39 protein-coding genes and 1 rRNA gene (1 of these 40 cut by a window edge) are annotated in these 56,872 nt (G+C 46.2%); 28 read left to right on the top strand and 12 right to left on the bottom strand.

The window, feature by feature from the left end; translation table 11 throughout:
- Positions 1–345, bottom strand: partial view of a VanW family protein gene (locus tag NV381_RS14570; protein ID WP_258214013.1) — the 5' portion only. Its footprint begins 1,122 nt before the window's first position; only the first 345 of its 1,467 coding nucleotides appear in the window; the start codon lies at positions 343–345; the stop codon falls past the left edge of the window.
- A 224-nt stretch (positions 346–569) separates the two neighbouring features.
- Between NV381_RS14570 and ftsE the strand changes: the two genes are divergently transcribed.
- From ftsE to NV381_RS14595, 5 genes are all read left to right on the top strand, one after another.
- Positions 570–1,256, top strand: a complete 687-nt coding sequence (gene ftsE, locus NV381_RS14575; RefSeq protein WP_258214014.1) for a cell division ATP-binding protein FtsE — start codon at positions 570–572, stop codon at positions 1,254–1,256.
- Complete coding sequence (gene ftsX / locus NV381_RS14580; RefSeq protein ID WP_258214015.1) at positions 1,246–2,163, top strand: permease-like cell division protein FtsX; 918 nt, start codon at positions 1,246–1,248, stop codon at positions 2,161–2,163. Before ftsE ends, ftsX begins: the two co-directional genes overlap by 11 nt.
- A gap of 27 nt (positions 2,164–2,190) precedes the next feature.
- On the top strand, positions 2,191–3,441 hold the full coding sequence (locus NV381_RS14585; protein WP_258214016.1) for a murein hydrolase activator EnvC family protein: 1,251 nt from the start codon (positions 2,191–2,193) through the stop codon (positions 3,439–3,441).
- Positions 3,442–3,529: 88 nt separating this feature from the next.
- Positions 3,530–4,978, top strand: a complete 1,449-nt coding sequence (locus tag NV381_RS14590; RefSeq protein ID WP_258214017.1) for a S41 family peptidase — start codon at positions 3,530–3,532, stop codon at positions 4,976–4,978.
- Between the two features lie 152 nt (positions 4,979–5,130).
- Positions 5,131–6,426: a PDZ domain-containing protein gene (locus NV381_RS14595; RefSeq protein WP_258214018.1), complete on the top strand. Its 1,296-nt coding sequence runs from the start codon at positions 5,131–5,133 to the stop codon at positions 6,424–6,426.
- A gap of 110 nt (positions 6,427–6,536) precedes the next feature.
- Here NV381_RS14595 and NV381_RS14600 read toward each other — a convergent pair whose 3' ends face one another.
- Both NV381_RS14600 and NV381_RS14605 read right to left on the bottom strand, forming a co-directional pair.
- Positions 6,537–7,310, bottom strand: coding sequence for a flagellar motor protein MotB (locus NV381_RS14600; RefSeq protein ID WP_258214019.1), 774 nt, complete (start codon positions 7,308–7,310; stop codon positions 6,537–6,539).
- Positions 7,294–8,079: a flagellar motor protein gene (locus tag NV381_RS14605; protein WP_258214020.1), complete on the bottom strand. Its 786-nt coding sequence runs from the start codon at positions 8,077–8,079 to the stop codon at positions 7,294–7,296. Before NV381_RS14605 ends, NV381_RS14600 begins: the two co-directional genes overlap by 17 nt.
- 264 nt (positions 8,080–8,343) lie before the next feature.
- On the opposite strand from NV381_RS14605, the gene uvrB reads away from it, so the two are divergent.
- From uvrB to NV381_RS14620, 3 genes are all read left to right on the top strand, one after another.
- Positions 8,344–10,341 (top strand): excinuclease ABC subunit UvrB, encoded by a 1,998-nt coding sequence (gene uvrB, locus NV381_RS14610; RefSeq protein WP_258214021.1) that lies wholly within the window; start codon positions 8,344–8,346, stop codon positions 10,339–10,341.
- A 112-nt stretch (positions 10,342–10,453) separates the two neighbouring features.
- On the top strand, positions 10,454–13,336 hold the full coding sequence (uvrA, locus tag NV381_RS14615; protein WP_258214022.1) for an excinuclease ABC subunit UvrA: 2,883 nt from the start codon (positions 10,454–10,456) through the stop codon (positions 13,334–13,336).
- 176 nt (positions 13,337–13,512) lie between these two features.
- Positions 13,513–13,728: a hypothetical protein gene (locus NV381_RS14620; RefSeq protein WP_171653343.1), complete on the top strand. Its 216-nt coding sequence runs from the start codon at positions 13,513–13,515 to the stop codon at positions 13,726–13,728.
- A 995-nt stretch (positions 13,729–14,723) separates the two neighbouring features.
- Here the strand turns inward: NV381_RS14620 and NV381_RS14625 are convergent.
- Positions 14,724–15,692, bottom strand: coding sequence for a sugar phosphate isomerase/epimerase family protein (locus NV381_RS14625; RefSeq protein ID WP_258214023.1), 969 nt, complete (start codon positions 15,690–15,692; stop codon positions 14,724–14,726).
- A gap of 292 nt (positions 15,693–15,984) precedes the next feature.
- On the opposite strand from NV381_RS14625, the gene NV381_RS14630 reads away from it, so the two are divergent.
- On the top strand, positions 15,985–16,320 hold the full coding sequence (locus NV381_RS14630) for a hypothetical protein (protein ID WP_258214024.1): 336 nt from the start codon (positions 15,985–15,987) through the stop codon (positions 16,318–16,320).
- Positions 16,317–16,547 carry a hypothetical protein gene (locus tag NV381_RS14635; protein WP_258214025.1) on the top strand — a complete coding sequence of 77 codons (231 nt, stop codon included), beginning with the start codon at positions 16,317–16,319 and terminating at the stop codon, positions 16,545–16,547. Before NV381_RS14630 ends, NV381_RS14635 begins: the two co-directional genes overlap by 4 nt.
- Positions 16,548–16,649: 102 nt before the next feature.
- Here the strand turns inward: NV381_RS14635 and NV381_RS14640 are convergent, their stop codons facing one another.
- From NV381_RS14640 to NV381_RS14665, 6 genes are all read right to left on the bottom strand, one after another.
- Positions 16,650–17,801, bottom strand: a complete 1,152-nt coding sequence (locus tag NV381_RS14640) for an MBOAT family O-acyltransferase (protein ID WP_258214026.1) — start codon at positions 17,799–17,801, stop codon at positions 16,650–16,652.
- Positions 17,802–17,936: 135 nt separating this feature from the next.
- Positions 17,937–18,860, bottom strand: coding sequence for a hypothetical protein (locus tag NV381_RS14645; RefSeq protein ID WP_258214027.1), 924 nt, complete (start codon positions 18,858–18,860; stop codon positions 17,937–17,939).
- A gap of 32 nt (positions 18,861–18,892) precedes the next feature.
- Positions 18,893–20,089: a hypothetical protein gene (locus NV381_RS14650; protein ID WP_258214028.1), complete on the bottom strand. Its 1,197-nt coding sequence runs from the start codon at positions 20,087–20,089 to the stop codon at positions 18,893–18,895.
- Positions 20,090–20,095: 6 nt separating this feature from the next.
- Complete coding sequence (locus tag NV381_RS14655) at positions 20,096–20,347, bottom strand: acyl carrier protein (RefSeq protein WP_258214029.1); 252 nt, start codon at positions 20,345–20,347, stop codon at positions 20,096–20,098.
- A 104-nt stretch (positions 20,348–20,451) separates the two neighbouring features.
- Complete coding sequence (locus NV381_RS14660) at positions 20,452–23,775, bottom strand: FG-GAP repeat domain-containing protein (protein ID WP_258214030.1); 3,324 nt, start codon at positions 23,773–23,775, stop codon at positions 20,452–20,454.
- Between the two features lie 162 nt (positions 23,776–23,937).
- On the bottom strand, positions 23,938–25,437 hold the full coding sequence (locus NV381_RS14665; RefSeq protein WP_258214031.1) for a sensor domain-containing diguanylate cyclase: 1,500 nt from the start codon (positions 25,435–25,437) through the stop codon (positions 23,938–23,940).
- Positions 25,438–25,682: 245 nt separating this feature from the next.
- Between NV381_RS14665 and NV381_RS14670 the strand changes: the two genes are divergently transcribed.
- The 8 genes from NV381_RS14670 to NV381_RS14705 all read left to right on the top strand — a co-directional run bounded on the left by NV381_RS14670 (position 25,683) and on the right by NV381_RS14705 (position 40,117).
- Entirely contained in the window at positions 25,683–28,208 is a 2,526-nt protein-coding gene (locus NV381_RS14670; RefSeq protein ID WP_258214032.1) for a DUF3656 domain-containing U32 family peptidase, read from the top strand.
- A 223-nt stretch (positions 28,209–28,431) separates the two neighbouring features.
- Positions 28,432–33,072, top strand: coding sequence for an S-layer homology domain-containing protein (locus NV381_RS14675; RefSeq protein ID WP_258214033.1), 4,641 nt, complete (start codon positions 28,432–28,434; stop codon positions 33,070–33,072).
- 192 nt (positions 33,073–33,264) lie between these two features.
- A complete protein-coding gene (locus NV381_RS14680; RefSeq protein ID WP_258214034.1) occupies positions 33,265–33,597 on the top strand; it encodes a PadR family transcriptional regulator in 333 nt (110 codons plus the stop codon).
- Positions 33,594–34,913: an FtsW/RodA/SpoVE family cell cycle protein gene (locus NV381_RS14685; protein WP_258214035.1), complete on the top strand. Its 1,320-nt coding sequence runs from the start codon at positions 33,594–33,596 to the stop codon at positions 34,911–34,913. The genes NV381_RS14680 and NV381_RS14685 overlap by 4 nt, the downstream gene beginning before the upstream one ends.
- Before the next feature lie 937 nt (positions 34,914–35,850).
- The gene (locus NV381_RS14690; protein WP_258214036.1) at positions 35,851–37,029 is read left to right on the top strand and encodes an ABC transporter ATP-binding protein; all 1,179 of its coding nucleotides are present in this window, start codon (positions 35,851–35,853) and stop codon (positions 37,027–37,029) included.
- Positions 37,022–37,735, top strand: coding sequence for an ABC transporter permease subunit (locus NV381_RS14695; RefSeq protein WP_258214037.1), 714 nt, complete (start codon positions 37,022–37,024; stop codon positions 37,733–37,735). Before NV381_RS14690 ends, NV381_RS14695 begins: the two co-directional genes overlap by 8 nt.
- Before the next feature lie 13 nt (positions 37,736–37,748).
- Positions 37,749–39,137, top strand: coding sequence for a GldG family protein (locus tag NV381_RS14700; RefSeq protein WP_258214038.1), 1,389 nt, complete (start codon positions 37,749–37,751; stop codon positions 39,135–39,137).
- Positions 39,134–40,117: a DUF4340 domain-containing protein gene (locus tag NV381_RS14705; RefSeq protein WP_258214039.1), complete on the top strand. Its 984-nt coding sequence runs from the start codon at positions 39,134–39,136 to the stop codon at positions 40,115–40,117. Before NV381_RS14700 ends, NV381_RS14705 begins: the two co-directional genes overlap by 4 nt.
- 120 nt (positions 40,118–40,237) lie before the next feature.
- Here the strand turns inward: NV381_RS14705 and NV381_RS14710 are convergent, their stop codons facing one another.
- Together NV381_RS14710 and NV381_RS14715 are read right to left on the bottom strand one after the other, a co-directional pair.
- Positions 40,238–41,140, bottom strand: a complete 903-nt coding sequence (locus NV381_RS14710) for a pectinesterase family protein (protein WP_258214040.1) — start codon at positions 41,138–41,140, stop codon at positions 40,238–40,240.
- A gap of 74 nt (positions 41,141–41,214) precedes the next feature.
- Entirely contained in the window at positions 41,215–42,726 is a 1,512-nt protein-coding gene (locus NV381_RS14715; RefSeq protein WP_258214041.1) for an extracellular solute-binding protein, read from the bottom strand.
- A gap of 311 nt (positions 42,727–43,037) precedes the next feature.
- Here NV381_RS14715 and NV381_RS14720 point away from each other — a divergent pair, with 311 nt between their 5' ends.
- The 10 genes from NV381_RS14720 to NV381_RS14765 form a co-directional block, all read left to right on the top strand.
- A complete protein-coding gene (locus NV381_RS14720; protein ID WP_258214042.1) occupies positions 43,038–43,283 on the top strand; it encodes a hypothetical protein in 246 nt (81 codons plus the stop codon).
- Between the two features lie 19 nt (positions 43,284–43,302).
- Positions 43,303–44,259, top strand: a complete 957-nt coding sequence (locus tag NV381_RS14725) for a spore coat protein (RefSeq protein ID WP_258214043.1) — start codon at positions 43,303–43,305, stop codon at positions 44,257–44,259.
- Positions 44,260–44,619: 360 nt separating this feature from the next.
- Positions 44,620–46,206 (top strand): methyl-accepting chemotaxis protein, encoded by a 1,587-nt coding sequence (locus tag NV381_RS14730; protein ID WP_258214044.1) that lies wholly within the window; start codon positions 44,620–44,622, stop codon positions 46,204–46,206.
- Between the two features lie 18 nt (positions 46,207–46,224).
- Positions 46,225–46,653: a chemotaxis protein CheW gene (locus tag NV381_RS14735; RefSeq protein WP_258214045.1), complete on the top strand. Its 429-nt coding sequence runs from the start codon at positions 46,225–46,227 to the stop codon at positions 46,651–46,653.
- A 16-nt stretch (positions 46,654–46,669) separates the two neighbouring features.
- Complete coding sequence (locus tag NV381_RS14740) at positions 46,670–48,682, top strand: chemotaxis protein CheA (protein WP_258214046.1); 2,013 nt, start codon at positions 46,670–46,672, stop codon at positions 48,680–48,682.
- A gap of 596 nt (positions 48,683–49,278) precedes the next feature.
- The gene (locus tag NV381_RS14745) at positions 49,279–49,524 is read left to right on the top strand and encodes a hypothetical protein (RefSeq protein WP_258214047.1); all 246 of its coding nucleotides are present in this window, start codon (positions 49,279–49,281) and stop codon (positions 49,522–49,524) included.
- Between the two features lie 607 nt (positions 49,525–50,131).
- Entirely contained in the window at positions 50,132–50,824 is a 693-nt protein-coding gene (locus NV381_RS14750; RefSeq protein ID WP_258214048.1) for a heptaprenylglyceryl phosphate synthase, read from the top strand.
- 87 nt (positions 50,825–50,911) lie between these two features.
- Entirely contained in the window at positions 50,912–53,254 is a 2,343-nt protein-coding gene (pcrA, locus tag NV381_RS14755) for a DNA helicase PcrA (protein ID WP_258214049.1), read from the top strand.
- Positions 53,255–53,334: 80 nt separating this feature from the next.
- Complete coding sequence (gene ligA / locus NV381_RS14760) at positions 53,335–55,353, top strand: NAD-dependent DNA ligase LigA (protein WP_258214050.1); 2,019 nt, start codon at positions 53,335–53,337, stop codon at positions 55,351–55,353.
- Positions 55,354–56,658: 1,305 nt separating this feature from the next.
- Positions 56,659–56,872: ribosomal RNA gene (locus NV381_RS14765) — 16S ribosomal RNA — on the top strand; the annotation flags it as partial.

Consider the following 56,872-nt stretch of genomic DNA (forward strand, 5'->3'; position numbering starts at 1 on the left):
CCGTTGAAATGGAGAGCCTGATCTCAGCGGTTCGAAACGAGCTAGTAATGGCTGAAGAGGGATATCCAGCCCCAGCTGCTCCATTGTCCAATCGGCGGGCTGCAAAGGAACATTAGGCTGCGTGCTGTTCAGACGAACGATTTGCTGCAGCATCTGCTCTCTCTTGAGCGTCAGCTGGCGCTCAAGCTCCGTAAGCGGAGTGCCTCCTACATTCCAATTATTTATGGTTAGTCCATGCGGAAGCTCATCGCGCAATCCATACCAAGCCATTGAAGCGCAGGCGGACGCAGCAAAAAGCAGCAAGCCAACCAGGAGATAACGAATAGAAACACGATAACGCACCATGGGATACGTCTCCTTTTTTTCAAGCCTAATGATTGACAAGCCGTGCCCGTACAAGTTATGTATATGCGGCACTCAGTGGAAGTTTCCTATATAAAAATAAATGAATGCATTCTTTCAAAAATCCGCACAAAATGTGAAAATATGTTGAAATATTTTCACAACGAAGGATTTTACCTATTTATGTCGAAAGTTTATAAGCTAGTTCAAAATCAGGATGTGATATTGTGATCGAAATGAACGATGTATGGAAAACGTATCCCGATGGAAGCAATGCGCTAAAAGGGATCAATGTAAAAGTAGACCGCAATGAATTCTTGTATGTCGTGGGACCATCAGGCGCAGGGAAATCGACATTCATGAAATTGATTTATAGAGAAGAACGGCCGACTAAGGGGAGTATTTTTGTCAACGGGTTTAATTTGGAAAAGCTGAAGCAGCGGAAAATTCCGTATGTGCGCCGCAATATTGGAGTTATTTTTCAAGATTATCGACTTTTGCCGAAGATGTCTGTGTTTGAAAATGTCGCTTTTGCTATGGAAGTTATCGAGGCTCCCAAGAAAATTATTAAGAAGCGAGTGCTAGAGGTGCTGGAGCTGGTAAAGCTGAGGGATAAGTCAGGCTCTCTGCCAACACAGCTATCCGGAGGAGAGCAGCAGCGTGTAGCTATTGCTCGCGCGATTGTTAACAATCCAGCCGTGATCATTGCCGATGAGCCGACAGGAAATTTGGACCCGGACACATCATGGGGGATTATGAAGCTGATGGAAGAGATTAACTTCCGCGGCACTACAATCATTATGGCAACGCACAACAAAGAAATTGTCAATACGATGCGCAAGCGAGTGCTTGCCATTGAGCAGGGCCAAATAGCCCGTGATGAAGTAAGGGGTGAATACGGCTATGAGGATTAGCACAGGGTTCCGCCACTTACGCGAAGGCGGGAAGAATGTGGTCCGCAATGGCTGGATGTCATTCGCATCGATAAGCTCAATAGCCATCTCGTTGTTTGTTTTAGGTATTTTTTTGCTGCTGACCTTGAACGTAAACTATCTGGCTGCGCAAATTGAACAGCAGGTTGAAATTCGCGTCTACCTCGAAGTGAACACGCCGAAGGAACAGGTTCAGCTTTTACAGAGTCAGATTGCATCCTTCTCCATGGTGGACAAGGTGAAATTTGTGTCCAAGGAAGAAGGGCTGGTCTATTTAAGAGATAAGCTTGGCGAGAGCGGCAAGCAATTGCTTGACGGATTCGATGGCGAGAACAACCCGCTTAACGATTCGTTCACAGTAGAAGTTACTGAACCGCGTGAGGTTGCAAGCGTCGCTCAAAAGATAAGCGCTATCAATAACAGCCTCCCTACCAAGCCTATTTATCGCGTCAGCTATGGACAAGGAACGGTAGAGACGATGTTTAAGGTTACCGAAATCGTACGGTATACAGGACTTATTCTTGTAGCGGGGCTAGCATTGACGGCAATGTTCCTTATATCCAATACGATCAAGCTTACGATTGTTGCCAGACGCCGCGAAATTTCGATTATGAAGCTGGTTGGAGCTACGAATTCTTTTATCCGCTGGCCGTTTTTTATAGAAGGAGCACTGCTCGGGATTATCGGTTCGGTAATACCTGTAGTTATTTTGCTTTATGGTTACTGGGAGCTCATGGACTCTACGCAGCTGGACTTGAACTTGCTTATGATCAAGCTGCTGCCTTTTGAACAGGTTTACTACACGATATCCGGGCTGCTGCTCGGAATTGGGATTGTTATCGGAATATGGGGAAGCACGTTGTCGGTTCGCAAGTTTTTACGGGTGTAATAAACGGATCGGGGAGGAAATGAAAAGTTGAAAAAGTCTCTTCTGTCTCTAATTGTAACATCAGGTTTGTTGGGAACCATTGTTGTGCCGCAGTTTGCGTTTGCTTTGACGGCAACGCAGAAAATCGAGCAGCAGATAAGCCAGCTGAAAAAAATGCAAACAACCGCTCAGCAAAAAGCGAATGAAGCGCAGTCCGAAATGAACAAGGTACATCAGGAAAAGCAGCAGACAAGCTCAGATATTACTTCATTGCTTAGTCAAATTGAGGCAACGAACCTGAAGCTTAACGATCTGAATAGCCAGCTTAGTACGGTAAAGAATACTTTGCAGGAAACCGGCCAGCAGCTTGAGGAAGCCGAAACGCGAGTTGAAAGTAGAGATAAGCTTCTGAAATCAAGGGTTCGCCTTATGTATATGAACGGAGTCGTTTCCTACGCTGACGTTCTGCTCAGCTCAACGAATTTCGGTGACTTTCTGGACCGTTTGAATGCATTGAAATCCATTGTGAATCAAGATAAAAAGATATTGGAATCCAATCAAAAAGACCGTGCAATGATAGCGGACAAGCAGGTTCAGGTTCAACAGCAGCTCGATCAGGTTAAGGATTTATATAGCCAGACAGCGGTTGTTAAGGCCGATTTGGTGACCAAAGAGAAGGAAAAGGAAGTCAAGATAGCGAGCCTCTCCAAAAAGGAGAAGGAGCTGGAAGACATAAGCGAGGATCAGGAGAAAGTATTGCTTGAGTATGCGCGCAAGGAATCCGCGCTGGCAGCCGAGAAGCGCAAGGCTACGGAGGAAGCAGCCAGAGCCGCGGCTGCAGCCAAAGCCAAGAAGGAGGGCACTGCTCCTCCTGCGGTAAACTCGACTCCGGCGTTCACAGGAGGCAAGATGGGTTACCCATTGGCGAAGAATTCGCCTATGACCTCCGATTTCGGAACACGTTCAGACCCGTTTACTGGCAAGAAAGCGACGCATAAAGGGATCGACCTTGGTGCGCCTAACGGAACCTCTATCCTAGCTGCAGCTGATGGTGAAGTGATCGTTGCTTCCTGGTGGAGTGGGTATGGGAATTGTGTTATTATTGACCATGGCAACGGAGTTTGGACCTTGTATGGGCATATCCGTAACGGTGGAACGGATGTGGAAAAAGGCGATACGGTCAAAAGAGGGCAAAAAATTGCAGAGGTCGGATCAACCGGTGAATCGACGGGTAACCACCTGCATTTTGAAGTTCGGATTAATGAAAATCCCGTAGATCCTAAACCTTATTTGAAATAATCGCTGTTAATAATTTCAAATAGCTTGTCATATACTAAACGGACGGCCAGTCGATAAGGTAAGTAGCAAAGGCGGTGTATACTAAGGAATGACATTTAAAGGACGTACGGTTTTGGCATTTATTTTGTTGGCCATGTTCGCCAGCAGCATTATGACGCTAACGATTGTGCATCCATCGATCTTTGCTTCGGTAGGTGGAGATAGCAGCACGGCGACCGTGAAGTCTGGTTTGAGTACTAAGGATTTGAACAAGATTGCCACCACGTACCAACTAATAGACAGCAAATTTTTATCGCAAGTCGATCGTGATAAAGTAGTCAACGGAGCGATTAACGGCATGCTGTCGGCGTTGGAGGACCCTTTTACAGTTTATATGGACCAAAAAGAAGCGAAGCAGTTCGACGAGAGTATTACATCTTCGTTTCAAGGCATTGGGGCTGAGGTTTCTTCTGAGGATGGAAAGGTAACTATCATGGCGCCTATTAAAGGCTCTCCAGCTGAGAAAGCGGGATTGCACACGCATGATGTTATCATTGCTGTAAATGGCGAGAAGCTTGACGGATTGACTTTGAATCAGGCGATTATGAAAATTCGCGGACCGAAGGGAACGCAGGCTAAGCTGGACATTATGCGGCCGGGCTCGCCTGAGCCGATTCAAATGATTGTTGTACGTGACGATATTGATGTGGAAACCGTCTATGCGGAGATGCTGCAGGGCAATATCGGTAAAATCGAGATTCGCCAGTTCTCCAGCAACACGGCCAAACGATTCAAAGACGAGCTGAAAAATCTTGAAGCAAAAGGAATGAAGGGATTGATCATCGACGTTCGTAACGATCCGGGTGGTCTGTTGTCCGCCGTTGTCGAAATTGTCGAACCTTTTGTACCTAAGGGCAAGCCTATTGTGAAGATTGAAAACCGCAAAGGCGAGCAGGAAGATACACCATCACAGGGAACAGGTAAAAATTATCCTGTTACCGTACTGATCAACAAAGGCAGCGCCAGTGCTTCGGAGATATTGGCAGGAGCCTTGCATGACTCTTCCGGCAGCAAGCTGATCGGTGAAACGACCTTCGGTAAGGGTACGGTCCAAGTAACCTTTGAGAAGGAAATGGCCGATGGCAGCAACATTAAGATGACGGTGTACAAGTGGTTGACGCCAAATGGCACCTGGATTCATAAAAAAGGAATTGCACCGGATATCGCGGTTGAGCAGCCTGCCTTCTTCAAGGTAGCTCCGCTGAGTAAGAAAACAACCCTGAAGCCGGATACCAATAGCGAAGACGTTAAAAACTTACAAACCATGCTGACAGGGCTGGGACTAACCCCGGATCGTACAGACGGTTACTTCAGCGATAAGACGGCTCTAGCTGTCAAGGCTTTCCAACGGATGCAAAGCTTGCCTATAACAGGTGAAGTTGATGTGGAGACAGCGACCCGGATTGAAAAAGCGATTTTGACCGAAATCAAGGACCCTAAAAATGATCTGCAGCTAAAAGCGGCGACTCAGCACTTGCAGTCCGTAATGCCCAAGTAGTACAAATGGGTAGGGTGCAGGGTAAAAATTCCGATTAGCTGAAATGGAAATGTTAGTAAGCGGAAGGAAATTGAATAAGCAGCGTCGAAAGAGTAAGAAGGTTGGATTTATTCCAGCCTTCTTTTTTAATGTATCTAAGAAGGAGCAGTCCAATGACCGTGTTCATGGAAGTGGCACAAAGAGGGCTACAAGCCCTGCTTCAATTGTTCATGCATCCGTTTTATTATGTTGGTATTTTATTTGTCATCCTGCAATACCGCAGGCAAATATTGTTTGAACGTAAATTGTTTCATACGAAACTGCACTCCTTATTAACCGAAACGTGGCGGGCATTATTGTGGGGGTGGATCGGCGGATTAGCGGCTTCTGTAGTTATGGCCGTTGTTGGAGCTACCATTCAAGCTGATACTGTGCTCTTATTGTGGGTCATATCGCTGCTGCTGCTTTTTGTTCGTGTGAGATTTTTATGCTGGGCTTATGCTATTGGGATTATAGGGGTTCTGCATGTGCTATGCGTTTGGTTTGCTTCAAGATTGAATCCAGCATCCGATCTGCTTGCCTGGATTGTGAATACGCTGATCAATCTGAACATGCCTTCACTGCTCGCACTTATTGCGATCCTTCATCTGATTGAAGCGCTGTTAGTGAGGCAGCAGGGGGCCAAGACAGCTACGCCGATGTTTTACGCAAGCAAGCGGGGTAAAATCGTCGGTGGCTATAATATGCAGGGGTTCTGGCCTGTTGTGTTATTTTTGCTGGTGCCACTGCAAGGAGGCAGTGCAATCCCGTTGCCTTGGACGCCTCTAGTGGGTGGAGGGCTGTGGAGCGGCGGCTGGACGATGATTAGCTTCCCCGTCATGATCGGCTTTGCTGAGCTGACTCTGTCCCGACTGCCGAAGGAGAAAGCTCGCCTCTCAGCGAAGCTGTTGGCTCTATATGCCTGCTCCGTACTGCTGCTGGCTTTTCTGGCCTATGTATGGCCTGTCCTGACGATAATTGCATCACTGGGCTGCATACTGCTTCATGAAGCTTTGCGGGTGTACAGCAGATGGGATGAATTGAAGCGAATTCCCTATTATGTTCATGACCAGCGCGGACTGAAGATTTTGGGTATTTTGCCTGGCAGTGCGGCGGCTGATATGGGGCTGACTGCAGGAGAAGTCATTCACAAGGTGAACGGAGTGGCGGTAGTTACGAAGCAGGAGCTGTTCCAAGCCATGCAGCAGAATCCGGCATTTTGCAAGCTCGAGGTGCTTAATTTGGAGGGGGAAAGCAAGTTTCTGAAGCGAGCTTTATTCTCTGACGAGCATCATCAATTGGGCATTATTTTAGCGCCTGATCAAGATGCGATGTATTATGCGGAAGAAAAACAATCTCATATATTCTCTTATTTGAGCAGGAAGCTTGTAGGGGTCTTCAGCAATCGATCTGGTAGCAGACCTATGTAGGATCAGCCTCACAGCCTAACAAAATTGAAGGAAAAAAGCTGCCGGAACCTGAGTTCCAGCAGCTTTTTTTGAATAAAACGGGGTAAGCTCTGCTCCGCTTGTGACGCTTGTTAATTCGGTTCACGCAGCACAACGATTTCAACGCGACGGTTTTTGGCCCGATTCTCTGGAGTGTCGTTTCCAACTACAGGACGCGTATCTGCATAGCCAGTGGATATGAATTTTTTCGGATCCAGGCCTGAGTTATTAATGAAGTAACGAAGCACGGATAGCGAGCGTTCGTTTGAAAGTCCCCAGTTATCCTTGTATAGAGACCCTGTTGCCAATGGCAGGTTATCCGTATGGCCTTCAATGCTGATCGTTGTATTCAAGTTCGGGAACATTGTAGCCAGTTGGTTTAAAATGGGGAAAGCCTCTTTTTTCAAATCAGCCTTACCGAGATCGAACAAGAACAGATCGTTTAGAGTTACAGAAATTCCCTTAGGGGTATTGGCTGCGAACACTTGAGCCTGCAGGCTTTGCTGCTGAATATACTGCTGTATCTGCTCCAATAAATTTTCCAGCTGCTTCTCACGAGTTTCTTTTTGTTCTTTCTCTTCCCTTTCTTTTTTCTCCTTCTCGGCGTTTTCGGATTTATCGCCTTCATTAGCTTTGGCTGTGCTGACACGGCCGAGTACTCCTTGACCTTGAGGGAGCACGGAATCTGCCTTCTTGTATTCAAAGTTAAGTGCTTGCGACAGGATTTGATATTTCTCCGTATCAATCTTGCTCATCGCATACATGATGACAAAGAAGATCAGAAGCAGCGTGATTAAATCTGCATAGGTAATCAACCAGCGCTCGTGATTTTCATGCTCGGCGTGCTTCTTATTTCTCCTCGCCACTGATATCACCTTCCGTTTTCTTATGGTTTTGATGGAGGAAGGACTTCAGTTTCTTTTGAATCAACTGAGGATTTTCGCCGGCTTGCAGAGCTAAAATTCCTTCAAGCATCAATTCCATTTCAGAAATTTGCTCTTTGCTGCGAATTTTTATTTTGGTTGCTATAGGAAGATACACTACATTCGCAGAAGCCACACCATATAATGTAGCTGTAAAAGCAACGGCAATAGCGGGGCCCAAGCTGCTCGGATCAGCCAAATTGCCCAGAACGTGTATCAGTCCCATAACGGTACCGATAATCCCCATCGCGGGTGCATAGCCGCCCGCTGTTTCGAATATTTTGGCCCAGCCCTCATGATGATGCTCAAGCGCATCCATTTCGAGCTCCAAAATTTGACGTGTCAATTCAGGGTCGGTTCCATCAACAACCATCATAAGACCGCCGCGCAAGAAACTGTTCGGATGTTCCACTGCACGCTGCTCTAGAGCAAGCACACCTTCTCTGCGGGCAACCGTGGCCATATCTACAAGCTCTTCAATAATAGTGCCGGGCTCTCTTTTGGTTTCTTTGAATGCCATGCTTAGTGCTTTACCGATTTCCTTTAGACGGGACATAGGGAAGCTTATTGCTATAGCCCCTGCTGTTCCCCCGAAAATAATTAACATGGCGCTTGGGACAATAAGTGCGCCAATATGGCCGCCATCCCACATATAACCGCCTAGAAGAGCTCCCAATCCTATTACAAGACCTATTATCGTTGTTAAATCCACGTTCCTACCACCCCTAGATTCAATAAATTAATGTTTCTCTTCATGCAGATCTATATGATTAAAAATTCCTGTAACCCACTAATAGAGGAAAGCTTTAATCGTTTGCAACAAAAGATGAAAAAAGGTATAATATATGGGAACAAGTATTCCTATAAAGGAAAAAGTCGAACGGAGTCAATCTACGTCGATAGATCATATTATTTATCGGAAACAATTGTTTAAAAGTTAATAGAACACGACTTTTTTCAATGGGCGGGTGATTACATGAACGAAGTAACGAAGAGCAATAAACCGTTTGAGCTGGTATCGGATTTCTTGCCTCAGGGAGATCAGCCTAAGGCAATTGAGAATCTGTTAGCAAGTATTCAAGCGGGGAAGAGGTATCAGACACTGCTTGGCGCTACGGGAACGGGCAAGACGTTCACAGCGGCACAGGTGATTTCCAAACTAAATCGACCCACATTGCTTATTGCCCACAACAAGACATTAGCCGCACAGTTGTGCAGTGAATTGAAGGAATTTTTCCCTAACAATGCTGTGGAATATTTCGTCAGTTATTACGATTACTTTCAACCAGAAGCCTACATTCCATCTTCGGATACATTTATAGAGAAAGATTCAAGCATCAATGAGGAGATCGATAAGCTGCGCCACTCGGCCACCAGCTCGTTGTTCGAGCGGCGGGACGTCATTGTTGTAGCGAGCGTATCCTGCATATACGGCTTAGGTTCGCCGATTGAATACGGCAACCTGGTGCTGTCGTTACGTGTCGGTATGGAGCGGTCGCGCAATGACATCCTGCACAGCCTGATCGATATCCAGTATCAGCGCAATGATATGAACTTTGTCCGCGGCACGTTTCGCGTCCGTGGTGATGTAGTAGAGATTTTCCCTGCCTCGCATTCCGAGCAAGCTGTAAGAGTGGAGCTGTTCGGAGATGAAATCGAGCGCATAACGGAGATTAATGTGCTGACCGGTGAAATCCTTGGCGAACGTGAGCATATCGCCATCTTCCCCGCATCTCACTTCGTTACCCATGAGGATACGATGAAACGCGCACTTATCAACATTGAGCGAGAGCTGGAAGAACGATTGAAGGAGCTCAACGAGAAAGGCAAGCTGCTGGAAGCCCAACGACTGGAGCAACGGACGCGGTATGATATCGAAATGATGCAGGAGATGGGCTTTTGCTCCGGTATTGAGAATTACTCGGGACCCTTAACATTCCGTGAACGAGGGGCGACGCCGTATACACTGTTCGACTACTTTCCGGAGGATATGCTAGTGATGGTGGACGAATCTCACGTGTCGCTGCCACAGATAAGGGGTATGTATAATGGAGACCGAGCACGTAAGGAAGTGCTGGTAGAGCACGGGTTCCGTCTCCCGTCGGCGATGGATAACAGACCGCTTCGATTTGAGGAATTTGAGGGCAAGGTGAAGCAGGCTGTGTTTATCTCGGCAACTCCGGGACCTTTTGAGCTGGAGCATTGTCCTGAGATGGTAGAGCAAATAATCCGCCCAACCGGCCTGCTGGATCCGATCATTGAGGTACGGCCGACGAAGGGGCAGATTGATGATTTGCTAGCCGAGATCCATGACCGAATCAGCAAGGATGAACGTGTCCTCGTGACTACTTTGACGAAGAAGATGTCGGAGGACTTGACGGATTATCTTAAAGAAATCGGGATCAAGGTACGGTATCTTCACTCCGATATAAAGACATTGGAGCGGATGGCCATTTTGCGTGATTTGCGATTGGGAGTATTCCATGTATTAATAGGCATTAACCTGCTGCGGGAAGGGTTGGATTTGCCGGAGGTATCCCTCGTAGCGATATTGGACGCCGACAAGGAAGGCTTCTTGCGTGCTGAGCGCTCACTGATACAGACGATTGGCCGGGCCGCGCGGAATTCGAACGGTCGGGTAATTATGTACGGTGACAAAATAACCGATTCGATGGACAAAGCGATTCGGGAAACGAGCCGTCGCCGCGATATTCAAATAGCTTATAATGAGAAACACGGAATCACTCCGCAAACAATACAGAAGAAGGTCAGGGATGTCATTGAAGCGGTCAAGGTAGCTGAACAGAAGGCTGATTACTTAACCGATTTGAAACAGGGCAAGATGTCCAAGAAGGATCGGATGTCGCTGATTGAGCGTCTGGAAGCGGAAATGAAGGAAGCGGCCAAAAATCTGCAGTTTGAACGTGCAGCTGAGCTTCGCGACGCGGTGATGGAGTTAAGAACGGAGCTGTAAGATAGAGTTAGAAGCAGACCTACGGATGGATATAATGGATAATAGCGTTATGAGACAGAGAATCTGCGGATGAAGGGTTCTCTTGTGATATATAAAGGATGGTGGCAACCACGTGGTCAGAGATAATATCGTAATCAAAGGCGCGAGAGCGCATAATTTGAAGAATATAGACGTTACGATCCCTCGGGATCGTTTTGTCGTGCTCACAGGGCTCAGTGGCTCTGGTAAGTCATCGCTTGCCTTCGACACGATTTATGCCGAGGGCCAGCGCAGGTATGTCGAATCGTTGTCTGCATACGCAAGACAGTTCTTAGGCCAGATGGATAAACCTGATGTAGATTCAATTGAAGGCTTATCGCCTGCCATTTCTATCGATCAGAAGACCACAAGCCGTAACCCGCGTTCCACTGTGGGTACTGTGACGGAGATTTACGATTATCTTCGCTTGCTATTTGCTAGAATCGGCCGTCCCCATTGTCCAGATCATAAGTTAGAGATTACGTCACAGACGATAGAGCAGATGGTCGACCGGATTATGGAATATCCGGAGCGGACACGGCTGCAAATATTAGCTCCGATCATCTCGGGGCGCAAAGGCGAGCATTCCAAATTGCTGGCCGATATCCAGAAGCAAGGATTTGTTCGGGTTCGTGTAAATGGCGAGACTATGGATATATCCGATAAAATTGAGCTTGATAAAAACAAGAAACACTCGATCGAAGTGGTCGTTGACCGGATTGTTGTGAAGGACGATATTCAAAGCCGTTTGGCAGACTCATTGGAAACTGCGTTGAAGCTGGCTAACGGCAGAATTATCGTAGATATATTGGAGAAGGAGGAGCTGCTGTTCAGCCAGAATCTCGCATGTCCCGAATGCGGATTTAGCATCGAGGAGTTGGCTCCAAGAATGTTCTCCTTCAACAGCCCATTCGGCGCATGCCCTGATTGCGACGGATTGGGAAGCAAAATGATAGTTGATCCAGACCTGCTTGTGCCAAATCCGACGCTTTCTATCGAGGAGGGTGCATTTGAGGCTTGGGCTGGCAGCACATCCAACTATTATCCGCAGTTTTTAGCTGCCGTCTGTGAGCATTACAAAATTCCGACGGACAAGCCCGTATCCGAACTGCAGCCGGAGCAGATAAAGAAGCTGTTGAACGGTACTGGTGGTGAGAAGGTCCGTTTTCGTTATGAGAACGACATGGGACATAGGAAGGAAGCGCTCGTTCCTTTTGAGGGCATTATTAATAATTTGGAACGTCGCTATCGGGATACGTTCTCTGATGGCATTCGCGAGCATATTGAAACCTACATGAGCTCGAAGCCTTGCAGCAAATGTAAAGGGCAGCGCTTAAAGCCTGAAACATTGGCAGTTACGATCAATGGGAAAAATATTGCCCATGTAACTTCGCTTTCCATTGGTGATTCGCAGGAGTGGTTTGAAGGGCTGTCACTGACGGATAGAGAGGTCCAGATAGCGCATTTAATTTTGAAGGAAATTAATGCTCGTCTTGGCTTTCTCGTCAATGTAGGGCTGGACTACCTGACCATGCACCGTGCAGCAGGTACTTTGTCAGGCGGCGAGGCCCAGCGGATTCGATTGGCTACACAAATCGGATCAAGCTTAATGGGTGTATTATATATCCTGGATGAGCCAAGCATAGGTTTGCATCAAAGGGATAATGACCGTTTGATTAAAACGCTGGAGCATATGCGCGACTTGGGCAATACGTTGATAGTCGTTGAGCATGATGAAGATACGATGCTCGCAGCAGATTATATTATTGATATTGGTCCTGGAGCGGGTATCCATGGAGGTACAGTGGTTTCTCAAGGGACGCCGCAAGAAATTATGGACGATGCGGGCTCCTTGACAGGACAATATTTAAGCGGGAAGAAGTTCATTCCAATTGCTGCGGAACGCCGGAAGCCTAATGGAAAATGGCTTGAAATTAAAGGTGCGAAGGAAAACAATCTGCGTAATGTTAACATAAAGATTCCTTTAGGTGTGTTTACATGTGTAACTGGGGTATCAGGATCAGGCAAAAGCACATTAATCAATGAGATCTTGTACAAAACATTGGCGAAACAACTCAATGGTGCCAAGGTTCGTCCTGGTGAATACCGTGATTTCATTGGGCTGGAGCATGTGGATAAAGTTATCGATATTGATCAGTCGCCAATTGGTCGGACACCACGTTCTAATCCTGCAACTTATACAGGAGTGTTTGATGATATTCGCGACGTATACTCCAATACGAATGAAGCCAAGGTACGCGGTTATAAAAAGGGCCGCTTCAGCTTTAACGTAAAGGGCGGACGATGCGAGGCTTGCCGCGGGGATGGAATTATTAAGATCGAAATGCACTTTCTGCCTGATGTCTATGTTCCATGTGAGATTTGTAAGGGAAAAAGGTACAATCGGGAAACGTTAGAGGTGCAGTATAAAGGGAAAAACATTTCCGAAGTGCTTGGAATGACGATTGAGGATTCTTGCGAGTTTTTCAAAAACATTCCGCGTATTCACCGCAAGCTAAGCACTTTACTTGATGTAGGCTTAGGCTACATGGATCTGGGGCAACCGGCAACAACATTGTCCGGCGGTGAAGCGCAGCGCGTGAAGCTTGCTGCGGAGCTGTATCGCAGGAGTACCGGTAAGACGATTTATATTCTCGATGAGCCGACGACTGGATTGCATATCCACGATATTGACAGGCTGCTTAAGGTTCTGCATAGGCTGGTTGAAAATGGCGATAGTGTGCTTGTAATTGAGCATAACCTGGATGTCATTAAGACATCCGATTATATGATCGATCTGGGACCGGAAGGCGGCAGTAAAGGCGGTACAATTGTAGCTACAGGCACACCAGAGGAAGTTGTGAAGGTAGATGGCTCTTATACAGGTCGCTACTTGAAACCAATTCTTGAAAGAGACAAAGCTCGCTCTGCTGACTATGCTCAACGGCTTAAACAGATGGAAGATGTTGTAGTGTAACAATGATTTCGATTTATAATATGAAATTTGGGGAATCCTTAAATAAGGCAAAGTAAGGGATGAAACATACGCAAATGTTGACAAACTTGTTACACTTTGCTGAATTACTTGCACTTCAAAGCCAGTCAAGATAAGATAGAAACTAAGCATTTTCGTATACTAGAGGAGGTCTCTCGATGTTTTTAGCTGAAGAGGCAGCGCAAGCAGCGAGCAAATTTACCGGCTTTGATCCATTCGTGCTGTTGTTCACGATTATTATTGCTATTGGTGTTGTTCGGTTGCTGATTGCTCCTAAGAAAAATCTATTTGCTATCGGTTTTGGCGGCGTTAGCTTGTTGGTGTTTTTGATTATGGATACCGTTATGGTACTCAATTGGATGGATAAACTGTAGAAGATCGGATGCTTGCGCTTGTCGCAAGCTACATGGCACGTAAATGAAGCCCTGGACCACAACGATGGTCTTAGGGCTTTTTTGTCGAACTCAAAAGAAAAACGCCGTGCGGCGTCCTTGGTGTACCATGTACGTTTGTGCGTGAGGAGGGATGGATGTGGGATTCCGGCCACTGTTGAAGTCGTGTTCCTTTGAATGATAGGCTTGCAGCGGTGGGAACACGATCTTCAAAGGCGGACGCTATCGCTCCTCCACCCCACATCCATGCCCTCTTTTGTTCTACTCTGTGCTTTGCGTTGCTTCCTTACTTCCTTACCGGTCTTCGATCCAGTATTCCTAGCCGTGAACACCCTGGTAATACTCCGGTTACATCTCTCCATCACCTACTTCGTACCTAAACTGCGACGGTACCACCGGATCCCCCGCCCTGTAGCGACGTAGGGCGCTATTAAGGATGGCCGGCTTGCATCACGATTGAAATTGAACATCAGTGCGCCGATATTAACGAAACCTGTAACCCTTAGCACTGATTATTTAAGTGAACCTGTCAAGTGCCTTCTTTACAGGCGACTAATTCTTCCTATAATGAATGAGTCGAAGCATTAGCGGAAGTAATCGTTCCTCTATAGTATGGAAAGCACACAAAACAGAGAGATACCGGAACAACTACTTCCGTTATCTCTCTGTTTTGTGCATAATACTCATCATTCACCCCACATAGCGGAATTCGGACTTCCGCTATCGTCTTAAATTGGAGGCGGCAGATTAAATAACGGAATTTTCAGTTCCGTTCAGGACCTTTAGAGCACATAGCTACTTCCCCGCTATCCGAATATAAAAAGGAACTCACCTGATGGTGAAGAAGTAAAAATCTTAAGAATTCATATATGTTAAGAACTTAGAAAGGGCAACCCTGCTTCATGCGTTGGTGTTGTAAAGAACTTTCTAATGTTAAAAAAAGCCGAGGAGCATACCGCTCCTCGGCTCTTAAATGATTAAACCCACCACATTTGACCTAGTGGTTCCTTGATCAGTATTTGCTGCAGATTCTCAACCGCTTTAGTAAAGCCTTCATCAACGGACATTAAGCCGTCCTCATGCTCTATGCTCACTACATAATCATAGCCAACCAATCGAAGCGCACTGATGATATCCGCCCATGTTTTCATATCGTGGCCGTAGCCTACAGTACGGAACTGCCAAGCACGGTCAAGCATCATGGTATAAGACTGCATATCGGTAACACCGTGTTTATTGATGTTGATCGGATCAATCGAGGTATCCTTAGCATGGAAGTGATGAATAGCGCCGGCACGTCCAAGGATCTGAACAGCTTGCACGGGATCGATACCTTGCCACCACATATGGCTTGGATCAAGGTTAGCACCAATTACATCACCTGCAGCCTCACGAAGCCTCAACAGTGTTGCCGGAGTATGTACGGAAAAACCGCCGTGAAGCTCAAGACCGATCTTTACATTACGGTCAGAAGCGAATTTGCCAGTCTCGGTCCAATAAGGAATGACCTTGTTAGCCCATTGCCAGTCTAGGATCTCTTGATAATCATTCGGCCAAGGAGCAACCGGCCAGTTCGGATATTTAGCGCCTTCATGGTCGCCGGGGCAGCCTGAGAACGTATTAACAACAGGAACTTCAAGCTTCTCAGCCAGCTGTATAGTTTGGATGATGACATCATGATGTTCTTGTGCAATTGGTTTTTGCGGGTGTAAAGGGTTACCATGGCAGCTTAAAGCACTGATGGTTAAACCGCGGGACTCGACCACTTTTTTGAACGCCTTCAATTTCTCTTCGTCGGCTAATAGCACTTCCGGGTTGCAATGAGCATTGCCGGGGTAGCCGCCAGTGCCGATTTCAATTGCTTCCAAGCCTTTTGAAGCAATATAATCCAGCGATTCTTCCAATGACTTTTGCCCGAATAATACAGAAAATACGCCTAACTTCATAAGACACCTCCGATAAAAATGTACGCGTGTACGCGACTCTCCCAAAGTATAGCATTGTTTGGTTACTTCTCAAAGTATAAGATGCGGACAAGGCAACTTAGTTCATTTTTAAATTAAATGCTTCGACAGTTGTCTCGACATTATTCCCATTTCTTTGCAGACAAGAAGGGCTACAATGAAAGGGAAGTATATTTCACAAGAGAAGAGGTGTATCCGCGAATCCGAGACTTAACTTTGTCAAAGGGCTGTTTTGCAAAGGGTTACATATTTTTGGATGAGAGGACGAACCAATATGCACAATAAGGAAACTCAAATTGTAGAAACAACTTTAGGCCAATGGCTTCGTTTCCCTAATGGCTTTAGAAAGTCCTCCTGCTTGGTCGAATTATCTAATCATATTTCCCTTAATATTGATTCGAAAACCGGTAAGGTCCATGTTCACAAGAAGGATCACAATCAGGTCTATCAATATCTCGGAGAAGTGTTCATAACGGCCAGCCATAGTCAAATCCATTGTTCTACCTTGCAAGCCCATATAAGCGACCGTTCGGAATCGTTGTTCACGGCAACGCATCAAATTTCAAAGATCGAAAATGTGAAATCCACAGAGAAAGGAGAATCGGCGTGAGAATCAAACTTGAAAATATGGAAATTCCGGTAACGTTCTTATCAAGCGATCATAAAATGATTCCCAGGCTCATTCAAGTACTGCAAACGAGGAAAGTGACTGGGGGGCCCGGAACCGTATTCGATCTAGAGCAATTGGAGCGCATAGAGGTCGTTGGGAATGAAGCGTATCTATATTCTAAGGCTAGTCCAGCTTCAGATAGAGTTTGCTTGGCTTTGCATGGCTAGGCTTGGTTAAGACATAAGACATTGAGATAAATGGGCATGAAAAAAGAGGAAGCACTCATTCCGTAACATACGGCATGGGAACTTCCTCTTTTTCTTGTGAAATTAGAAGGGCCAATTGAATAGGCCGCGGTAAATTTTAAACACAGTTTCCTCACTGCCGCTGTAAATGATAACAGAAACAGTAACAATCAATTGAGTGAGTGCACAGCGGGCGAAGAAATAGGTTTTACTAACCTTTTTCTTGTTGACCGTAGATTTCCCTAATAAATTTTCAAGAGCCATTACAATGCCGTGGTACAAGCCGTACAAAAAGTAAAGCCAACTGAAACCATGCCACAGTCCGATCAGCACCATAATGAGGATGGATAAGCAGGCTGCGGTTGCTTTGCTTGGGGTTTTCCGGGAAAAGAACATAAAGATATGGTCACGAAACCAATCGCCAAGTGTTGCATGCCAATTGCGCCAAAATTGGGTAAGCGTGGGTGACTGGAATGGTTTCTTGAAATTTTCCGGAATGTTGTAGCCCATCAGCCGGCCAAATCCGATTGCAATATCCGAGTAACCGGAAAAGTCGAAGAAGATAAGCGCATAAAACCAAATCATCAGAAACAAAGATTCATGGGTGTGCAGCTCTTGCTGCTGCATCTGGTTAAACAAGTCAGTCATCCAGGTGACGAGTACAATCTTTTTAAACATGCCCAGAATGATTCGCTTGACTGCATCCTCGACTTGTCCCGAGTTTAGCTTATAAGGCTGCTTGGTGTCCGCCATAAAGTCCCGAAACTTAAGAATGGGGCCGGAAGTAAAGGTAGGCACGAACAAAATGTAGTTAGCATAATCGAGTGCAGGCGTTCGAGCTTCCTTGCCGAAAAAGTAGGCAAAATAATAAGCATCAATGACTTTCAGCACATTGTAAACAAGTCCGAGCAGAATGACCACATCGAAGAGTGGATTCTCGAACACCTTCATACCGAACAGCCTTAAACAGCAAACCCCTGCTACATTCAGCGCGATGAGAGTAATAAACCAACCCTTGCGCCAAGAGGTGACATGGCATAAAAAGAGGAAGCCCAGATAGTTCAGCAGAGTATAGACCACATAAAAGACAAAAAGCTTCTTACTGAACACCAGCAAGAAACAAAGATTGAACGCGAGCAGCAATATACGCTTATTATGCGGCCACCAACGGGTTAGGGCCAGAATAAGGACCATACCGATCATCGCTACAACCGCGTTCATGTTCAAATACCACATAGCGATACTCCCTTAGTGAAAAAATCGGGGGCTTCTAGGAAAGTGTGCAAACGTACCTCTAGAATCCTTCGTAAATAAATAGTCCCTTACCGGTAAAATAAATCAAAACCATGATCAGCATGGCTGTGTAGATGATTATTTGGAGGATTTTACGAGCGAAAGGAGCCATGCGTCAACCTCCTTCGTAAATACAGGAGCGCCCTCTCGGCGGCTCAAATGGACTAGATCATGAAAATATTTTGGATCATACTTTTGCAGCAGGTCAAGTACGGGTACCTGATAAGCCGTAAGACGGCGATTTACGTCTTCTTGAAGTCCAGGCATATACTTAGGGAGTGCATACCCTTTATTCCATGGCATCCAAACTACACGCAGCGGGAGCTGGTTATCCTTGGCATATTGTAAAATCCATTCAAGGGCTTGCAGATTATCCTTATAGTCACGCTGGTTCATCCAGCCGAAACGCTGCTCGTAATCATTCCATTTGGTTTTGAGCTCTGCATCGGTTTTATGACCGAAATACAGTTCTTTATCGATCCAACGAGGCTCATAAGCTAACAGCTGTGTACGGTTAAGCTCCACCGCTCCTTTGTACAACTGACGTGCTAGCTCTGTTCCCGAATCGCGGAAGTAATCACGGTATGTATACACATAAGGCTGATACCATGGCTTGAACCATTGGTAGGTTGGATCTGTCTCAAGGCTATCGAGCATCGTATGTACATCAATACCTATAACAAGCGGTCCTTCGAAATGGTAGAGCCTCTGCTCCAGAATGGCTTTCAGATCAGTGAGCTTCCCGTAGGAGAGGCCCATTTCTACGAGCCCGGACTTGGAGTCTTTCTCCACAAAGGCGCCCGTCACCGAGGAGTTGCCGTAAAATACGGAACCGCTGTCCTGCCACTGATGGTGATATAGAGTTTTAGTAAAATCGTTCTTATAAAAGCGCCGTGAAGTAACCATCGGATCCCATGCGGTAATGAGAAGATCCGACAGTACAAACGCGGCTAGTAGCAGCAGCACAAAGCTGTTTTTACGAAAAAAAGATATTAGTTTCATAGGGGAACCTACATTTTTTTAAGATTTCATACTTACAGAGATTTCTGCTGCCACGCATGGTATTGCTCACGGAAAGCAGCAGGCCAAGCTGCCTCATCCAAGCTGTATTGCGCAAGGAAAGCGAATGCCCAGCGTTCGATACCGAAGCCTACGCAGCCTGTAACCGCGTTGCGTTTGCCCATTTTAATGTTAAAGGCTGTGCCGAACGTGTTGCTGTGGAAGTTAACAGAGCTGCAGGCGATTGATTTATTAATGTAAGGTATGTTCAAACGCAGCTCATACTTCATTTCCTGATTGCGTTGGAAGGAAGCCTTGGTTTGGAAATCGTTCGTGAAGAAAGGATCGTTGGCAATCTCAAATAAGCTGTCTACATTCCATTCAACTGCGAGCTCTTTAATATATTCGATAGAGCGCAGGCGATTTTCTTTTACAAACTCCGGTTTACCTACGAATATGATTTCTCTCATGCTGAAATCCAGCAAACGGCCGAAGTCGCTGTGGTTTCGTGATTCAAAACGGTGACATTTGGAGATTGCAGTTACTATAAGGCCATCGCCTTCAAGTGTCTCGTTCTGTAAGCCTTCATAGCAGTGATAGCATGTAGAAGGATTCATTGTAAATTTAGGTGTAGGCATGTTCGCATTAAGATCTAGTGGCGCATCCTGCTTCCAGCCGCCTGCATCGCGAATCGATTGGGAGAATGACTCGATAATATCCAAATCCTCACGAAGATGAGTCAAGAAATGAATATGCTCAGGAAACGATGTGAAATGATTCGTTTTGTTGAGTGTATCGCAGTGAATCACGGCTGGGTAGGATTCTTCCTTGACCTCGGTGAAACGGTTGGCGACTTTCGTAACAAACGAATAATCCAGGAAACGCATCAAGCTTGAGAAGGGCTCACGGAAAATGAATAAGCCGGGATCCAGAATCTTAATGATTTTGCGGTCTACAAGCTCCGAGATGATATTGCCTTCGTAAGGAGTATCGACCTTGTTCTCGAACAATATGTTTTCTTTAAATCCGAAATCGCCATGGGAGAAACGCTCGATCAGGCGGAGTACTTGAGCTTCGATAGCTTCGTTGCTTTTGGCGGATTCGTGAGTGATATAAATGTGGTTATTGTCAATCCGGATGTCCCGGATGTTCTCATCGATGAAGGCGGCGGCGTACTTCACCTGGCCATGCTGGCTGGATGCCAGTCCCTCAAGGGATACGACGCATTCCATAATTGATTACCTCGCAATCTTTTTGTGGATGAAATCGGCGATTTCTCGCACTGTATTCATAGAATACAGCATCAGGTCTTGATTCGTCACCTGGATGCTATAGGTTTTCTCAATATGGGCGATCAACGCAGTAGCGCCAATTGAGTCAATATAACCGTAGTCGAACAAATGTACGTCAACCGTAAAATCATCATCATCCGACTCAATTTCATAACGTGTGCGGATATGTAGTTCAAGCTGTTCCAGCAGGTCTTGCATGGGTTAAGCCTCCTTATTCTGATATTGCAATAAAACCTATAAATGAATCGCGGTCAACTCATCTTTGAAAGGCCTCGTTAGAGGTTTTCTTAAAAATGGCCGATTTAAAAACGTATAGTGATTGTCGTAGCAGCTCCGAAGTGCGTAATAGTGTACGTTTGTTCGGCTTCCTGTTGGCTGATTTGCAGCTGCTCACCTTCGATCACAAGCGGCTTCGAGCTCCGCAGCTGCACCTGCTGCATACCGTTTGCATTGAGCTCCAAGGTCCAGCTGTTCTTATTCTTTTTCAGCTTATAAGGCACATTCGAGCGGAGCATATGCGGTTCAACCGAATTAGGCGATAGAACGGTTTGGACAGGTGCTGCATCTGTAGCGGTTGAAGCATTGTTGGAAGAAGTATCAGCAGCAGTTGCTTTCTTGGCTAAGAAGCGGATTTTTGTAGTCTCCGGCACTCCAAGATAAAGCTTGTTGTTGCGCCAATCGGAAACATCAGAGTCCGTTTGCAGGGAACGCTGTGCATAAGCTTGTCCGCGTTCGATGGACAGACCTAGCGTTCCTTTATATTCCGCTGCTTGCTGCGGTACATTATCCGTTATTGGTTTAATGTAAATCGATGGTTCTGTGTGGATACCAATGAGACTCTTTAATCGGTCGAACACTACATCCGTCCATGGCCTCGTTATTGTGACACGACTCGTTAATGTATTTAAATAAGAACGTGCCATCTGTGGTTCCGTCATAAAATTATAGCTGTATTTATTGCGGATCTGATCCAAGTATTTGACGAATTCGAGCAGCTCCCCAACACGAGTAGGAAAATGATACTCAATATGCTCAAAGTAATCAATCGGCAAATCAAAGTCAATGTACGATTGAAACAAATCCTCAGTCGAGTAAGTTGGGTCAAGCCTTAGCACTGGCGCCGGTGTGCTAAGCAGCATCGGCGGGCTGGAAGGCTGTCCGGTTGCCGGGTCCGTCATAAGAAACGGCATGCCCCAATTGTAGGCTAAGCCCAGACGAGGGTCGTCAGGAGCACTGGACGGCTTGAAGCCAAAATTATACCAGATACCGGCATCCCGTTCGTTACGCAATGTTTGCGTGCGATCCGGGTTATTGATCCGCCAGGTATGTTGATTGGTTCCAGGCATGTTCCATGGAATGCCTAGTTTGTCGAAAGATTTGCGCTGCAGGGCTATTTCGTCTTTTTCTTGCTGTTCACTTGTAAAGTTATGGACGAAAATATGCGGAAACAGCTCCAAGTAGTTATCTTTATTATATTGAACAAACGCCTTTAACTGTTCGGCGTAAGGGAATTTCGGATCGTCTACAGTAGTAGGCAGGCCGAATTCCAATTGTCCGACGATCAGATCGTCTATACCGTCATGGTTCAAGTCGTACCATAAGGGAACTGAATTATGTCCGCCAACGAGAGCTCGATTGCCGAGTTGGTTCGTCGTGGCGCCTTCCAGTACACCGGAAGGCAGCCATGAGCCATCGGCCTGCTGCAGGTACACACGCAGGTCGCCTTCGTTGTTGCCGACCACAAGATCAGGTCGGCCATCGCCATTCACGTCGTGTATAGACGGCGCGGCGAATGGGACAGGCAGCGTGAACAGCAGGCTGCCCGCGTCAAAGGTTAGCGGCTCCGCGGCAGCGTCGCCGGAGGAACCCGCGCCCACTGCACGGTGGCCGCGGTAAAGCGTCACACCGCCTGCGGCATCCCCGACGACAAGGTCGGGAACGCCGTCGGCGGTGACATCACCCACTGCTGGAGCCACCGGGGCTCCAGCGCGCAATGGCTTGCCGCCCGCCAGCAGCGGGACGGGCGCAGTGAACGTGCCGCCGGCCAGGCCGTAGGCGACGGCGAGCGTACCATCGGCGCGGCCAAGGACAAGGTCCGGCCGGCCGTCGCCGTTGAGGTCATACGCCGCGACGCTGGCGTAGGCTCCGGTTTGCAGCGGCTGGCCGTCACTCAGCCGCAAGGGCTCCCGTTTACCAAAGGTATCGGGCGCAGTGACGTTGCCGGGCAGCATCTGCCCGGTATAAGCGTCCGGCTGCGCTCCGAGATTAGGGTAAACGTAGATGCTTCCATCCGCCGACCCTACGAGAAGCTCGGGCCGGCCGTCGCCATTCAGATCCGCCAGCGCCGGATAGGCGCGATGTGGCTCTTGAATCGGATCACCGAGCGAGCGGTAATCTGGATATAGAGCCAACTGAACCGGCTTATCGCCGCTCATTATGCGGGTGCCGCTGGAGTAGAAAGAATTCGGTGTTTCTCCGTGAAACTGCGGCTTCTCATTGCTGCCGGTGTTCAGATGAACAGAGAGGGATTCCTGCCAGCGCCCCCAATGAAAAGCGGAACGAACGAGTGTAAAAGAAGGCACCTGATTGTATTTCTTCAGAAGCTCAGCCCACTGGATGCCTTCTCCATCTCGAATCGCTTCAATCGCTTCAAAATGGTTCTGATGCGCCATTGCCGGTCGACCATAAGGGCCCAGAACCTTCTTTACACTGTAACCGAGCATTTCTTTAGATACGAATGCAGCATATTCGCTGCGGAATAGCGCGCTTCCTGCAGCGTATGTAAAGTCGAAATAGGGCTCTAGCGGCAATTGTCTGCGGTCAAAGTACAGAGCGCCGGGTGCAGGCTTCTTGGCATTATTAGCCTCATCCGCTATTTTGGCAAAGCCGAGGCTTGGGTCCATGCCGCTGCTCATATCGTAGCCGGTAATATGATACCGGTTGGGAAGCAGAGCGCTGCTGAGCATCACGGTTCCTTTCCCATAACGGTTCAATGCGGACAGCGCTGAATCATTCAATAGAACTATCGGCTCCGCTGTAGATGGAATGATTCCTGTTCCCCAGGAGTATTGCTTGAGATCAGCGAGTCCGTCATGGGAAATGTAGTTATCCATAAATTGCTTGAACAGCTGCTGCAAAGCTTGCAAATTCAGTTCTACCTCAGGATATGTGAAGGCTGAAGCTCCATCTGAAGCTTTCTTTCCGTTGCTCGCGATCATTGCTGCCGGCGGAACGATATCCACCAGCTGCTTAGCGCCGATAAAGGAGAGCGGAAAGTCTGCAGCCAAACGATTTTCCAAGAACAGATGCCCTCCGTCAGCTACATAGCTTTGCAGCAATTCCAACTGCTGCTTAGACAAGGCTTCATGAAGAGAGGGATCTAGATAGATAGAATGATATTTTTGTAATTGTCGGAGCGTCAGCTTCTCCATTGGCCGTCGTTCCAGCTCAAGGTTGGCGACCAGTGATTGATGTAATTGGCCATAGGCTGCAGGGTCGAAGCTGTCGCCATTCGAAACATAAAGCATCCGTATGGACAGTTCTTTGTCAAACAGTGTTAGCGCACATACAAAGATCAGCAGGACAGCAATGATGCCGCCTGTAATTCTGGCAATAGAAACTTTCAAGGATATCCCTCAATTTAGAAAATAGCTTGGTTGGACTACCCTGCCATTATAGCATGGATGTCGGGCTTTGTTAACTTTTGTCGGCCTGGCAGCAAGCCTGGAATAGGAGCATCGGCGCTGATTGACTCCAAACAGGCAGCGAAGTTTTGCCATCCATTTGGCTTAAGCATCGTGCACCACCACTCGGTTTCTGCCTTCCAATTTGGCACGGTATAGAGCGGAATCCGCTTGTCCTACCAGCTCTTTGGGGGATATATAGAATGGAGGCGTAATAGTTGCCACCCCAAGACTAACGGTTACGAGGCTGCTAACTTTGGAGCTGCTGTGCGGAATCGCTAATGCTTCGATGAAGCTGCGTATTTGCTCAGCGATCCGATAGGCGGCGTCCGAGTCTGTGTTGCAAAGGATGACGGCGAATTCTTCCCCTCCATAGCGCGCAACCATGTAGTTGTGGTGAGTGAGAGCTTGTTCCGTATGTTCAGCCAACTTGCGTAAGCAATCATCTCCGCCCTGATGCCCGTAAGTATCGTTGTAGGCTTTGAATTCGTCTGCATCGAACATAATTACGGAGAGCGGCTCGTCCTTTTTCATTGCGGTTATCCAGGATTGTTCAAGAAATGCATCGAAGGAGCGACGGTTAGCTATCCCCGTTAATCCATCCAGATTGGATAGGCGTTGTAACGCAGTCATTGCTTGCTGCAGCTTCTGTTCGGTAATTTTACGGTCGGTTATATCTCTTATTGTTGTTACATAAGCAGGCTGATTATTATAGGTAATAGAAGACATGGATACTTCAACATCGATTTCTACACCGTCTAACCGAATATATTTCTGTTCTATTAGTTCCGCTTCAGCTGTCGCTTTTAGATGTTCCAGGGGCTGTTTCTGTGTTTGGTTATGATAGAGAGGATGGATAAATTGCTGGAGAGACCTTCCGATGACTTCTTTGGAAGATGCCGCATTTAGCAGTCGCAATCCTTTTCCATTGATGAACAAAATCGAGCTGTCGTTATGGACTATAGTAGCGTCAGGAGACTTTTCGATAAGCGAACGGTACCGTTTCTCACTTTCCTGAAGTTTAAAAAATACGGTGTTCATTCGATATATATATAGGTAGAGATAGTAAGCTAACTGTCCGCATAGAAGTGCTGTCAGCCAATGAAATATCAATAACGATGAAAGTCCGGATATGCTTAGACCGGCGTAGGACATGTTAATGAAGATAGTAGCAGAGATAACAAGAAGGCAAGCCACATTTAATAGAGGGAAACTCAGTCTGGCAGGCTTTACCCGATTCAGCAGCAGGCCGCATCCGATACCGATTAACAGCATACAAGTCGCAGCTGCAACAGAGGAGAAACTAATACCGAATAGTCCGATTCTAGCGATCGCCATAATAAATGAGCTGATGAGTGCCCCTGGCAGCCCACCCTGCAAGGCAGCTATCATAATCGAGATGTGGCGCAGGTCCATGATAGTTAAGGCGTCAAGTCGGATTGTATATACCATTAGCAGAATCCCTTGAAGGCCGTAGCAAATACCAATGAGTGATTGTGTTTTTAACAGTGAGGTGTGTTGCAGAGGATTATTTCGAAATAATTGCCCTATAATGAAGAAAGAAGCGATTAACAAAGCTGCATTCATTACAAAGTCATTTAGCATCGTAAGGAGCTCCTCTCCTTAATATCAAGCAGCTAGTATGTGGATCAAATTATAATTCATTCCTGTACAATAGACAAGAAAAGGTATTTTCCAGCATATTATGCCTAAATATGAGATTTAATGTCGGTTAGGATGGTAGACGAATAGCGAGGCTGGTTTCCAAATTTCGGTTTCATTGGCTTTACCGGTCCCGTTTCTGTTAAACTATAAGAATCATTAATGGAAGAGTATTCGGAGGAATTAGCATGACGAAAATTTTAAAAACAGATGTGGAGCTTTTGGCTCCGGCCGGAGATTGGGATTGTCTGCGGGCTGCCGTTGCAAATGGGGCGGATGCGGTTTTTTTTGGCGTAGAAAAATTTAATGCTAGGGCAAGAGCTAATAACTTTCATACGGATGAGCTGCCGGATATTATGTCGTTTCTGCATTTGTATGGAGTGAAGGGTTTTTTGACATTCAATATTCTGGTGTTTGAAGAAGAGCTGCGGGAGGCCAAAGAGCTGATCGAGGCCTGTATTGACGCTGGCGTAGATGCTGTAATTGTTCAAGACTTGGGCTTGGTTCGTATGATCCGCGAAATTTCTCCGGATTTTCCGATTCACGGCTCTACTCAGATGACGATTACATCGCCTGAAGCGGTGGAGTTTACTAAGCCTTTTGACATCGAAAGAGTTGTTTTGGGTCGGGAAAATAACCTTAAGCAGATCAAGCAAATCGGGGATCAAGCGAAGCTTCCTATGGAGGTATTCGTACATGGTGCGTTATGCGTCTCTTATTCGGGTCAATGTTTAACTTCGGAAATGTGGGGCGGCCGTTCAGCCAACCGGGGGGAATGCGCGCAAGCCTGTCGTCTGCCGTATGATCTGATGATTGATGGCGTACAAAAGCCAATGGGAGATATCGCCTACCTGCTGTCACCAAAAGATTTGGCTGCGCTAGAGCTGGTGCCGGAGCTGATCGAAGCGGGAGTGACTTCCTTTAAAATCGAGGGCCGATTGAAAAGTCCTGAATATGTCGCTAACGTGGTCAGTAAATACCGCCGTGCGATCGACCGTTATTTTGAGAATGGGGACGCAAGACCAACAAAAGAAGAGCTGCGTGAGCTGGAGCAAAGCTTCTCTCGCGGGTTCACCTACGGCTTCTTGAAGGGCACTGATAATAAGAAGCTGGTCGAGGGTACTTATCCCAAAAGCCGGGGCGTGTTTCTGGGTCGCGTGAAGCAAATTTTGCGTGATGGCGTAGTATGTGAGCTGGAAGCACCATTGAAGCGTGGGGATGGGATTTGTTTTGACGCGGGCGACCCAACGAAAAAAGAAGAAGGCGGCCGTGTCTACGACATTCGCCGCAAGGGAGTCAAGCTGGAGGGTGAGGCGCCAGGCGGCTTGATCGAAATTGTACCTGGACGCAACGATGTTGATTTAGGAAGGCTGCATGTAGGCGACCGGATTTGGAAAACCAATGATCCGCATCTGGATAAAAGGCTCCGCCAGTCATTCGAGACGGATAAGCCTTACTGGACGTTCCCTGTGTCGGTTCGTGTAACAGGAGTGCTGGGACAGCCGCTTAAAAGCTGGTGGACCGACGATCAGACGGGCCATACTGAGCTTATTGAGTCCGAGCTGCCTCTTGTGCAAGCGGAGAAGCGCCCGATGGACGCGGCGCTGTTCGAGGATCAATTCGGCCGTTTAGGCGGCACCGTGTTCGAGCTTTCACAGCTTGATGTGCAATTGAACGGGGAGCTGATCGTGCCGATGCGTGAGCTGAACGGGATGCGCCGTCGCGCGGTGGAACTGCTGGAAGCGAAGCGCCGGGAGCCGCGGGCCTACGTCAAGCATCGCGTTAATGCATATGCGGATGTGCCTGCACGTACGGTTACGGCTTCGGCTTCGGCGCAGCTGCCGGAAGCCCCGGCTGTGAAGCTGACTGCGCTGTGCCGTACACTGGAGCAGGTGCATGCCGTGCTGGAGACGGAAGTCGACATGGTCTATGCCGACTTTGAGTTTATCAAGCAATTCCCGGCTGCAATCGAGGCCGCACGAAATGCCGGCAAGCGGATTGCGCTGGCGACCCCGCGTATTCATATGCCGGGAGAAACCGGCTATTTCAAAAACATCACGAACCTGAAGCCAGACGCCGTCCTGGTCCGCAATACAGGCGCTGTCTACTACTATTTGAAGCAGCGGCTAGAGCATCCTCATGAGAAACACCCAGAACTGATTGGTGATTTCTCGCTCAATGTGGCTAATCATAAAACGGCGGCTTTATTCCTCGATGCGGGCTTGAATAAGGTAACACCGTCGTACGATCTGAACATCCAGCAGATGGTTGACCTGCTTGGCAGAACGGACACCTCCCAATTGGAAGTCGTCATACATCAGCATATGCCGATGTTCCATACAGAGCATTGCGTCTACTGTACCTTCTTAAGCGAGGGTACGGACTATACGAACTGCGGTCGCCCTTGCGAGGACCACCGTGTATCGCTGCAAGACCGAGTAGGCATGTCGCATCCTGTAAGAGTTGATGAAGGCTGCCGCAATACTGTTTACAATGCGATTGACCAGTCCGGGGCCGAATATGTAAGCAACTTTATGGAGCTGGGAGTGGCGTCATTCCGAGTAGAGTTCTTGGAGGAAACGGCTGACAAGGTGCATGAAGTCATTTCGCTATACCAGCGTGCACTTCGCGGTGAAATTAGCGGTACGCAAGTATGGAAAAAGCTGAAAGCCACCAATCAACTCGGTGTGACCCGAGGACAGCTGGTGAAGTAATCGCAAGGAAGATTTTTTTTGATTGGAAAATAATTCGTAAAAAATCCTCATATTTGGTTTTCTGAGCATAATCAACAAATAATTGGTGATTGTGTAAGGAATTGTATAGTACAATTGATCTATGCTTTAGATCAATATAATAGGCCCTTATTCTTAAAGGGGCCTTTTTGTATTGGCTTTAGAGCATGAGGTTCATTAGAAAACCAAATAATGGAGGAAGAACATGCTTAATATGGGTATTTTAAAAGCATCAACAAAAGTGTTTGCTATCATCATAAGCTTCTGTCTGATTTTTTCATCTTTCAGCGTGGCTTTTGCTTCTGATGATGCCAAAGACATCAATGGGCATTGGGCGGAAAGTCAACTCAAAGCTTGGACTGCCAAGGGTTACATCCAAGGCTATGCAGATGGGACGGTCAAACCGGACAATTCGATTACAAGAGCGGAATTCATGACAATTGTGAATCGCTCGTTCGGATTTAAGGACAAAGAAGAGGTTAAAGCAATAGATGTAGATCCGAATGGTTGGGAATACGAGCAAGTAGCTATAGCTTTGAAATCAGGCTATATTAGCGGTTATGAAGATGGTACTATGAAGCCCGGTAAGAAAATAAGCCGTCAGGAAGCAGCTGTTATCATTGCTGCATTGCTTAAACTGGATACCGCTAAAGGCGGTGATCTTAATAAATTTAAAGACGCAACAAAACTTCCAAGCTGGAGTAAAGGCGCTATCGGCGCTGCTGTAGCAATAGGTGTTTTTAATGGTTACGAGGATGGAACGCTTCGTTTCGAGAATAGCATCACTAGAGCAGAAGCGATTGTTATTCTTGATCGAGCAGCAGGCGGGGGCGTCGTGGCTTCCTATGATAAAGCAGGTACATACGGTCCCGAATCCGGTAATCAGAAATTAGAGGGTAACGTGGTTATTAACACAGGGGGAGTTATTCTTCAGAACGTTACCATTATCGGTAATTTAACATTAGGTGAAGGTATTGGCGATGGGGATGTTAGCCTAAATAATGTTAAAGTTAGCGGAGATACTTTCGTCAATGGCGGTGGTACCAACTCAATTCACTTCAAAGACAGTGTGCTTGTAACCATTATAGTTAATAGGAAAACTGGTGAAGTACGTATCTTGGCTGAAGGTACAACTACGGTTAAACAAGTAACGGTACAAACTGGGGCGAAGATCGATAATACCAAGGCAGTTAACGGTGGTTTCTCCAACGTTAAGCTTGAAGACAGACTTCCTTCCGGTTCTAACGTATCCCTTTTGGGTAACTTTGAAAATGTTTCTATCGCAGCAAAAGCTATAAAGGTCGAAGTTCCGAGTGGTGAGATTAAGAATCTAAACGTTGAGGAAAAAGCAGGGGATTCGCAGTTAAACCTGGGTAAAGAAGCTAAGGTATTGGACTTGGTTCTAAAAGCTATATTGAAAGTACTGGGCGAAGGTAAGGTTGGAAAAGCGACTATTGAAAAAGGTGCCGAGGGCTCAACATTTGCTACGCTTCCTGGATCGACAACAGGTTCCGGTGTTACTGGCGGCGGTGGCGGTGGTGGAGGCGGTGGTAGCTCAAGTAAAGGTAACACCACCACCCCTGCAGTTAATCAAGCAGCAGCGCCAACTGCTGACCCAGCGGCTGGAGTGATAGATGAAGGTTCAAAAGTGAAATTGAGTTCAGCAACAGTAGGGGCAGCAGTTTACTTTACTAAAGACGGTAGTGATCCAACTACTGCAAGTATTGCTTACGATTCACATGGTCCTATAACAGTTAGCTCAGCCGTGACGATTAAAGCAATTGCGGTAAAAACAGGCATGACAAACAGTGCGATATCTACGTTTGCTTATACTACATCTGCCGCTGATACAACAGCTCCGTTGGGCGGAACAGTATCAGCATTCGCAATTCATACAACTGGATTTACATTAAGTTGGAGTGGGTTCACCGATAACAAAGCTGTAACAGGCTATAAGGTCTATGAGATAGGGAATCTATTAAATGGCTCAGTTACTGGCACAACTTATGTTGTAACAGGTTTAAGCCCGAACACTAATTACGATGGGAAATTTAGTGTTAGAGCATATGATGCAGCTGGTAATGTAAGCTCGGCGGTATATCTGGCGGCAGTTACCACGGCATCATCTGATGGTACAGGACCGGTCACGGGGAAATACGCAATTGCGTCCTTCAAAGCAACGGATGCTAACGTGCTGAGTCTTGAGCTGAACAGTGCATTGACTGAAGAAGCTGCTGCAAATCTAAAAGTCGAACTTAAAAAGGACGGTAATGTAATCACCTCCGGTTACATTATGAGGTGGGACGACAAGAAAACAGTTGCCACTCTAACTTTTGATTCAAAGTTCCAAGAGTCCAAATATGATGTTTCTATTAGTGGTCTGAGCAATATTGATGCCACCAATAAAACAGCTTCTACAACTACATCTGTAGAAAGAATCACAAATATTGAGTTCTTGACAGCATCGGACACGATTCCTTTGACAATAGATAGAAGGGGTTTTCAGATTATCGAAACAAAATTGCGTATTGATTTCAAAGCTACAAACCAATACGGTACCATAGCTAAATTAAATTCAAACAGCTTTGACATTGTTGTGAATGGAGGTATGTTCAGCAGGGTTCCAAATGAACAAGCCATTCATTTGATCGAAGATCAAGAAACTCAAAGAAATGATAAAATATCCATTACTATTGGACATGTAGACAGCAAAGTGCAAGTTAATAAAACCTTTACTGTTGGTGACTATTCGATTGTAAGTAAAGTTGAGGTTGGTGACCTGATAAATGCTTCGGGTAAAAAAATGGTTGACATTGAGGCCTTAAGTGCTAACAATTATCTGCAAGTTAAGGCTTATGACCAATACGGCTTTCTTGTCGAAGATAAAAGAACGTTGAATAGAGAGGTTATTGTTTATTTCTCAGACTTTGGCCTTGAAACAGGATCAGGTGTAGGCAATCTACCGGAAGATCCATTCGTTGACGAAGTAGTTGGCGGTGCAACAACTAATATACAGATTCGTTCTGTAAATAACGCAAATAAAGAGTTCACCATTACTTTTTACTCTCGTGGCGGCAATACAACAACCAAAGCAGTCCGAGTTTTCGCGCCTGGAATACCTACTACTGTAGACTTTGGTCCATATGATTACATATTGGCTGAGAATGACATGGCTACCGGCGATGATGATATGGATAGAAAATTATACATTCCTTTAATCTTAAAAAATTCCAAAGGTGAGTTATTGAGTGCGGATGATATCGTAAATGTATTTAGTAATGGCGATAGAGACAGCAAGCTTAAATTTACATCTTCAGACGGTATTAACTTAATAAGGGGTGCGGAAATCGCAACGACAGGCCCATTTAAAGGTTATATTGTAATCTCTTGGGTAGCCAGAAAAGGTCCTCAGTTTGTTACTGTCAGCTTGGGAGACTATAAAACAGTGACTTCAACACTAAATATTTCTGTAAGAGAAGCGCGTAAACCTGATTCCATCAAGATTTCCACTATACCTAAGAAATATATTCTTGGAGGTACGGAGACGGAAGTAAAATTTAAAGTTTACGATCAGTATGATGAAGAGTTGAAATACGTCAATGACATGGATGCAACTTACAAAGTTAAATTGACATACTCTGGTAAGAGTATTGCTGCTCCTGCAGTTGGTGTTGCTGCTGAAGAGGTCTATTTCGCTTCTAAAGAGAAGGTAGCATTAACTAATGCTACACCGTATACAAACCTGTATAATAATAGAGCAATCATTCTTTCTACCGTTATCGGAGCACCAGAAACTTCACACGAGTTTACTTTGGTCAGAGACGTAGGTTCTGTTGATAGACCATGGAAGAACTTCTTTGATAAGTCATTCAAGTTCTATTCCACTAACAATTCACCTGAAGGGACATGGACTCTGAAGGCGACGCTTATTAGATATCCTAATATAAGCCCAAGTAATCCCTTTGAAATTAGTTCTATTTCAACAAGTATTGAGCGTATTGATCCTAATAAGTCTGAAAATAAATTGACTTATGAGGTTTACCTCGATAAGGGTGTTAATAACAACACCATTCTTGCGACTAACGATTTCTATGATGTAAATAACAAGTCAGGATCAAATGCAACTGGCGCAACATTTGTTTATAACAATTACAGGAAGGTTGCTAAAGAAGTTAAGTTAAGAGCTAAAAAAGCTAGTGGTGAGGAAGTGGCAATTGCATCAGGAGTGTATACGGGTTCAAATTCTAACACTATCACATTTGTTGCTTCTAATAATCCATTGGTTGTTAACATACCTGATACAGGTACTCCAAATGGCAAAAACTTTATTGTTGGTTTGGATGCTGGTTCGGCAAAGGTTAACGTAGTATACAGAAACGCTAAAGGTGAGCAAGAGGTCAAAACTATTGATGTAACCTCAAAGAACGAAGCTCCTGCAGTAGCAAAGATTGTCCTAGGTAGAACCTTTAAAACAGTTAATGCTGCAGATATCAATGGTACTTACCTATGGGATAGAGCGCTTGCTGAAAAAATTACTGTAACAGATCAGTTTGGGGATGAAATCATATCCGAGCTAAACCCTGCTGATAGAAATGAAGAAGGTAACATTCCTGACCAATTTTTAGTCAAGGTTAACGGAGCGGGTCAACAAACGAATGACTTGTTAGGGCTAAAATTCTCCATCTCAGATATTATTGGATGGGGGGATGTTAGCAAATCTGTAAGCATTGATAATAACGGCAAGATTACTTACAATGGCGGTTCAGTTTATGCCTTTACAGTTAACGTATTGGCACCAAATGGTGTTACTGCATCCTTTTACTTAACTGTTATTAGGTACATATAAATGTTTTATAACAAGAGGACCTTCTAGGTCTTCTTTTTTTATCCGAATGGGCGGAGCGGGCTTTCAAGTAATTATGAGCAAGTTAGGAAAACTAAGATTTGCCAACGAAGGGTGAATTCGTTTATAATCCTATACATAGATATACGATGCATATGAATTCTATGTATGAATTAGAAAAGGTGGTGACCGGTTTTGAAGGTGAGTAAAGAGCTTCTCAAAGGAAGTACAGGTACACTTATTTTAACCCTGCTGGACAAGCAGGATCTGTATGGATACGAGCTGATTAAAGAGTTGGAGAGAAGCTCGGACGGTACGTTTGCTCTAAAGGAAGGTACGCTGTATCCTATCCTTCACGGGATGGAAGCGGAGCAGTGGGTTGAGGCTTACTGGCAGGAGGCTGAAGGCCGTAAACGGAAATATTACCGGCTCACGGATTCCGGCAGACGGCAGCTTCACGAGAAAAAGCAGGAATGGCGGCTGTTTCGCAATGCGGTAGATCGTGTGTTGGGGGAGGGGCAAGTATGAGGGACCAGCATCCTGTGGTGCTTGAGTATTTGGATGAGGTTTGCAAGCAAATTAAAGCCAGGGAGCTTCGTAAGGAAATTCGGATGGAGTTGGAAGGGCATCTGGAAGAATTGGTATGGGAAAAGCGGGAGCAGGGGATGGATGAGGAAGCAGCCGCTCGCCTCGCTATCGAACAGATGGGGGATTCTACTGCAGTTGCCGCGGGACTTAACCAGATCCATAAACCAAGCATCCCTTGGGGGTTGCTCAGTTGGCTGACGGTATTAATAGCGGTTGCTTTGGTAACTATGTACGCTTTAGATCTTAGCTACGCGTCAAAGTCGACCCCTATGAGCAATGAACGTATGTTCATGAGCAAAGCCATTTTTACTGGTATTGGGCTACTTATATTGCTAATGTTGACTCGGGTCGATTACCGCAAGCTGCTGGGCTATTCGTCGATGTTATATGGGGGCACTCTATTACTTATGATTTTTGCCATCGGTTGGGGACCGCAGGTTAATGGCGCCCGTAATTATTTGTCAGTAGGTCCTTTAGTTATCGATATCGTTGGAACGAGCCCTTATTTACTTCTAATAGCGGTTGCTGGAATGTTAGCACATAAAGGTGCAAGTAAACGTAAGTATGAATATGTGCTGCAAGTTATTTTGTTTATAGGGTTACCGGTATTATTATACGTACTGGCCCCAGCTACTTCTGCGCTTATTACTTATACGGTGGCTTATTTGCTTCTATTAGTTGTATCCGGCCGAAGCTGGCGATTCATTGTTCCACAAGCTGCTGCTTTGATTGGCATAGCTGTCAGCTTCATTCTGATACGTCCCTTTGGCAGACAGCGACTGGAGGCTTTTCTTCACCGTGATGCGGTCTCCCCGGATGCAGGCTGGATGTACATACAAATCGATAATGCTATCCGCTCAGCCGGTTGGTGGGGACATGGCTTTGCTTCTTTTAACCGAACGCTGCCCTACGCCTATTCCGATACTGTCTTTACTTATATTATTTACAGTTTAGGCTGGTTTGCAGGAGCATTCGTATTGTTTACTGCTACATTATTTGTAGTGCAGCTGGCGAGGATGGCCTTACAAATTCGGGATTCGTACGGTAAAATGCTAATCACCAGTTTAGGTTCACTTTTCACTATTCAATTTGTTTGGAATATTGGAATGTCGCTTGGAATTCTGCCAATCGTTTCGATTGCATTTCCATTTATAAGCTATGGGGGCAGCCATTTGCTCATACAACTGGCCGCGGTGGGGATGATCTGCAGTGTATACCAGCGCAAAGATATGATTCGCATAGCGCGGACGAAATGAGCAAGCAATTTCCAACGCACGCGAATCCCGGGTGCGCGTTACGGCGTTGCATGACGGTCGGTCGAACCCCAATTGTGTGGAACTGACAATATAAATATTCGATTTTTCGGGGTTAGCAGGTATGGCCGATTGAAATATGATTAAAACGAAACTAGTATATAGAATCAAGCGGATGCTGCTGAAAAGTGGCGTCTTTTTTTGTTGAGCAGAAAGTTAAAGTCGGTATGCAGTTTGGCAGCCTTGTTAAACATACTTTTTTGAGTTAGGTGCAACTAGCCATGTATCCTCAAGATATAAAAGTTAATATGTTTTGCCCAAGTGAAGGCCTTATTTTAAACGTAGAAATTAGGAGGTTGTTTCTACAACCAGAAAAAATAGGGTAACAGGAAATCCTCCAGCTAATTTAACTAGAATAGCCTTAAGGGTCAATCTAACTGGAAAACTTCCCGCTAATTCCTCCATGATTTGACTAATTGACCGAAAATGACGAAATTAACATGAGGATTTCAAGTTATAGGGGTAGAAAAGCAGTTAACCGGTGCAATTAACCTGAGAAATTCCAGCTATTACCCAGATTTGTAGTTTCCTGAAGAGTTCCTGCTAAATAAATGCGGCAATCTATATTCCTGAGAAATGTCTATGAAACGGGTGAAGGGTTGTACTCGATACTTTACAAAAAGATCAAGTATAAATACTCGAGAACAGGTCGATATGCAGAAGCAGCCCAAAGCTTGGAATAGACCATTCTGAGACTTTCCGTACGGTTTTTCTACGTCTCACATTGTTCACAATTTAGACACATAATTTTAAGCTGATTTTCAGATTGGCTTAATCTTACATTATTGTTTCTCTTGTATATTTTGTGGGTGGTTAAGCTGCTATCAAAATGGACATGGCTTATAGTAGAACATTTTGTTTCGAATGGAGGTTGTAAGACGTGCTTGAAGTAAAACAGGTTAGTAAATTGTACGAAAACCAAAGAGGGGTTCACAGCATCGACTTCTCCATGAAGCGTGGCGAGATTGTTGGATTTTTGGGGCCTAACGGCGCGGGTAAAACAACCACGATGCGGATGATTACGGGTTATTTGAATCCGACCCATGGTTCCATCGCAATTGATGGGCTATCGATGGCGGATCATCCGAAGAAAGCAAGGCAGAAGATCGGCTATTTGCCGGAAACACCTCCGTTGTACCCTGAAATGTCGGTGCAGTCTTATCTGCAGTTTATTGCAGATTTGCGTGACATACCGGTGAAGGAGCAGAAGCATCGTATTGGCGAGGTTATCGAGCGACTTGGTCTGCAAGGACGGGAGCGGCAAGTTATCCGCGGACTGTCAAAAGGCTACAAGCAGCGAATGGGACTCGCGCAGGCTATTCTGCACAATCCTGATTTGCTGGTGCTCGATGAACCGACCTCAGGTCTCGATCCGAAACAAATCATTGAAATTCGTCAGCTCATTCGCGAGCTGGGGGAGAACCACACGGTGCTGCTCAGCACACATATCTTGCCTGAGATTAACACGTTGTGCAACCGCGTGTTAATTATAAATCAGGGGCGCATCGTGCTGGACGGGCATCCTGACCAGCTGGCGCTTTCAATGGGCGAGACGTTCGAAGTCTCGCTTGAAGTGAAGGGGCCGCGCGAGGCCATCCTGGCCGAGCTTCGCGGCCTGCCGCAGGTCGCCAGCGTGAAGCCGCTGGCGGAGGAGCCCGCTGCCGCTGCTGGAGCGGCAGCAAGTGCAACGGCTGCGCTATCGCAGCAGCCGGAGCAAGACGCGCCCGAGCAAGGCGTGGGCGCGCAAGAGCAGGCCGAGCCTGCGGCGTGGCCTGCAGAGACGGACGGCGCTGTGCCGCCGACGGTGAAGGTCCTCGTGTCCGCGGCGGACCGCGCGGACGTTCGCGAGGCCATCTTCTACCGCATGGCTGAGCTGCGGTATCCGATCCTCGCGATGAAGAAGGAAAGCTTGAGTCTGGAAGACATCTTCCTCAAGCTGACCACGAACGAAACGATGGATACCGCGACTGGGAGCGGGGCTTCAAGCTCATCCTCCGATTCTCCCGGCTCGTCCGACTTAATAGATACTAACGATAAGGGGGAGACTCCTCATGCGTAGAACCTGGGCGATTTGCAAAAAAGAGCTGCAAATGTATTTTTACTCCCCGACCGCTTATGCGGCGTTTGCTTTCTTTTTCCTGATCTCGGGCTACTTTTTCAGTGCCAACTTTTTGTACCCTCCCAACGTCATTGATGTCCGTCCGGTTGTGGGTACCGTAACCTTTGTGTTTTTACTGATTATCCCACTGCTAACTATGCGCTTGGTCTCCGATGAGCTGCGACAAGGGACGGATGAGCTGCTATTAACATCTCCTGTCAGTATTACTGAAATTATTTTGGGCAAATACTTGGCTGCGTTAGTAGTACAGCTTCTTCTCGTTGTCGGCTGCCTTCTGTATCCATGGATTATGAGCGCTTATGGAACCTTGGATCAACCGGTGCTGTGGCTTTCCTACTTGAGCATGTTTTTAGTAGGCGCAGCTATGATGGCTGTAGGCTTGTTCGCCTCATCGCTGTCTGCGCATCAGATGGTTTCCGGGATTACAGCGTTTGCGATATTGCTTATGTTTTGGACTATTGAGTGGCTGGGCGATAGTGTAGGCGGTAAAATCAAGGACTATCTCGGAACGTTTTCCATTATTAACCGGAGCACTGATTTACAAAAGGGTGTTCTCGATTTCTCCGATGTCCTGTTTTATGTGACCTTGATCATCGTGTTTATCATATTAAGCATACAAGTGCTTGAAAGAAAGCGCTGGAGATAAGGAGGGGACTGTATTGAATAAGTGGATTCGCGGTACGAATGCCGTTGTATTGTCACTGGCAGTGATCGGTATTTTTATCGTTCTGACGATTTTTCTAAACTCCACGAAAAGTTTGCAGATCGATTTAACGCAAAATAAAAAGTTTACGCTATCCGATAAAACAACGGAAACCTTGAAGGCGCTAGATAAAGATGTGCATATGATCTCTCTAACGAGTGACCAGACGGACCCTTATATTAAACGCCAAGTGGATGAGTTGGTACAGGAATATAAGAAGCGCAATGGCAAAATCGTGTTCGATCAATATGATATTGTCAAACAGCCTGCTTTAGCTAAACAGTATGATGTCGATCCGTCCGGAACGCTCGTGGTGGAGAGCGGAACCGTGAAGAAAACGTTGTATTATGCTGACATGTTCATCCCAGGACAGCAGCAGGGCGAGTACAAGTTCAGCGGGGAAGAGAAGCTGACTCAAGCTCTGGTTAATTTAAACGTCAAGGAAAAAAGCAAGCTCTATTTCCTGTCCGGTCATAACGAGATTCCGTTGAATCAGCTGAATCTGTGGCGCAGTGGACTGGAAGGTGAAAATTATGAAGTGAAGGAATTGAATTTGCTTCGTGAAGGCAAGATTCCCGATGATGCAGAGGTTTTGTTCCTCATAGGCCCGCAGAATGACATTAGTGATAAAGAAAGTGACGTCATTAAGGAATATTTGAAGGGGAAAGGCAAGCTTTATGCGGCACTGGGCTTTAACAAAGACATGGCGACACAATGGAAAAATATAGATGGATTGCTGGCACAGTATGGCATTAAGGATCAGCATGCCATTGCGATTGAGCCCAAGCAGAGCCAATTATTCGATCCATTGACGATCATTCCGGAGTATGGTTCCCATGCCATTACGAGAAAGCTTCAGGATTACAATTTATTGACTATGATGAACCTGGCAGTTACTTTGAGCTCGGATCAGCCTGTGACTGATTACACAACTACGGTGATCCTGAAGACTACAGAGAACGCTTATGGAGAAACGGATATTGAGACATTAACGAAGAGCCGTACAGTCAAAGATGAGAAGGATATCAAGGGCCCACTAAACCTTGGTTACGTCGCGGAAACGAAAGAGAACAAGCCGAAAGCTGTTGTGCTGGGCGGTTCATCCTTCCTCGTTGACAATGTGATTCAACAGCAAGGCAACCGCGATTTCGCGCTTAACAGCGTTGGCTGGCTGCAAGAGCAGAAGGATCAGGTTACGATCCGTCCGCGTGAGGGTGACGCGATCAAGCAAGCGATGATTACAGGAAGTCAGGCAAGTTCAATATTTTACGGTACTGTGCTGTTATTCCCACTGCTCTTCCTGATCGTCGGAGGTACGATTTGGTGGAGGAGGAGAAAAGGATGAAACGGCTAATTCCCACACTATTGCTGGTCATTATTTGTATAGGTGGCTTCTGGTATGCGTCCAGCAAAGACTTTTTCAAGGAAAGTAAGGCTCCTGTTGCTTCGCTTGTGAAGGTCAACAAGGACGAGGTGGCGAGCTTTTCGATTAAAGCTGAGGATAGCGAAATCGAGCTGCAGCGTAAAGATGGCAAATGGACAATGAACAAGCCGTCCCCACTGCCCCTTAATGATTATGGTGCCGATGGCTGGGTGGAATCGTTCAACGCGCTTAGCAAAGACAAGACGGTTGATGCTAATGCTGCCGATCTGGCGCAATTTGGGCTGGAAAAGCCAAGCCAACAGTTCAAGGTGAGCCTGAATAACGGCACCTCTTATACGATCAGTGTAGGTGCTCCGGTAGCTATAAAAGGCTTCAGCTATGCAATGCTCAGCGGATCTCCGGAAGTATTCCAGCTGAGCGATTCCCAGACCAAGCCGCTCGCTATGACTCAGCTTGATTTCATGGAGAAAAGCCCGGTTACGCTGGAGTATGACCAGGTCCGCAGCTTGAGCGTGGCTTGGAAGGGTGAGAAATGGGCGATTACGAAAACGGATGCCGACAAAAAGTCGTTCGAGTCCGACTGGAAGCTGGATGACAAAGTCGTGAAGGGAACAGATATTGGCCAATATCTTAACAGGCTGAAATTTCTTTCCACCGAACAGCCTGCCCGTCCGTCAAGCGGCATCAATATGAGTTCGCCTGAGCTGCGGGTAGAGGTCAAATCGGTAGACGCCTCCCAAAAGGAGATAACGACCGTATATTTGGGTAAAGTCGAGCAAGACAACGTATGGTTCGTAAAAGAGGGCGCAGAGTGGGCCTATGCCCTGCCTCTAGATTCCATCCAGGAGCTGGCCAATAAAGAGCTGCCGCAGCCACCGGGGACGGAAGCACCTCCTGCGAGTCCTATACCGGCTGCTCCAATGGAGCTGCCAACCAAGTAATCGTTTCGATCCAAATCAAACATCCCGATCTCCTGTTTCGTTGGAGTCGGGATGTTTTTAGGTTATATAGATAGCAGCCTGCTTCGTCCCTGAAAAATGCGACTAATTATCCCTGGCTTTTCATTCGTTCGGATTCCAGCCGTCGATACCCGCCAATATATGCGCTGGGGTCATTTGCTCGGCTTCCTCCTGCGTCAACAGCTTGGACCAGCCAACCCGGGAAGACTGATTGGCTCCTGGACCTGTACTGCCGTATTCGTAATACCGCACGGTTGACTCATTGTTGGGATCATCCCAATGATCCCATCCCTCTGCATGAATATGAGCCCCCATCCAGGTATCAATAAATGCTGTGTGAGCGTATGGACGCCATGGCCGTCCCAGGAATACGGTTCCGTTATCTGCAGCTCCAGTCAAGCGGCATTTCAGAAACACGTAGCCGTAAGGTCTGTAATGCTCGGTGGAAGCGGCAGTAATGTAGCCATCCCGTAGGCTGTGTATTTCACATTCATCGAACACAACAGTAGCTGAGCCGAATATAAAGTCGATGTGTCCTTCAATATAGCAGCCCCGAAAGTAGTTCCTCCCTTTGCACGTATACAAGGTATCTTGATTGCCCAGCAGTGAGACATTATGCACGGTAACGCGGTCTCCTGCTATATAAAGCGCGAGCGCTTGCCCGATCTCATGGCCGTATCCGGCTGTATTTTGAACGGTTAAGTTTTCCAACCGGCAGTCATCGCCTGCCATCGTTAATACAGGGGTTTGGAAAGTTCCAATCTCTTTTCCATCAGTCCCCACAATACGGGCATATTCATTATTGCTAAGAATAGTGCCTTCGCGGCTTTCTCCTACCAACCATATCCTTGTTTTGTTATCGGGGATAATGATTTTCTCCCGATATACTCCGTTTTTAATGAGTATACGGGTGTCGCTCTGCCAATGAACCCGCACTGCATCAATAGCTTCTTGTACACAATTAAAATCGCCGCTGCCATCAAGGGCCACTGTTAACTGTCGCATAGGTTCTCCTCTTTCTAATGGTAGAAAGGGACACCGCCAATCGGTGTCCCACTCTTTTTATAATATGGTTTTTCCTATTTCTTCGTACGTTTGGCGTTTTCAGCTTTATACTCATCCATCAGCTTCTGTCCGCCGGATTTCTTCCATTTCTCGATCTCAGCTTGATAACCGGCATCATCTATTTTACCCATGATGTATTTGGTTTGAGCGTCATAAATCATTTGCTCCAGCTCTTTGCCGCGCTCGCTGTACGTAGCTGAAATGAACGTCAAAGCCGGGTTCGGAATAGCACTTTTCATGTTTTCTTGAGTAAGCTTAGTTCCTTTTTCCCCGATAGCTACGTCTTTAAGTGGAAGAACGTTATAACCTTCGATATAAGGGAAATTATCACGGTAAGGCTTAACCTCACGTTGGAAAGCAGTGAAATCTGTAAATTCCGTACGGTTATCCGATGTTTTCACATAGTGTTTGTTCTCGATTCCGCGCATTAACAATGTAGCCATTTCCGGATCCATTAGCTGATCAAGGAATTTAAGAACACGCTTCATTTCGGCTTCTGTTTTTACAGAGGATTTCGGGATTACATAAATGCCGGAGTTGCCTGTTTGACCTGCTACGCGTATGCCCTTCGGCCCTTCGAGAGGAGCTACATCAACCACGGCTTTAGGGTCGACCTTGGACAGGCGGTCTTGTTGGCTCTTAGCTGTTGTGGCAACGGCAATTTTGATCCCTACACGGCCGGAATCAAACATTTTATCGGCTTCTGTTGAGTCCAGAACGGCAAAGTCTTGATTAAGCAGCTTTTCATCATAAAGCTTGCGGTACATTTTCAAAACATCGGTATACTCTGGGGACATGAATTCAGGGAGGATATTTCCATCCTTAGTGATTTCCCACTTGTTAGGCGCTCCCATACCAACTGCAAAGCGGGTGGTCAAAGAAGTTTGGCCTTCGTTATACCTTTTAAACAAGACGACGCCGTAAGTATCATTTTTACCGTTTTTATCCGGGTCGTTTAACGTCATAGCTTTGGCTACATTGTACCAGTCGTCAACGGATTTAGGAACTTTCAACCCAAGGTTATCGAGCCAATCCTTACGGTAAACGATCGCAGCACGGGCAATTTCGGAGAAAACAGGAACGCCATATACTTTTCCGTCCACTTTAATGTTGTCATAAAACTGTTCGCTTTGAGCAGCCAGGTTTTTGTAATCCTTCAAATAAGGACCAACTTCCCAGAACAAATCAGACTGCATGTTGCTGATGATATTAGGTACATACTGGACCTTAAGCAGCTTAGGCATTTCGCTGGATGCGATCATAACGTTAACCTTATCGTCATAAGCTGAGTTCGGAATCCATTGAATATTAAGCTTTGTATTTGTGTATTTTTCAATCGCTTGATTGATTTCATTCCCATCGCTCGGAATATCTCCTACTTGCGTCAATGCTATTGAAACTGGGAATGGAGTTGTATCTGAAATGGTGCTGCCTGCTGCTGATTCTTTTCCACCGCCGCAGCCTGCAACTATCGAGCCGGCCATGGCAAGTACACTTAGGGACGCTAGAGTTTTTTGTTTGTTCATTGGTTCCTCCACCTTTTTTCTCTAATTTTTTCTCTAAATTTATCTTGGTCACTTGCCATATTATCTATCTTATCGCGGGTTCAAGCCAGACACTGGATTTAACTTCTTACTAAACAATGCGCTAGTAGCGCGGTTTTACAAGACTAATGTGCTTGATTTAACATTGTGCATGCCGAACTTAACCCTTATTTTTGCATGGTTACTACAAGATAGCTTGGGAATATAACTCGCTTAGAAGGAAAAGGAAATTATGCATAGGGCTTCCACAAACTGGACAACCTACTTTTGACAACATGAAAGGAGGTAAATCGATGTATACACAACAACAACAACAGCAACAGCAGCAACAAGGAAATATGGTCAGCTCCAAAGAACTGGCATACATAACAGACTGCTTAAAAAATGAGGACCTGCTGGCCAAGCTGGCCGTACAATCCGCAGCCGACAGTCAATCCCCTCAGTTGAAGCAGGTACTGATTCAGCTTGCACAAGACCGTCTGCAGCATACGGATCAACTTCTTAGAACATTGCAGCAGCAATCGCAATTGACCCACTAATCGCACAGGAGGTGCAGCTATGTATCAGCAAACACTTACCAACTCATATAATCAGCAAAGTAATCAAACTCAGAATACACAGCTTAAAGAGCAGGACTGGGGTAATTTGGTGCTGTCCGAATTAAAGCGAACGGCGCGTGAGTATACAACCGCTGCTTTGGAATCATCGCATCCCGCCATTCGCCAAACTTTCCAGACGATTGCACAGCACACGATGCAGGATCAGGCGGAGCTATTTACGGTATTGTCTCAGCTAAGTGGTTACGGTCCGATTAAAGCTGCGGATCAGCAGGAAATTCAGCAAGAGCTTCAACAGCAAATTCAAAAGGCGGAACAGCTTCAGTCTTTTGTCCAACAATCGCTGCAGAGCCATTTTGCGGGAGCAGGCGGATTCCAGCAGCAGCAATATGTTAATACCGCTTTCCAGTCCTCGCAGCCTTATCAGCAGTCGACTCAAGCGCCGTCTTACCAGCCATACACTCAATCCCTTCCGGCACAAGGCAGCCAGGGACAGAGCTATGGACAAAGCTATAGCCAAGGCATCAGCAGCACTCCGGGCTTCAATCAGAACTTTAATCAAGCCATCCATAACTCCGGACTCGGTTTTTCGCAAAATACGAATACCGGGTACAGCCAGAATCAATCATCCGGCTCACAAAGTGAGGCTAACGATTATTCGGGTGCGAAGAGCTCTTTTACTGGAGGGCAAGATTTCAGCAGCTCCTCAACGGCTAGAATTGGCCAAGCGTCAATCTCGGCTACGGCTAATCAAGATTACAACACAAATAAGTACAGCAGCAGCGCGGATACATCCTTCTCCAAAAACGCACAGGATACATTTAGCTCGTCTACGGGTGCGCGGGGCGGTAACAGCTTCAATTGGCACGGGTCCGATGAGAATGAAAACACTTTGACATCGGCATCTTCTCAGAATCAGAACCGATCCGCTGAATCGACGGGTAAAAGTTTTATCTAACATTGGGATTTCCAATACGACAAACGATACCCCCTTGCCTATTGCAGGGGGGTATCGTTGTTGTAGACTGTCGGATAGTTCGAAGCAATAAATGATAAATAAAAAAGATAAATTTTTAATAATAAATTAGGTCCAAATGACTAATTCGGGACTTGAAAATAACGATTTAGCGTGATAATATTTATCTAAAATTGCTGTAAAATGTCGAATTTAGTCGAAATATGGATTTGCTGCAAAGGATGATGCCCGAGCACACCAACCAACTAGCCAACTAACCAGAAGAAGACCGGTGGATTTATCGAGTAAGGCGTACGTAGAAATCATTTGCGGCAAAACAACTATTTTACAGAGGGTGATACTATGAAGTGGTTTATGAACTTGAAGACGTCGGTAAAATTAATTTCCGCATTTGTAACCGTAGCAATTATTGTAGCCATTGTCGGAATGTATGCGATTTCAAATCTGAACATGATGAACAACAATATCCACGAAATGTATAATAATAATCTTACATCGATCCAAAGGTTATCGTCCGGGTTAAATAGCTATCAAAATGGTCGTGTTGCAGCACGTGATATTAGCTTGGCTGCTACTTTGTCGGATAGAGATAAACTGCAGACAGATATTCAAACATACATAAAAGAAATACAGGAGCAAATAGAAGTTTACCGCAGTACGAAGCTTACTCAACCCGAAAAAGATCAGCTCAAAAATTTTGATACTGTATTTACGGCTTATTTGAAAACGCTGGAGACTGCCATGAAGCTGGCTGACAAAGAGGACAAAACGGATTATATAAAGTTTCAAGGCTCGGAGTTAACAGCCGCAGGAACTAAGGTCAGAGAGAGCTTAACAAAGCTGATAGATATTAATGTGAAGCTGGCTGAAGAAACGAACACACAATCCGCTGAAGCTTATGCGTCTGCACGAATGATGACAATCATTATAGTTATTGCAGCCTTTTTAATTAGTATATTGATGGGGTATGGGATAGCCCAATCGATTGCGCGGCCGCTATCTCGTATTGTAGATTTGGTGGCGAAGGTGGCTCACGGCGATCTGCAAGAGAAAGCCAACATTGATACGAAAGATGAGGTAGGACAATTAGCTGCTTCTATTAATCAAATGATCAATAGCTTGCGCAATCTTATTGGAGGCGTTATACAATCCTCCCAAAGCGTGGCGGCAGCCTCTGAGCAAATTTCTGCAAGCACACAAGAAATTGCTGGGAGCAGTACGAATCAAGCTCATTCGGCCCAATCCATTACGGAATTGTTTAAAGAGCTGAGTGTGGCAATTAATTCGGTTGCCGAAAGCGCTGAACAAGCTGCTGAATTATCGAACATAACGGTAAAGACAGCAAATGAAGGTGATATTGTCGTGCAAGCATCCGTAGTGGGTATGCAGGCTGTAAGTCAGACAATGGCCCGCTTGGAAGAGGATTCTTTGAAAATAGGCGACATTATTGAAGTTATAGACGATATTGCCGATCAAACCAATTTACTTGCGCTGAATGCAGCTATAGAAGCGGCTAGAGCAGGCGATCAAGGCAGAGGGTTTGCTGTGGTAGCCGATGAAGTCCGCAAGCTGGCTGAGAGAAGCAGCGAAGCGACCAAAGAAATATCGTCCATCATTAAAGTTATGCAGTCTAATACGAAACAAAGTGTAACGGCTGTTACAGACAGTGTGACTCAGTCCTCACAAACAAGCGTTGCCTTTCAGAATATTATCAGAATGGTGAATGATTCCTCCCAGAAGGTAAATGAGATTGCGGCGGCTTGTGAAGAAGAAGCTGCGCAAGCAGCCGAGGTTATGCAATCTGTAGAATTAATATCCGCTTCCAGTCAGGAATCGGCGGCAGCGTCGGAAGAAACCGCAGCAACTTGTCAGTCGCTGGCGCAGCTTGCGGATGAACTTAATTCCTCCATTTCCATTTTTAAAATTTAACTATGCGGATGTGATCCTATGGCAACGGTACAACAGGACCAATACATTGAGATGACTGTCGGAGCTGAAGCTTACGCCGTCAGAATTGAAGAAATTCATGAGATCATCAAGATGCAGACCATCACTGAAATCCCTCACTGCAAACAGTATGTGAAGGGCGTAATTAACTTAAGGGGAAAGGTTGTCCCCATAATCAGTTTTCGGAATTTGTTTGGTTTGCCTGAACAGACGTTTACCAAGTCTACACGCATTGTGGTCGTTAAGCACCAGGAAGAATCGGTTGGAATCATTGTGGACCAAGTGAACAAAGTAACTACATTTGCTGATATTCAGCCTCCGCCTGAACATGTAGCAGGCGTAAGCGGAGCCTATTTTCTGGGGATTGGACTTCGGGAGCAGAAGTTGGTCGGTATTTTAAAACTGGATGAAGTGCTGCTGCGCGACTAAAAGGAGGCGGATACTAATGGAAGACCTATCAGCCTACCGGGAAGCGTTTATTGAAGAACTGGTGGATCAGCTTGAACGTATGGAGCAAGATTTGCTTTCTATGGAAAAGGACGCGTCGGAAGAAATAGTTCAATCCATTTTCCGTTCCGCTCACACCATTAAGGGCTCTTCAGCTGCCATGGGCTTTGAGGAGATGAAATCTTTAACTCATGAGGTTGAGCATTTGTTGGATATGGTTAGGGGAAACAAGCTTGAGGTAGATCCCCGTCTTATTAATTTGCTGTTTGGTGCTTTGGATGTGTTGAAAGCATTGCGGGATGAATATATGCGGGGCCATACTTATTCGGATATTTCCAAACTGTTATACGACCTTCAGAATTTCACCAAAGGTACAGAAGTTCTTCTACCCAAATGGAGGAATTTGCCGGAGCTTACCTTGGAACAATCACTGCGGCTGGAGGAAGCGGTGGAATCAGGGCTGCGCCTGTTGAAAATCCAGCTAAGTCTGGCGGACGATTGCCCCATGAAAGCCGCACGCTTCCATCTGATTGCTCAAGAAATATCTGCCCAATACGGAGCTATTATTGTATCGGAGCCATCTGCCTTATTTAAACAAGAAGGAGCAGCAGCGGAAGATGGCTATTCGGAATCCGTATTTTTGATAAGCACTTCTCTGGATATTAAAGACGTGCAGAATCAGGCGTCAATCCTAACGGATGTCAGGTTGGCTAAGGTGGAATCCTACAAACAGCCGTTAAGTAAAAAGGAGAGCCAGCCTTTGCCTGGCCCTAAGGAAACCGTATTAGAAGAAAAAAGTAAGCAGGGGCCGCAAACTATTCGTGTGAGTGTAGAGCGGTTGGAGCATCTTATGAATCTGGTGGGAGAACTGCTTATTGACCAGACCTCTCTCTCCCAGCTTAAGCAGTCAGTGTCTCATAGGTTTGCGAACGAAGAATTTGTGGAGAGACTTAGCGACATAACGGATCATATGTCCAGTATCGTGGAAGAGCTGCAGGAAAGCGTCATGAAAGCACGAATGCTGCCAATCGAGCATCTATTCAACCGTTTTCCGAGGATGGTTCGGGATCTCTCCCAGAAGCTGGACAAAGAAATCGAGTTAGTGTTAGAAGGGATGGAAACGGAGCTCGATCGGACGCTCATTGAAGAAATAGGGGATCCCTTAATTCATCTAATCCGCAATGCGGTTGATCACGGTATTGAATCTGCAGAGACACGCTTAAGTAAAGGCAAGAGAGCCAGAGGCCGTGTCCGTTTAAACTCGTACCATGAGGATAATCAGGTTGTTATTACTGTAGAAGATGATGGAGCGGGGATCATTCCAGAGCGTATTAAAGCTTCTGCTTTGCGCAAGGGGATCATCTCGGAGGAGGAAGCGGGCAGACTCTCTGATCACAGCGCTATGTATTTAATCTTCCAGCCGGGATTCTCGACGGCGGCTTCAGTTAGCGAGGTGTCCGGCCGGGGTGTAGGAATGGATATTGTCCGCAATCAGATCGAGAGACTTAATGGACTAATAGATATTCAGTCCACTCCCGATGTAGGTACTTGCTTTACAGTTCGCATTCCGTTAACACTTGCTATTATTACAGGTCTGATGGTGAAGGTCAGCGACCGTGATTTTGTAATCCCAATGAATAACGTAATTGAGATTGTCCGTGTTCCTATGGAAGAGATTCAGACAGTACAAGGGGAGAGCGTCATTGTAATCCGCAATCAGGTTATCCCTCTTGTATGGTTGTGTGATGCTCTTCACTATTCAAAAGGGGAGCTTCACAGTAAATTCATCCCTGTTGTAATAGTGGGCTCAGCAGAAAAGAAGCTGGCAGTGGCGGTTGATGAGCTGATGGGAAATCAGGAAATTGTGATCAAAACGCTAGGGACATTTCTGGGGAAAATTCCTTTTATCGCTGGAGCTACAATTCTTGGGAATGGTCGGGTTGCCCTGATTTTGGAAATTGCTTATTTAATTCAAAGGTTAAAAAAGGATAAAGCTAGAGCGGTCGTATAATAGGGGCGCTTGTGGCGGCTGCGTACATGTTCTAATTCATTTAAAAATGTGGTTCTTACTCTTGCGAATATTCAAGAGTAGGGACCTTTTTTGATAATATCAGACTTAATAAGTTTTCAGCGGAGCTGAAGAAGTCTGATATTGCAAGAAAAGCTACAATAAATACACGAATGTATCTTCCTTGAAAGGGCTTCGATCAGAAGCTTTTCTGAAGATATAAGAAAGTTTAAGTGCCTTACAGCACTAAAGTAAAATACCGTTTCTGATATAAGTTTGCCGAGGGTACCCTATTATCTCGCAAGACAAGCTGCCCTTAAGATTGAATGTATCTTCAATGAAAGAATTTCGATCAGAAAGCTGTTCGAAGGAATGAAAAATGAGCGAGTAACCTGCCTACCTTGCTTAGATTGAGCTACACTAGAGCTTAAGATCTTGAATGCACCCCATGATCAAGGGGGATTTTTATAGGGATAAGTGGCGATGAGCCCTGGAGGATTTTGTACGGAACGGATAGTTCCGTTATTCCGTCTGCCGCCTCCAATTTGGGGCGATAGCGGAAGTGGAAATTCCGTTATGTTGGCCCAATTGGAGCATTTATGCACAAAAACAGAGTGATAACGGAACTGGCAGTTCCTTTATCACTCTGCTTTTTGGACTTTTCAGGCGATAAAGGAACAATTACTTCCGCATTGCCCTCAACTTTCATGGATGCAGTACTGGCGTATTGTTTAGATGCAGGGGATATCTTCGCTAAAAGTATAGCGATGCTAACTGTACATGGAACACCTGCAGGGGAGTTCAGTGCTATCAATAACGGCTCGAAGACCGGCTTAGGGAAGTAAGGAAGCGGCGCAAAGCACAGAGTAGAACCGTAAGAGGGAACGGGTGTGGGATGGAGGAGCGATAGCGTTCGCCTTTGAAGTTCGGGTTCCTACCGCTATCAAACATAAATTCAAAGGAACACGACTTCAACAGCGACCGGAATCCCATACTCGATTCCCTCCCCACGCACAAACGTAGATTGTACACCAAGGACGCCGCAAGGCGTTTTTCTTATAATATCAGACTTTACATGTTTTCAGCGGAGCTGAAGAAGTCTGATATTGCAAGAAAAGCTACAATAAATACACGAATGTATCTTCCTTGAAAAGGCTTCGATCAGAAGCTTTTCTTATAGAATTAATAAAAACAGTAAGAGCAAGCGAGCATGAGCGATTCCAAGGTTATCTGCTCGACAGATGAAAGGATAAAGGATATCCGGCATTATGAATTAGCACATTTTTCCGTTGTTTCCCATTGATGAAAGAGAGTGTATAATGCGAAGGAGTGTTCCCCCAAAACAAATTTGACACAGATTCAGGGGTAGCTTAGACTAATTTTTAGAGAACAAAAATGATACGTCGCTTCATTAAAATAGAGTGACTAAGTATTGCTGGGAGGCACGGCCTTTTGTTATTGGATATGAAGCAATGGAAGCATGTCTTTAAGCTGGATCCTGACCGGGAGCTTTCAGACGATCAGCTGGACCGTCTTTGTTTATCAGGAACGGATGCAGTTCTGGTCGGCGGGTCCTCAGGTGTTACCTATGATAATACGGTTGATTTGCTTGCGAGAATCCGTAGATATGAAGTGCCTTGTGTGCTGGAGGTCTCCAATCAAGAAGCTATTGTCCCGGGATATGATTTATTTTTTATACCTATTGTATTGAACGCGCGGGATCCACAATGGATCGTAGGGCATCATCATCAAGCGCTTCGCGAATATGGAGCTATTCTGGATTGGCAGCAAGTAAGGACCGAAGGCTATATTATGCTGAATGGGGACTCCACTGCCGCCTTAATTACAGAAGCTGATACCCAGCTTGATACGAAGGACGTCGAGGCATACGTGCGAATGGCGGATCGGTTATTTCATTGTTCAATTGTTTATCTGGAATACAGCGGGGTGTTTGGAGATATGAACCTCGTATCGCGCGCCCGAGATTTGTTGCACAGCTCAAGGCTTTTTTACGGGGGCGGCATTGACGGTCCGGATAAAGCGCGTGAAGCAGCCAAGGCAGCCCATACCGTTGTGGTTGGAAATGTGGTTTATGAGCAGTTTGAACAGGCGTTAGCCACGGTGCAGGCAGTCAAATCCATTTAAAACGAATTCATTTTTACTACAAACACTCCATTCATTGTTTTATTAATAAACTCATATGAGAAACCGTTATCGAAGGGATTAGATATCATGAATGAAACCATCGATTTATTTGCATCTATAGATTCTTTGAATCCTCAGCAAAAGAAAGCTGTCGAGACAGTCGACGGTCCGCTTCTAATAATGGCTGGAGCGGGCAGCGGCAAGACCCGAGTGCTGACGCACCGGATCGCCTATTTAATTGCAACAAGAAAGGCTGCGCCATGGAGCATACTGGCAATCACCTTTACAAACAAAGCATCACGTGAAATGCAGGAACGGGTGAGCAAGCTGGTCGGCCCGAATGGCCGGGACATCTGGGTATCCACCTTCCACTCCATGTGTGTGCGTATTTTGCGCAAGGATATTTCCCGCATCGGCTTTACAAACAATTTCACCATACTTGATTCCGGTGATCAATTATCCGTAATTAAGAACTGCATGAAGGAGCTTAACATCGATGTTAAGAAGTTTGAGCCCAAAGCGGTTCAGGCCGCAATGGGTGGCTACAAGAACGAGCTGAAAACTCCGGAGATGGTTGAAAGTACAATCGGGGACTACTTCGATGGTGTCGTGGCCAAAGTGTACAAGCTGTATCAGAAAAAGCTGAGACACAACAACTCGCTGGATTTTGACGACTTGATTATGACGACGATACGTCTATTTAAGGAAGAGCCCGAGGTGTTGGAATTTTATCAAAACAAGTTCCAGTACATCCATGTTGACGAATACCAGGATACGAACCGTGCTCAATACATGCTTTGTTTAATGCTGGCGGACAAGCACAACCGCATATGCGTCGTCGGAGACAGTGACCAGTCGATTTATCGCTGGCGGGGTGCGGATATTAGCAATATCCTCAATTTCGAGCAGGACTATCCGAAGGCGACAACTATTTTATTAGAACAAAATTACCGTTCTACCTCCACGATTTTGAATGCAGCCAATAAAGTAATTGCTAACAATGCTGGCCGTAAAGCGAAAAATCTGTGGACGAGCAAGGGTGACGGAAGCAAAATACGTATGTACCAAGCTGATTCTGAGCATGAAGAAGGGTACTTTATTACAAGTGAGATTAATAAACATGTAGCTAGCGGCAAAAGATATGAAGATCATGCCATTCTTTACAGGACCAATGCTCAGTCGCGTATTATAGAGGAAATACTAATTAAATCGGATATTCCTTACCAAATCGTTGGCGGCGTCAAGTTCTATGATCGTAAAGAAATTAAGGATATCCTTGCTTACCTGAGGCTTATTTCCAACCCCAATGATGACATTAGCTTTGTGCGGGTTGTAAATGTACCGAAACGGGGCATAGGTGATACGACCGTTGAACGGCTGGCGGATGCAGCAGCACGCAGAGGCGTCTCCTTGTTCACAGTTTTAGAGGAAGTAGACGGCATGGAGATTGGAGCGAAGGCTAAGCATGCACTGGCTGACTTTCGCGAAATGATCGATAACCTGAACCGTATGGTCGATTATTTGTCTGTAACGGAATTGACCGAAAAAATGCTGGAGCTTACCCAATACCGGCTCGAGTTTCAACGTGAAAAAACGATTGAATCAACAGCGCGGCTGGAAAATATCGATGAGTTTCTGTCCGTTACGTTGGATTTTGAGAAGCGCAACGAGGACAAAACGCTTATCTCCTTCCTTACCGATCTGGCGTTGATTGCGGACATCGATTCGTTGAACAAAACAGAAGAGGATAAGGCGGACAGTGGTAATGCTGTCGTATTGATGACTATGCACAGCGCCAAGGGACTGGAATTCCCCGTTGTCTTTATTATTGGTATGGAGGAAGGTGTGTTCCCTCACAGCCGTGCCTCGAATGATAATGAGGAGCTCGAAGAAGAGCGCCGGCTGGCTTATGTGGGCATCACCCGTGCTGAGCAGGAGCTTTACCTCACCTGCGCCAGAATGCGCACCTTGTTCGGGCGCACCAACATGAACGCTCCCTCGCGGTTCCTTACGGAAATCCCCGAGGAGCTGCTGGAGCTGGCTTCGCCTGGCCGCACCATCGGCGGCCGCTCGGGCGGTGCCTCAGCCGGCCGTGAGAGCCGCTACGGCTCCACGGGCAGCTTCGGCAGCGCAAGTGCCTCGGCTCCCGCCTCCGGCGGCAGAACCGTCAGCTTCCGGGCCTCAGCGCCCGGAAGCGCAGCTCCAACCGGTGCAGCCCGGCCGGTTGTGGTAAGTGCAGGCGGCGCTGCCGCCGGATCGGTGCCCGAATTCAAGATGGGCGATAAAGTCGCCCATGGCAAGTGGGGCACCGGAACCGTCGTCGCCATGAAAGGCTCCGGCGACGACACCGAGCTGCAGATCGCGTTTCCTGCGCCTGTCGGAGTGAAGCGGCTGCTCGCCAAGTTCGCTCCGATTATGAAGCAAAGCTAGCAGCCCCGTAGTGGTTCAACACAGCAGTTGTATACTGTTTATTCGCCAATGCTTTTATTTAGGAGAGGACGGTTTTCTTTATGCAGGATGCCATTGAGGCTATGAAAGCCCTCATCGAAGAAATCAACCATCATAACTATTCATACTATACATTAGACCAACCGAGCATCGCTGATGCGGATTGGGATAAGCTGTACGACAAGCTTGTAGCGTTGGAGCGGGAGACGGGCGTGATTTTTCCCAGCTCCCCTACACAGCGAGTTGGCGATCAATTGCTGAAAGGCTTTGATGAGCATAAACACAGGGCACGTCTGTGGAGTTTGGATAAGGCGCAGAACCATGAGGAAATAATGCTCTGGCACAACCGTGTTCAGAAGCTGGTTAACGAGTACAATACCCAGCATCCCGAGGAGCAACTGCCTGCGCCAACCTTTGTCATGGAGCTTAAATTTGACGGCCTTACTTTAAACCTTACCTATGACCATGGGGTTCTGGTACAAGCGGCTACACGCGGTAATGGGACGGTTGGGGAAGGTATCTTGGCCCAAGTCAAAACAATCCGCTCTATTCCAATGGAGATAGCTTATCGCGACGGCATTGTTGAAATTCAGGGCGAAGGGATCATGAACTTGTCCGTTCTAGAGGAATACAATAAAACGGCAGTAGACCTTTTGAAAAATGCGCGCAATGCAGCAGCTGGTGCACTACGTAACCTTAATCCTAAGGTGACGGCATCGAGGAAGCTTAACGCTTATTTTTACAATGTCGGCTATACGGATGGCCTAGCATTCAAGGACCATCAGGAAATGGTCGAGTTTTTGCGGAGCAGCCGGTTCAGGGTTAGTCCGTTCATCCACTTCTATGATTCTATTGAAGCGGTTGTGCAAGAACTGGATAACACAGCCTCGATGCGTCACACGTTTGATTTTCTGATAGATGGCCTGGTATTGAAGGTTAACGATATGCGTACGCGCGAGGTGTTGGGTTACACGGATAAATTTCCGCGATGGGCTGTAGCCTTTAAATTTGAGGCGGAAGAAGCTGTGACGACGCTGCTTTCCGTTTCATGGGAGGTAGGCCGCACCGGTAAAATTACGCCTGTGGCCAAGGTGGAGCCGGTAGATATAGCTGGAGTCACCGTACAAAACTGTACTCTAAATAACATAGGTGATATTGAGCGCAAAGGCTTGAGGCATGCATTAGGCAGTCAAGTTTATATTCGTCGCTCCAATGACGTCATTCCCGAGCTTCTTGGCAAAGTAACGGAGGAGCAGGATGGTCAAGAGATTCCATTCCCTGAACATTGCCCTTCGTGCGGATCTTTGCTTGAGCTGAAGGGAGCACATTTGTTTTGTTTGAACAGACTGGAGTGTCGGCCTCAGCTGATTGGGAGAATCACGCATTTCGCCTCGCGAGACGCGATGGACATCGACACATTCAGCATTATGACTGCCGAACAGCTGTATCAAGAGCTGGACGTGCGGGACCCTGCAGATCTATATCAGCTGCAATTTGACGATTTAATCAAGCTGGAGCGGTTTGGAGAGAAGAAAGCAACGAAGCTGCTGGCTGCATTTGAGAAGAGCAAGCAATGTGATCTGGCTTCATTCTTGTTTGCGCTGGGTATTCCTAATACGGGGAAAACAACGACCAAGGTGCTGGCCGACCACTACCGCAGCCTGAATAAGCTGATGGAAGCTACACCGGAGGAGCTTATTACGTTGAACGATATCGGAGGCATTGTTGCTGAAAGTATCGTAGGCTTTTTCCGTGACCCCGTTATGCAAAGCAGTATAGAGCGTCTTATCCAGGCTGGAGTCAATCCCGTAAGTGAAGAAGCTCCGGTTATCGCCAATACGGATAATCCTTTCTTTGGCAAAACTATTGTGCTGACAGGGACTTTAACCTTAATGAGCCGCGATGAAGCGGGCAAACGGCTGGAAGCTATGGGTGCGAAGATTACCGGAAGTGTCTCGAAAAAAACAGACATCGTCATAGCTGGAGAAAGTGCCGGCAGCAAATTAACCAAAGCCCAAGAGTTGGGCATTCGTGTCATCGATAATGAGCAAGAGCTGCTGGAGCTACTAGGGGAGGCATAATGCCTCCCTTTTTCATCCGGGTAGAAAGTTTAAGTTCTTTGCAGCACTTTTAAGTGGGAATGCTCTTGCTAACTCCGTGTAAGTAATTCATGAAATGAGGACAGATGTTCAAGGATTGTTTTCATTGTAGAGGAGATCAGGATACTCTTGTGATTACTGAAAGAAAGACGTTAGATGGAAATTCTCCCGTTAATCCAACCTGGAAATCGTTTTAAAGCAAGCTAACTGGAAAAACTCCTGCTAATCAAAGCGAAAGGGATGAGATCAGCCCAGTTCTTTAGAATTAGCATGAGAAATTCCAGTGATAGGGCTTGGAATGCTATTTTTGGGAGAAAATAACGTGATAATTTCCTGATAATTGTGTGGGGTTCGCTGGATTTTTCCAACTCGTGCGAATCCCGGGTGCGCGTTGCGGCATGGCATGGCGGTCGATCGAGCCCCACGTGGCCACGTCATACTGTAAACGAACCACGAACCGTGCGCTTAATGCGCGTTGGAAAGCGGACTCATCACTGCTATTCGCTGGGAATACCCAAGAAGGGCTATCTCAAAAGGGTAAACCTAGTGAGTAAATGTATCCCATAGAATGTGTAAAAGGACTTAAGCTTGAAGATTCTTTTGCAATCGTGGATGGGCTGTTCCAAAATGAATTTTGGGACAACCCTTTCTTATTTTCACAAAAAAACACGAATGTATCTTCATCGAAAGAACTTCGATCCGAAGCTTTTCTTATGTGCTCTTTGAACATTCATTTTAGCGGTTCACTAATCGATAGGATATGTCCATTCGTTTTAAACGGTTTTTGCATAAATTCTTATTCCGATGTACATTCTTTAAAAGGGCTGAAAACTTAAGATCTGATCAAAAAGCAATGAATGCAATGAACCACCAAGTGGATCACATCCATCTGAATAGTGTTACCAATTGGCTTCGAGAGGGCTTTCTTCAAGGAAATAGAGGGGTTTATCTATAGAAAGAGGGCCATTTAATGCTGATTTGAAAATAATTGAAGAAAACAGTTGCAATTAGTATCGCATTTATGGTACATTACCACTTGTCGCCGCTGAGCCGGTGATGATTTATAAAGAACAAGCTCGAAAATGGAAATAAAAAAGATGTTGCAATATGCAGTCGTTTCTGATAAGATAAATTCTTGTCACGACAAAAATTGTGATATCAAATAAGAAGTGAAAGCTCTTTGAAAACTGAACAAATGATGGTTGAATGCCATAATGAATTACAATGAATTGCTAGTGTTTTTTGAGCTTAAGACAAGCTTGCGTTAAACGGTCCTTGTGGCCAACTTTAATGGAGAGTTTGATCCTGGCTCAGGACGAACGCTGGCGGCGTGCCTAATACATGCAAGTCGAGCGGATTTCACCTTCGGGTGAAGTTAGCGGCGGACGGGTGAGTAACACGTAGGCAACCTGCCTGTAAGACCGGGATAACTATCGGAAACGATAGCTAAGAGCGGATAGCTGGATGGAACGCATGTTCTGTTCATGAAACACGGAGCAAT

This window comes from Paenibacillus radicis (ex Xue et al. 2023), assembly GCF_024722015.1.
Classification (GTDB): domain Bacteria; phylum Bacillota; class Bacilli; order Paenibacillales; family NBRC-103111; genus Paenibacillus_S.

What these genes read in the sequence shown, in the direction of transcription:
- ftsX (WP_258214015.1), top strand. Translation starts at nt 1,246, where the DNA reads ATGAGGATTAGCACAGGGTTCCGCCACTTACGCGAAGGCGGGAAGAAT.
- NV381_RS14590 (WP_258214017.1), top strand. Translation starts at nt 3,530, where the DNA reads ATGACATTTAAAGGACGTACGGTTTTGGCATTTATTTTGTTGGCCATG.
- NV381_RS14595 (WP_258214018.1), top strand. Translation starts at nt 5,131, where the DNA reads ATGACCGTGTTCATGGAAGTGGCACAAAGAGGGCTACAAGCCCTGCTT.
- uvrB (WP_258214021.1), top strand. Translation starts at nt 8,344, where the DNA reads ATGAACGAAGTAACGAAGAGCAATAAACCGTTTGAGCTGGTATCGGAT.
- NV381_RS14620 (WP_171653343.1), top strand. Translation starts at nt 13,513, where the DNA reads ATGTTTTTAGCTGAAGAGGCAGCGCAAGCAGCGAGCAAATTTACCGGC.
- NV381_RS14625 (WP_258214023.1), bottom strand. Translation starts at nt 15,692, where the DNA reads ATGAAGTTAGGCGTATTTTCTGTATTATTCGGGCAAAAGTCATTGGAA.
- NV381_RS14630 (WP_258214024.1), top strand. Translation starts at nt 15,985, where the DNA reads ATGCACAATAAGGAAACTCAAATTGTAGAAACAACTTTAGGCCAATGG.
- NV381_RS14640 (WP_258214026.1), bottom strand. Translation starts at nt 17,801, where the DNA reads ATGTGGTATTTGAACATGAACGCGGTTGTAGCGATGATCGGTATGGTC.
- NV381_RS14645 (WP_258214027.1), bottom strand. Translation starts at nt 18,860, where the DNA reads ATGAAACTAATATCTTTTTTTCGTAAAAACAGCTTTGTGCTGCTGCTA.
- NV381_RS14650 (WP_258214028.1), bottom strand. Translation starts at nt 20,089, where the DNA reads ATGGAATGCGTCGTATCCCTTGAGGGACTGGCATCCAGCCAGCATGGC.
- NV381_RS14655 (WP_258214029.1), bottom strand. Translation starts at nt 20,347, where the DNA reads ATGCAAGACCTGCTGGAACAGCTTGAACTACATATCCGCACACGTTAT.
- NV381_RS14665 (WP_258214031.1), bottom strand. Translation starts at nt 25,437, where the DNA reads ATGCTAAATGACTTTGTAATGAATGCAGCTTTGTTAATCGCTTCTTTC.
- NV381_RS14670 (WP_258214032.1), top strand. Translation starts at nt 25,683, where the DNA reads ATGACGAAAATTTTAAAAACAGATGTGGAGCTTTTGGCTCCGGCCGGA.
- NV381_RS14675 (WP_258214033.1), top strand. Translation starts at nt 28,432, where the DNA reads ATGCTTAATATGGGTATTTTAAAAGCATCAACAAAAGTGTTTGCTATC.
- NV381_RS14685 (WP_258214035.1), top strand. Translation starts at nt 33,594, where the DNA reads ATGAGGGACCAGCATCCTGTGGTGCTTGAGTATTTGGATGAGGTTTGC.
- NV381_RS14695 (WP_258214037.1), top strand. Translation starts at nt 37,022, where the DNA reads ATGCGTAGAACCTGGGCGATTTGCAAAAAAGAGCTGCAAATGTATTTT.
- NV381_RS14705 (WP_258214039.1), top strand. Translation starts at nt 39,134, where the DNA reads ATGAAACGGCTAATTCCCACACTATTGCTGGTCATTATTTGTATAGGT.
- NV381_RS14710 (WP_258214040.1), bottom strand. Translation starts at nt 41,140, where the DNA reads ATGCGACAGTTAACAGTGGCCCTTGATGGCAGCGGCGATTTTAATTGT.
- NV381_RS14715 (WP_258214041.1), bottom strand. Translation starts at nt 42,726, where the DNA reads ATGAACAAACAAAAAACTCTAGCGTCCCTAAGTGTACTTGCCATGGCC.
- NV381_RS14720 (WP_258214042.1), top strand. Translation starts at nt 43,038, where the DNA reads ATGTATACACAACAACAACAACAGCAACAGCAGCAACAAGGAAATATG.
- NV381_RS14725 (WP_258214043.1), top strand. Translation starts at nt 43,303, where the DNA reads ATGTATCAGCAAACACTTACCAACTCATATAATCAGCAAAGTAATCAA.
- NV381_RS14730 (WP_258214044.1), top strand. Translation starts at nt 44,620, where the DNA reads ATGAAGTGGTTTATGAACTTGAAGACGTCGGTAAAATTAATTTCCGCA.
- NV381_RS14735 (WP_258214045.1), top strand. Translation starts at nt 46,225, where the DNA reads ATGGCAACGGTACAACAGGACCAATACATTGAGATGACTGTCGGAGCT.
- NV381_RS14740 (WP_258214046.1), top strand. Translation starts at nt 46,670, where the DNA reads ATGGAAGACCTATCAGCCTACCGGGAAGCGTTTATTGAAGAACTGGTG.
- NV381_RS14745 (WP_258214047.1), top strand. Translation starts at nt 49,279, where the DNA reads ATGCACAAAAACAGAGTGATAACGGAACTGGCAGTTCCTTTATCACTC.
- pcrA (WP_258214049.1), top strand. Translation starts at nt 50,912, where the DNA reads ATGAATGAAACCATCGATTTATTTGCATCTATAGATTCTTTGAATCCT.
- ligA (WP_258214050.1), top strand. Translation starts at nt 53,335, where the DNA reads ATGCAGGATGCCATTGAGGCTATGAAAGCCCTCATCGAAGAAATCAAC.